The 48458-nt window shown below is 65.3% G+C and carries 48 protein-coding genes; 26 read left to right on the forward strand and 22 right to left on the reverse strand.

Going from position 1 to position 48458, the window contains the following annotated elements; genetic code table 11:
- The coding region (gene gltA / locus QM712_RS27905) for a citrate synthase (RefSeq protein WP_415026372.1) at window positions 1-814 on the reverse strand (814 nt) is incomplete at its 3' end.
- A gap of 145 nt (window positions 815-959) precedes the next feature.
- The gene (gltX, locus tag QM712_RS27910; protein ID WP_415026373.1) at window positions 960-2384 is read right to left on the reverse strand and encodes a glutamate--tRNA ligase; all 1425 of its coding nucleotides are present in this window, start codon (window positions 2382-2384) and stop codon (window positions 960-962) included.
- Between the two features lie 143 nt (window positions 2385-2527).
- Between gltX and QM712_RS27915 the strand changes: the two genes are divergently transcribed.
- The 4 genes from QM712_RS27915 (at window position 2528) to QM712_RS27930 (ending at window position 7300) form a co-directional block, all read left to right on the forward strand.
- Entirely contained in the window at window positions 2528-4207 is a 1680-nt protein-coding gene (locus QM712_RS27915) for a glutamine--tRNA ligase/YqeY domain fusion protein (RefSeq protein WP_415026374.1), read from the forward strand.
- Between the two features lie 10 nt (window positions 4208-4217).
- Complete coding sequence (locus QM712_RS27920; RefSeq protein ID WP_415026375.1) at window positions 4218-4604, forward strand: nuclear transport factor 2 family protein; 387 nt, start codon at window positions 4218-4220, stop codon at window positions 4602-4604.
- A gap of 91 nt (window positions 4605-4695) precedes the next feature.
- Window positions 4696-4929, forward strand: coding sequence for a DUF2171 domain-containing protein (locus QM712_RS27925; protein WP_415026376.1), 234 nt, complete (start codon window positions 4696-4698; stop codon window positions 4927-4929).
- A 94-nt stretch (window positions 4930-5023) separates the two neighbouring features.
- Window positions 5024-7300 carry a ComEC/Rec2 family competence protein gene (locus QM712_RS27930; RefSeq protein ID WP_415026377.1) on the forward strand — a complete coding sequence of 759 codons (2277 nt, stop codon included), beginning with the start codon at window positions 5024-5026 and terminating at the stop codon, window positions 7298-7300.
- Window positions 7301-7310: 10 nt separating this feature from the next.
- Here QM712_RS27930 and QM712_RS27935 read toward each other — a convergent pair whose 3' ends face one another.
- From QM712_RS27935 to QM712_RS27965, 7 genes are all read right to left on the reverse strand, one after another.
- Window positions 7311-7739, reverse strand: coding sequence for a hypothetical protein (locus QM712_RS27935; protein ID WP_415026378.1), 429 nt, complete (start codon window positions 7737-7739; stop codon window positions 7311-7313).
- A 196-nt stretch (window positions 7740-7935) separates the two neighbouring features.
- A complete protein-coding gene (locus tag QM712_RS27940) occupies window positions 7936-8142 on the reverse strand; it encodes a hypothetical protein (protein ID WP_415026379.1) in 207 nt (68 codons plus the stop codon).
- A 170-nt stretch (window positions 8143-8312) separates the two neighbouring features.
- Complete coding sequence (gene lexA, locus QM712_RS27945; protein WP_027559402.1) at window positions 8313-9014, reverse strand: transcriptional repressor LexA; 702 nt, start codon at window positions 9012-9014, stop codon at window positions 8313-8315.
- Window positions 9015-9190: 176 nt separating this feature from the next.
- Entirely contained in the window at window positions 9191-10402 is a 1212-nt protein-coding gene (gene glp / locus QM712_RS27950; protein WP_415026380.1) for a gephyrin-like molybdotransferase Glp, read from the reverse strand.
- 230 nt (window positions 10403-10632) lie between these two features.
- A complete protein-coding gene (locus QM712_RS27955) occupies window positions 10633-10827 on the reverse strand; it encodes a hypothetical protein (protein WP_415026381.1) in 195 nt (64 codons plus the stop codon).
- Window positions 10828-10986: 159 nt separating this feature from the next.
- On the reverse strand, window positions 10987-11610 hold the full coding sequence (locus QM712_RS27960) for an HAD family hydrolase (RefSeq protein ID WP_415026382.1): 624 nt from the start codon (window positions 11608-11610) through the stop codon (window positions 10987-10989).
- A gap of 15 nt (window positions 11611-11625) precedes the next feature.
- On the reverse strand, window positions 11626-12759 hold the full coding sequence (locus QM712_RS27965) for an alpha-hydroxy acid oxidase (RefSeq protein WP_415026383.1): 1134 nt from the start codon (window positions 12757-12759) through the stop codon (window positions 11626-11628).
- A 294-nt stretch (window positions 12760-13053) separates the two neighbouring features.
- Between QM712_RS27965 and QM712_RS27970 the strand changes: the two genes are divergently transcribed.
- Window positions 13054-14391 (forward strand): S41 family peptidase, encoded by a 1338-nt coding sequence (locus QM712_RS27970; RefSeq protein WP_415026384.1) that lies wholly within the window; start codon window positions 13054-13056, stop codon window positions 14389-14391.
- 79 nt (window positions 14392-14470) lie between these two features.
- Here the strand turns inward: QM712_RS27970 and QM712_RS27975 are convergent, their stop codons facing one another.
- Together QM712_RS27975 and QM712_RS27980 are read right to left on the reverse strand one after the other, a co-directional pair.
- Window positions 14471-15226 carry an SDR family oxidoreductase gene (locus tag QM712_RS27975; protein ID WP_415026385.1) on the reverse strand — a complete coding sequence of 252 codons (756 nt, stop codon included), beginning with the start codon at window positions 15224-15226 and terminating at the stop codon, window positions 14471-14473.
- A 322-nt stretch (window positions 15227-15548) separates the two neighbouring features.
- Window positions 15549-18260, reverse strand: coding sequence for an EAL domain-containing protein (locus QM712_RS27980; protein ID WP_415026417.1), 2712 nt, complete (start codon window positions 18258-18260; stop codon window positions 15549-15551).
- A gap of 314 nt (window positions 18261-18574) precedes the next feature.
- Here QM712_RS27980 and QM712_RS27985 point away from each other — a divergent pair, with 314 nt between their 5' ends.
- Complete coding sequence (locus QM712_RS27985) at window positions 18575-18739, forward strand: Flp family type IVb pilin (protein ID WP_415026386.1); 165 nt, start codon at window positions 18575-18577, stop codon at window positions 18737-18739.
- 8 nt (window positions 18740-18747) lie between these two features.
- Here QM712_RS27985 and moaC read toward each other — a convergent pair whose 3' ends face one another.
- The 4 genes from moaC to QM712_RS28005 are packed head-to-tail and all read right to left on the reverse strand — an operon-like array spanning window position 18748 to window position 22999.
- Window positions 18748-19242: a cyclic pyranopterin monophosphate synthase MoaC gene (gene moaC, locus QM712_RS27990; RefSeq protein WP_415026387.1), complete on the reverse strand. Its 495-nt coding sequence runs from the start codon at window positions 19240-19242 to the stop codon at window positions 18748-18750.
- 1 nt (window position 19243) lies between these two features.
- Complete coding sequence (gene trpC / locus QM712_RS27995; RefSeq protein WP_415026388.1) at window positions 19244-20065, reverse strand: indole-3-glycerol phosphate synthase TrpC; 822 nt, start codon at window positions 20063-20065, stop codon at window positions 19244-19246.
- 7 nt (window positions 20066-20072) lie between these two features.
- Window positions 20073-21086, reverse strand: coding sequence for an anthranilate phosphoribosyltransferase (trpD, locus tag QM712_RS28000; protein WP_415026389.1), 1014 nt, complete (start codon window positions 21084-21086; stop codon window positions 20073-20075).
- A 14-nt stretch (window positions 21087-21100) separates the two neighbouring features.
- The gene (locus QM712_RS28005; RefSeq protein ID WP_415026390.1) at window positions 21101-22999 is read right to left on the reverse strand and encodes a SurA N-terminal domain-containing protein; all 1899 of its coding nucleotides are present in this window, start codon (window positions 22997-22999) and stop codon (window positions 21101-21103) included.
- 232 nt (window positions 23000-23231) lie between these two features.
- Here QM712_RS28005 and tpiA point away from each other — a divergent pair, with 232 nt between their 5' ends.
- From tpiA to QM712_RS28035, 6 genes are all read left to right on the forward strand, one after another.
- Window positions 23232-23987: a triose-phosphate isomerase gene (tpiA, locus tag QM712_RS28010; RefSeq protein ID WP_415026418.1), complete on the forward strand. Its 756-nt coding sequence runs from the start codon at window positions 23232-23234 to the stop codon at window positions 23985-23987.
- Between the two features lie 139 nt (window positions 23988-24126).
- Window positions 24127-24519: a preprotein translocase subunit SecG gene (gene secG, locus QM712_RS28015; protein ID WP_415026391.1), complete on the forward strand. Its 393-nt coding sequence runs from the start codon at window positions 24127-24129 to the stop codon at window positions 24517-24519.
- 167 nt (window positions 24520-24686) lie between these two features.
- Complete coding sequence (locus QM712_RS28020) at window positions 24687-26318, forward strand: CTP synthase (RefSeq protein ID WP_415026392.1); 1632 nt, start codon at window positions 24687-24689, stop codon at window positions 26316-26318.
- Window positions 26319-26400: 82 nt separating this feature from the next.
- Window positions 26401-26727 (forward strand): NIPSNAP family protein, encoded by a 327-nt coding sequence (locus QM712_RS28025; protein ID WP_415026393.1) that lies wholly within the window; start codon window positions 26401-26403, stop codon window positions 26725-26727.
- A 117-nt stretch (window positions 26728-26844) separates the two neighbouring features.
- On the forward strand, window positions 26845-27696 hold the full coding sequence (gene kdsA, locus QM712_RS28030) for a 3-deoxy-8-phosphooctulonate synthase (protein ID WP_415026394.1): 852 nt from the start codon (window positions 26845-26847) through the stop codon (window positions 27694-27696).
- Window positions 27696-28907 carry an MFS transporter gene (locus QM712_RS28035; protein ID WP_415026395.1) on the forward strand — a complete coding sequence of 404 codons (1212 nt, stop codon included), beginning with the start codon at window positions 27696-27698 and terminating at the stop codon, window positions 28905-28907. Before kdsA ends, QM712_RS28035 begins: the two co-directional genes overlap by 1 nt.
- A gap of 22 nt (window positions 28908-28929) precedes the next feature.
- Here the strand turns inward: QM712_RS28035 and QM712_RS28040 are convergent, their stop codons facing one another.
- From QM712_RS28040 to QM712_RS28060, 5 genes are read right to left on the reverse strand one after another with little or no spacing between them, the layout of a single operon-like run.
- Window positions 28930-29835 (reverse strand): HpcH/HpaI aldolase/citrate lyase family protein, encoded by a 906-nt coding sequence (locus QM712_RS28040; protein WP_415026396.1) that lies wholly within the window; start codon window positions 29833-29835, stop codon window positions 28930-28932.
- On the reverse strand, window positions 29832-31094 hold the full coding sequence (locus tag QM712_RS28045) for a CaiB/BaiF CoA transferase family protein (protein WP_415026397.1): 1263 nt from the start codon (window positions 31092-31094) through the stop codon (window positions 29832-29834). Before QM712_RS28045 ends, QM712_RS28040 begins: the two co-directional genes overlap by 4 nt.
- A complete protein-coding gene (locus QM712_RS28050) occupies window positions 31078-32181 on the reverse strand; it encodes an ABC transporter ATP-binding protein (RefSeq protein ID WP_415026398.1) in 1104 nt (367 codons plus the stop codon). Before QM712_RS28050 ends, QM712_RS28045 begins: the two co-directional genes overlap by 17 nt.
- Entirely contained in the window at window positions 32174-33913 is a 1740-nt protein-coding gene (locus tag QM712_RS28055; RefSeq protein WP_415026399.1) for an ABC transporter permease, read from the reverse strand. The genes QM712_RS28050 and QM712_RS28055 overlap by 8 nt, the downstream gene beginning before the upstream one ends.
- The gene (locus tag QM712_RS28060) at window positions 33903-35021 is read right to left on the reverse strand and encodes an ABC transporter substrate-binding protein (RefSeq protein ID WP_415026400.1); all 1119 of its coding nucleotides are present in this window, start codon (window positions 35019-35021) and stop codon (window positions 33903-33905) included. The genes QM712_RS28055 and QM712_RS28060 overlap by 11 nt, the downstream gene beginning before the upstream one ends.
- A gap of 102 nt (window positions 35022-35123) precedes the next feature.
- On the opposite strand from QM712_RS28060, the gene QM712_RS28065 reads away from it, so the two are divergent.
- On the forward strand, window positions 35124-35801 hold the full coding sequence (locus tag QM712_RS28065; RefSeq protein WP_415026401.1) for a GntR family transcriptional regulator: 678 nt from the start codon (window positions 35124-35126) through the stop codon (window positions 35799-35801).
- A 31-nt stretch (window positions 35802-35832) separates the two neighbouring features.
- Here the strand turns inward: QM712_RS28065 and queF are convergent, their stop codons facing one another.
- Window positions 35833-36309, reverse strand: coding sequence for a preQ(1) synthase (queF, locus tag QM712_RS28070; protein WP_415026402.1), 477 nt, complete (start codon window positions 36307-36309; stop codon window positions 35833-35835).
- A 125-nt stretch (window positions 36310-36434) separates the two neighbouring features.
- Here queF and eno point away from each other — a divergent pair, with 125 nt between their 5' ends.
- The 8 genes from eno to adh all read left to right on the forward strand — a co-directional run bounded on the left by eno (window position 36435) and on the right by adh (window position 44825).
- Entirely contained in the window at window positions 36435-37718 is a 1284-nt protein-coding gene (eno, locus tag QM712_RS28075; RefSeq protein WP_415026403.1) for a phosphopyruvate hydratase, read from the forward strand.
- A 41-nt stretch (window positions 37719-37759) separates the two neighbouring features.
- Window positions 37760-38899: a zinc-binding dehydrogenase gene (locus QM712_RS28080; RefSeq protein WP_415026404.1), complete on the forward strand. Its 1140-nt coding sequence runs from the start codon at window positions 37760-37762 to the stop codon at window positions 38897-38899.
- A gap of 181 nt (window positions 38900-39080) precedes the next feature.
- The gene (locus tag QM712_RS28085; RefSeq protein ID WP_415026405.1) at window positions 39081-39485 is read left to right on the forward strand and encodes a helix-turn-helix domain-containing protein; all 405 of its coding nucleotides are present in this window, start codon (window positions 39081-39083) and stop codon (window positions 39483-39485) included.
- Window positions 39482-40474 carry an MBL fold metallo-hydrolase gene (locus QM712_RS28090; RefSeq protein WP_415026406.1) on the forward strand — a complete coding sequence of 331 codons (993 nt, stop codon included), beginning with the start codon at window positions 39482-39484 and terminating at the stop codon, window positions 40472-40474. The genes QM712_RS28085 and QM712_RS28090 overlap by 4 nt, the downstream gene beginning before the upstream one ends.
- Before the next feature lie 166 nt (window positions 40475-40640).
- Window positions 40641-41192, forward strand: coding sequence for an NADPH-dependent FMN reductase (locus QM712_RS28095; protein ID WP_415026407.1), 552 nt, complete (start codon window positions 40641-40643; stop codon window positions 41190-41192).
- Window positions 41193-41336: 144 nt separating this feature from the next.
- Window positions 41337-41654: an FtsB family cell division protein gene (locus QM712_RS28100; protein ID WP_415026408.1), complete on the forward strand. Its 318-nt coding sequence runs from the start codon at window positions 41337-41339 to the stop codon at window positions 41652-41654.
- A 365-nt stretch (window positions 41655-42019) separates the two neighbouring features.
- Entirely contained in the window at window positions 42020-42979 is a 960-nt protein-coding gene (locus tag QM712_RS28105) for a GAF domain-containing protein (RefSeq protein WP_415026409.1), read from the forward strand.
- 328 nt (window positions 42980-43307) lie between these two features.
- Window positions 43308-44825, forward strand: coding sequence for an aldehyde dehydrogenase (adh, locus tag QM712_RS28110; protein ID WP_415026410.1), 1518 nt, complete (start codon window positions 43308-43310; stop codon window positions 44823-44825).
- Here the strand turns inward: adh and QM712_RS28115 are convergent.
- Entirely contained in the window at window positions 44795-45040 is a 246-nt protein-coding gene (locus QM712_RS28115) for a hypothetical protein (RefSeq protein WP_415026411.1), read from the reverse strand. The genes adh and QM712_RS28115 overlap by 31 nt on opposite strands.
- A 54-nt stretch (window positions 45041-45094) precedes the next feature.
- On the opposite strand from QM712_RS28115, the gene pdhA reads away from it, so the two are divergent.
- The 5 genes from pdhA to QM712_RS28140 all read left to right on the forward strand — a co-directional run.
- A complete protein-coding gene (gene pdhA, locus QM712_RS28120) occupies window positions 45095-46117 on the forward strand; it encodes a pyruvate dehydrogenase (acetyl-transferring) E1 component subunit alpha (RefSeq protein ID WP_415026412.1) in 1023 nt (340 codons plus the stop codon).
- A gap of 29 nt (window positions 46118-46146) precedes the next feature.
- Entirely contained in the window at window positions 46147-47547 is a 1401-nt protein-coding gene (locus tag QM712_RS28125) for a pyruvate dehydrogenase complex E1 component subunit beta (RefSeq protein ID WP_415026413.1), read from the forward strand.
- Between the two features lie 5 nt (window positions 47548-47552).
- A complete protein-coding gene (locus QM712_RS28130; protein ID WP_415026414.1) occupies window positions 47553-47855 on the forward strand; it encodes a DUF5076 domain-containing protein in 303 nt (100 codons plus the stop codon).
- 2 nt (window positions 47856-47857) lie between these two features.
- Window positions 47858-48022, forward strand: a complete 165-nt coding sequence (locus QM712_RS28135) for a hypothetical protein (RefSeq protein ID WP_415026415.1) — start codon at window positions 47858-47860, stop codon at window positions 48020-48022.
- A 62-nt stretch (window positions 48023-48084) separates the two neighbouring features.
- A partial coding sequence (locus tag QM712_RS28140; protein WP_415026416.1) for a biotin/lipoyl-containing protein occupies window positions 48085-48458 on the forward strand: 374 nt, incomplete at its 3' end.

Consider the following 48458-nt stretch of genomic DNA (forward strand, 5'->3'; position numbering starts at 1 on the left):
CGCCGCCATGCGCCGGGCCCCAGAGGCAGGCGATGCCGGCCGCGATGCAGGCGAACGGGTTGGCGCCGGAAGAGCCGGCGATGCGCACCGTCGAGGTCGAGGCATTCTGCTCGTGGTCGGCGTGCAGGATGAAGATCTTCTCCAGCGCGTCGGCGAGGACCGGGCTGACCTTGTACTCCTCGCAGGGCACCGCGAAGCACATGTTCAGGAAGTTCTCGGCGAAGCCGAGCGAGTTCTTCGGATAAACGAAGGGCTGGCCGACGGTGTACTTGTAGGCCATCGCCGCGAGAGTCGGGATCTTCGCGATCATGCGCATGGAGGCGATCATGCGCTGCTTCGGATCGTTGATGTCGGTGGAGTCGTGATAGAACGCGGCGAGCGCGCCGACGGCCGCCACCATGATCGCCATCGGATGAGCATCGCGGCGGAAGCCCTGGAAGAAGCGGGCCATCTGCTCGTGCACCATCGTGTGATGGGTCACGCGATGATCGAAATCCTTCTTCTGCGCGGCGGTCGGCAGGTTCCCGTAGAGCAGGAGGTAGCAGGTCTCGAGAAAGTCGCCATGCTCGGCGAGTTGCTCGATCGGATAGCCGCGGTACTCCAGCACGCCCGCATCGCCGTCGATATAGGTGATCTTGGACTGGCAGCTCGCGGTCGAGGTGAAGCCGGGATCGTAGGTGAACAGGCCGGACTGGCCGTAGAGCTTGCCGATATCGATGACATCAGGCCCGACGCTGCCGCTGAGGATCGGGAGATCGTAATTCTTGTTTCCGACGGTCAGTGTAGCGGTTTTTGTGCTTGGTTTTGCGTCCATCGTAGGTCCCCGATGTATGGTGAAACGGGCCGGATCCGGGAGGCCCCCATGAGATGGAGGGGCAGGCCGGATATTCCAGAAGGTCCGGGTCAGATGGGTATATTATTGCTGTGTGCGCTGCAAGATCGACGCACGCATAGCCTACTTACGTCGTAGCCTGATCCTTAAGCCGGCCCAGACTTTCCTGGCATCCCAGCACGTCCAAAACCTCGAAAATTCCGGGCGATGTCGTGCGTCCGGTGAGCGCTGCCCGCAGGGGCTGGGCCACCGCGCCGAGCTTGAGGCCGTTTTGCTCGGCAAAAGTGCGCAGCGCGGCTTCCGTATTTGCCGCACTCCAGGTCTCGACTTTCTCCAGCGCGGAATGCAATTGGCCGATCAGCCTGCGGTTTTCGGGCGTCAGCAGCGCCGCGGCCTTGGGATCGAGCTCCAGCGGCCGGTCGGCGAAGATGAAATAGGCGCCGTCGATCAGCTCGATCAGCGTCTTGGCGCGCTCCTTCAGGCTCGGCATGGCCTTGAGCAGCTGCCCGCGCGTGGTGTCGTTGAGCTTGGCCTTGAGCTCGGCGCGGCCCGGCACATGATCGAGCACGTCCTCGAACATCTTCACGAGTGATTGATCGTCGGCGTGGCGGATGTAGTGGCCGTTCAGGTTTTCCAGCTTGGCGAAATCGAAACGTGCGGCGGCCCGACCGATGCCGGCGAGGTCGAACGCCGCGATCATTTCCTCGGTCGAGAAGATCTCCTGGTCGCCATGGCTCCAGCCGAGCCGGACCAGGTAGTTCCGGAGCGCGGCCGGCAGGTAACCCAAGGCGCGGTAGGCATCGACCCCGAGCGCGCCGTGGCGCTTGGACAGTTTCGAGCCGTCGGGACCATGGATGAGGGGGATGTGGGACATGCTCGGCAGCGCCCAGCCCATCGCATCGTAGATCTGCTTCTGGCGCGCGGCGTTGATCAGGTGATCGTCGCCGCGAATGACGTGGGTGATGGCCATGTCGTGGTCGTCGACCACCACCGCGAGCATGTAGGTCGGCGTGCCATCGCCGCGCAGGAGCACGAGGTCGTCGAGGTTCTCGTTCTGCCAGACCACGCGGCCCTGGACCTGGTCCTCGATCACGGTCTCGCCGGTCTGCGGCGCGCGCAACCGGATCGTCGGCTTCACGTTGCCCGGCGCCGTGGCCGGGTCGCGGTCGCGCCACATGCCGTCATAGAGGCGGGTGCGGCCCTCGGCGCGCGCCTTCTCGCGCATGGCGGTGAGCTCTTCGGCCGTGGCGTAGCAGCGATAGGCCTTGCCGTCGGCGAGCAGCTGCTCGGCGACCTCGCGGTGACGCGCGGCACGGCTGAACTGGTAGATGACGTCGCCGTCCCAGCCGAGCTCGAGCCATTTCAGGCCGTCGAGAATGGCGCCGATCGCAGCCTCGGTGGAGCGCTCCCGGTCGGTGTCCTCGATCCGGAGCAGCATCTTGCCGCCGTGCTTCTTTGCATAAAGCCAGTTGAACAGCGCCGTGCGGGCGCCCCCGATGTGGAGGAAGCCGGTCGGGGAGGGAGCAAAGCGTGTGACGACGGTATCGGTCATTCTTGGCAGGGCCTATGCATTGGAGGCGGTGGTGTATAGCAGGAACGGGACATAACTAAAGCCCGTCGGCGGCCCCGCTAAGGCCTTGGCTCGGCCACGCGAATTTGGCAGAAGGACCGCTGATTTCCCTACAGGATTTTCGGATGAGCACAGAAGCGGTGGCGAACGAGGTTGGGCGCGATTTCATTCGTGACATCATCCAGGCCGACCTCGATCAGGCCAAGTACAAGGAGATCGTGACCCGGTTCCCGCCGGAGCCGAACGGCTACCTGCATATCGGCCACGCCAAGTCGATCGCGCTCAATTTCGGCATCGCCCAGGAATTTCCGGGCCGCTGCCATCTGCGCTTCGACGACACCAATCCGGTCAAGGAAGAGCAGGAATACATCGATTCCATCCAGGCCGACGTGCGCTGGCTCGGCTTCGACTGGGGCCAGAACCTGTTCTTCGCCTCGGACTATTTCGACCGTCTGTACGAATGGGCGGAGAAGCTGATCCGCGACGGGCTCGCCTATGTCGACGACCAGACCCAGGAGGAGATCCGCGTCTCGCGCGGCACGCTGACCGAGCCGGGCAAGAACTCGCCGTTCCGCGACCGCAGCGTCGACGAGAACCTCGACCTGTTCCGGCGCATGAAGGCCGGCGAATTCCCGAACGGCGCACGCGTGCTGCGGGCCAAGATCGACATGTCCGCGGGCAACATCAATCTGCGCGACCCCGTGCTGTACCGCATCCTGCATGCGCACCATCCGCGCACGGGGACCAAGTGGAGCATCTATCCGAGCTACGATTATGCGCACGGCCAGTCGGACGCGATCGAAGGCATCACGCATTCGATCTGCACGCTGGAGTTCGAGGACCACCGGCCGCTCTACGACTGGTTCATCGAGAAGCTGCCGGTGCCGTCCAAGCCGCACCAGTACGAGTTCGCGCGGCTGAACCTGACTTATACGCTGCTGTCGAAGCGGGTGCTGACGCAGCTCGTTCGCGACGGGCACGTCGCCGGCTGGGACGATCCGCGCATGCCGACCATGGCGGGCATGCGTCGCCGCGGCGTGCCGCCGGCCGCGCTGCGCGAATTCGTCAAGCGCATCGGCGTCGCCAAGGCCAACAGCGTGGTCGATGTCGGCATGCTGGAGTTCTGCATTCGTGAGGAGCTGAACCGCACCGCGCAGCGGCGCATGGCGGTGCTGAAGCCGCTGAAGGTCGTGATCGAGAACTATCCGGAAGGGCAGGTCGAGGAGCTGGAGGCGATCAACCATCCCGACGATCCCTCCGCCGGCACGCGGAAGATCAGCTTCGGCCGCGAGCTCTACATCGAGCAGGACGACTTCATGGAGAACCCGCCGAAGAAATTCTTCCGCCTGTCGCCGGGCAACGAGGTGCGGCTGCGCTACGCCTATTTCGTCAAATGCACCGGCGTGATCAAGAACGATGCCGGCGAGGTGGTGGAGCTGCGCTGCACCTACGATCCCGCGACCAAGGGCGGCAACGCGCCCGACGGCCGCAAGGTCAAGGCGACCATGCACTGGTTGCCGGCGGCGACGTCGAAGCCGGCGGAGATCCGCATCTACAACCAGCTGTTCGCCAATCCGAGCCCGGATGCCTCGAACTTCGCGGCCGACCTCAATCCGCAGTCGCTGGAGATCCTCTCCGACGCCCGGATCGAGGCGTCGGTCGCGGATAGCAATGCGACCGAGGCGATGCAGTTCGAGCGCCAGGGCTATTTCGTGCGCGACAAGGACTCGACGCCGGGCAAGCCGGTATTCTCGCGGACCATCGGTCTGCGCGATACGTTCGCGAAGGAAGTCGCCAAGGGGTGAGGGCACGACCATGAGCAGCGAAGTCGACGCCGTCGTTTCCGCCATCATCGCGAAATGGTGCGCCGGCTTTACAAGGCTCGATGCCGCGGCGCTGTCGTCGCTGTATTCGGACAACGCGTTCTTCTTCGGCTCCAATCCGAAACTCTATCGGGGCAGGGACGGCGTCGCCGCCTATTTCAACGGCCTGCCGCGGTGGCGCAAACCCAGCGCGGTCTTTTCCGAGGTCCAGGCGGGGCGCGCCGGAGCGGACCTGATCAACATGGCCGCGACCATCTCGTTCGACCTCGCCGGCGAACGCCCGGATCTCGTCGTCAAGATGAGCTGGGTCATCCTGCGCGAAGGCGACGACTGGAAGATCGTCAATCATCACGCCTCGGCGAAAGCGCCGTTGATCTAGCGGTCATGGCGGGCGGCTGGCCCCGGACATGGCGGAAACGAACCGGAGCGCAGCTCACGCGTTTAAGTGGGTCCCAAACGAGGATCCCGCCATGAAAGACATCACAGAGCACATGGAAGTCATCGGCGCCGACGGCGTCCACATCGGCACCGTCGACCGCGTCGAGGGCAACCGCATCAAGCTGACCAAGAAGGACAGCGGCGAGGGCAGCCACAAGGGCCATCACCATTTCATCGACAAGGGCCTGGTCGCCGACATCGAGGGCAACAAGGTCCGTCTCTCGGCCAACGCGTCGGTGGCGGTGACGATGGAAGAGGAAAAATAGGGCCGGTGCCGTTCGTTCCTGATCCGTACCGCTATTCGCGCGCCTGCACGTTCCGGTAGCTTCGGCCTCCGTTGCGTATCGTCAGGTGCAGGGAATGGCGGAGCCGGGTCGGCCAATACGCCAGGGGATCGCCGGAACATGGCCCACAGGTCGCGCCGTGCCGGCCGGTGGGCTGGCGCCGGCAGCGCTCGATCTGTGGCCACGGCTTGCAGGCATTCTGGGCGCCTGGGTGCGGGCCGAAGCCGGCCCCGGGCGGCTGCTGCCCTGGGTGCCGGTCGCCTTCGGCGGCGGCATCGCACTCTATTTCTCCGCCGATCACGAACCGGTGCTTTGGGTCGCCGCCGCCACGGCATTCGCGCTCGCGCTCGGGGCGGTCCTGTTGCGGCGGAGCCGGCTGCTCGGGCCGGCAGTCATGGTCGCGGCGGTCGCCGCCGGATTTGCCATGGCGACCTGGAAGACGGCGCGCATCGCCCATCCCGTGCTGGCGAAGCCGCTTTATTCGGTGTCTCTGTCGGGCTTCGTCGAGACCCGTGACATCCGCGAACGTACCGACCGCTTCGTGCTGCGCGTCACCGCCATGGAGGCGCAGCGCAGCGACGTCAAGCTGGAGCGCGTCCGCCTCTCGGTGCGCAAGGGGACGGCGCCCGAGGTCGGCAGCTTCGTGCAGCTCAAGGCGCGGCTGATGCCGCCGCTTCTGCCCGTTCGCCCCGGCAGCTACGATTTCTCGCGCGACATGTTCTTCCAGGGCATCGGCGCCTCCGGTTTCGTGATGGGTGCGATCACGGCTTCCGCGCCGCCAGACGCGGGCGGCCTGCGGCTGCGCTATGCGGCGTTGATGCAGAGCCTGCGCGATGCCATCGACACGCGCATCCGCGCGGTCCTCGACGGCGACAACCGCGCCATCGCCACCGCGCTTTTAACCGGGCGTCGCGACGCCATCACCACGCCCGTCAACGATGCGATGTTCATCTCAGGGCTCGGCCATGTGCTCTCGATTTCCGGCTACCACATGGCGGTGGTCGCGGGTGTCGTCTTCTTCACGGTTCGCGCGTTGCTGGCCTTGATTCCGGGACTGGCGGTGGGCTTCCCGATCAAGAAATGGTCGGCGGCCGCAGCGCTTGCCGCTGCCGCGTTCTACCTGTTGCTGTCGGGGGCGGAGGTCGCCACGCAGAGATCATTCTTCATGACGGCGGTGGTGTTGATCGCGGTGATGGTCGACCGCCGCGCCATCACATTCCGCACGCTGGCGGTGGCCGCCATGATCGTGCTTGCGGTCGCGCCGGAGGCGCTGGTCCACCCGAGCTTTCAGATGTCCTTCGCCGCGACGCTCGGCCTTGTGGCTCTGGTGCAGGTCGGCATGCCCAACCTGTTTGCCTCGCCCGATCACTCCACCACCGCGCGGATTGCGATGTGGGGCGGGCGCGAGATCGCGATGCTGTTCCTGGCCTCGATGATCGCGGGGCTGGCGACCACGCCCTATGCCGCCTTCCACTTTCACCGCGTCACGCCGTTCGGTGTGCTCGCCAATCTCGGCGCGATGCCGGTGGTTTCCGCGCTCGTGATGCCGGCCGGGCTGTTCGGGCTGCTGCTGGCCCCGTTCGGGCTCGATAGCGTCTGCTGGTGGCTGATGGGGATCGGCATCGACTGGATGGTGGCGGTGTCGCGCTGGGTGGCCGCGCTTCCCGGCGCGATCGGCCGCCTCGGTGCCTTCGGCATCGCGCCGCTGATCCTCGCAAGTTTCGGGATCGTGCTGATGGGGCTGCTGCGGACGCCGCTACGATGGTCCGGTGCCGTCGTGCTGGCGGCCGCGACCGTCTGGGCGCTCGGAACGCGGCAACCCGATATCCTCATCGCGGGCGACGGCTACAGCATCGCGGTACGCGGCAGGGATCACCAGCTGCATCTGATCGCGTCGCGAAAGGATGCGTTCCTCACCAAGGAATGGCTCGCGGCGGATGCGGATTCCCGTGACGCCGGCAGCGCTGCGCTGGCCGAGGGCGTGTCGTGCGACGAGGCCGGCTGCGTGGCGCAGATGGCGGGCGGAGGTCTGGTCGCGCTGGCGCTGCGGATCGATTCACTGGCCGATGACTGCGATCGTGCCGTGCTGGTGGTGACCGCGCGGCCGGCACCACCCGATTGCGCGGCGATGGTCGTCGATCGTCAGCGTCTCTCGAGGCAGGGCACGCTGGCGCTGATACGGCGCGGCGACGGTTTCGAGGTTCAGGCTGTGCGGGCGAGGGGCGCAAACCGTCCCTGGTCGCCGGCAGCCGCCGGCGATGGAGATTCCGGGATGACCCTCATGCCACGGTCGGCGGCTCCGCGCTCCAGGGACGCAACACCGTCGGATGCCGACCTGCAGGCTGAGGACTGAAAACAAAACGTCAGCCGGTCGGCAGGCGCGTGATCGTCGACTGCCTCTCGGTGACGACCTGCGGCTTGTGCTCTCCAAGCGGCTGGGTCACCGGCAATTGCAGCACGGTCGCACGCTGGCCTTCGACGAGCTGCGTCACCAGAACGTATTTGCCGTCGGGGAATTCGACTGCGTCATGATGGCGGTCGGGAATGTGGGGATCGACCTTGCCGAACTTGCCGACGCGGGAGTTGATCGTGCGCGTCCAGATCCAGCGATTGTCGTAGCGGACGTTGTCGGCGAAGGCGAGCTCCGTCCCGGGCAGCAGACAGACCGCGACCGACATATCGGCTTCGGAGGCGAAGCCGCGTGTGGAGGTGCCGCGGAAAGTTGTCGTGACGATCGTCTCGCCAACCTGGGCAGGGCGCGTCGCGACGGCATGCAGGCTGTAGTCACACATTGGGGTGCTCCTCATTCAGGATAGCAACCCACACCTCTCTCGGAGGCGCAGGCCTCTATCAGAGTGGAAGCCCGCGAGCGTCTGCCCGGTTGTAGGCAAATCTGCGGCTCGCGGTCCGGCGCGACGATCACAATATCTTTTGAGCGGGGCGTAGGAACCAAGCCTGCATCCGCGCATTTCTCGGCGCCTCGCGATGTCAGCGGCCTGCAGGCGCCGACCAGCCCGAGTAGGGCCAGACCGGTTGCGACGGCTGCTCGACGGCATTGCGGGCGCTGCGGAATTGCTCGCTCGTGGTCGCCTGCGGCGCCTTGCGGGCATGGCGCTGCGATTGTCCGGCGACGGCTTGCGAGGCCGACGCTGCGATCAGCGCCAAGACGGCTGTGCTCAAAACGATCTTACGCATTGTTGTCTCCTCGATCTTTCCAGGGCCGCGAAGCGATCAACGCTCGGCGCGGCGTGTCGAGGATGTAGCGGCGAAGGAGCGGCCGGATAATCTGCGCAAAACCAGAAAGACTATCCAGCCGGAGCGGACAATGCGTTCGCCCCCATAGGTATCAAACGACCGCCGGAGGCTCAGTACTTCCGGTACAGTCCGATCAGCTTGCCCTGAATCTTGACCCGGTTCGGCGGCAGGATCCGCACTTCGTAGGCAGCGTTGGCCGGCTCGAGCGCGATCGAGGCGCCACGGCGGCGGAAGCGCTTCAGCGTCGCTTCCTCGTCGTCGATCAGCGCCACGACGATATCGCCGGTATCGGCACTCTCGTTGCGCTGGATCAGCGCCATGTCGCCGTCGAGGATGCCGGCCTCGACCATGGAGTCGCCGCGCACTTCGAGGGCGTAGTGCTCGCCGGAGCCGAGCATGTCCGGCGGGACGCTGATGGTGTGGCTGCGGGTCTGCAACGCCTCGATCGGCGTGCCGGCCGCGATCCGGCCCATCACAGGCACTGCCACGGGACGCTCGCCCTCGTCCGCGGGCGGGCTCGATGTGGTTCGGACCTTGCCGAGATTGCCCTCGATGACGCTGGGCGTGAAGCCGCGTCGGTTGCCGGCGGCGGCCTGGAGTTCAGGCAGCTTGATCACCTCGATGGCGCGGGCGCGGTTCGGCAGGCGCCGGATGAAGCCGCGCTCCTCAAGCGCGGTGATCAGGCGGTGGATGCCCGACTTCGAGCGCAGGTCGAGCGCGTCCTTCATCTCGTCGAAGGAGGGCGGCACGCCGCTTTCCTTCAGACGCTCGCTGATGAACCGCAGAAGCTCGTATTGTTTGCGCGTTAACATCTCGACCAAAATCCCCCGGTTGATGTCGTTCGATTCCGAGACGCTGAATTCAGCAGTAAGCCGCTACATGCTCGAAACAAATCATGAACGGACACTATATGTTCGATATGTGTTCCGCAACTGCTTAATTTAACGTGAACGCGACGAAGTTCGCGGAACGTGCGTCGTCGATGCGTTCAGGCGGGGAGCCGCAACACCTCGCAGGGCGAGCCTGCTTCGGCCTTCGGCGCGAAGGGCGGGCGCACGAGAAGTAGCTGTGCTGCAGCGAGATTCGCAAGTAGCGAAGAGTCCTGATGATTGACGGGATGGGCCACCAGCGTGCCGTCGTCACGCAGCTCGAGGCGCGCGCGGAGATAATCCTCGCGCTGGTCGTTGGCGCCGACATCGCGGCCGAGCACCGCGCGCTCGCGGCGGTGGTGAATCACCTGCTGACCCAATAGAGCGCGAATCAACGGCACCATGAACAGGAAGCCGCACACATAGGACGAGACGGGATTGCCGGGCAGGCCGATCACGCGCATCGGGCCGAGGCGTCCGTGCATCATCGGCTTGCCGGGCCGCATCGCGATCTTCCAGAACGCCATCGAGATGCCTTCGGCATTGAGCGCCGGCTGGACGAGGTCATGATCCCCGACCGAGGCGCCGCCGGTCGTGATCAGGACGTCCGCGCCCGACTCGCGCGCACGGCGGATGCCCGCCGTGGTGGCTTCCAGGGTATCGGCGGCGACGCCGAGGTCGATGGTGTCGGCCCCTTCGCGCCGGGCAAGGGCGTGCAGGGCGTAGCCGTTGGAATAGACGATCTGGCCGTGGCCGGGCGTCGTGCCCGGCATGACCAGTTCGTCGCCAGTGGCGAGGATCGCGATCCTGGGACGGCGGCGGACGGGAAGGCGAGGGTGATTCATCGCGGCGGCGAGCGCCAGGTCGCGCTCGGTGAGGCGGGTTCCTTGCCGCAACAGCAGGTCGCCTTCGCGGAAGTCGACGCCGGCGGGGCGAATGTGCCGCCCAGCCACGGCGGCCTCCTTGACCGTGATGCGCTTGCCGTCGGCGACAGTGTCCTCCTGGATCACGATCGCATCGGCGCCACGGGGCACGACGCCCCCGGTGAAGATCCGTACCGCCTCGCCGGCACCCACCGTTCCCGCGAACGGCCGGCCCGCCGCGACCTCGCCGATCACGGTGAGCTCGGCGTCGACCCGGGCCGCATCGGCTGCGCGCACGGCATAGCCGTCCATTGCCGACATGCCCTCAGGCGGCTGCGTACGCCGCGCCGCAACGTCGCGGGCGAGCACGCGGTGGTAGGCGTCCTCGAGCCCGACCATGTCTTCAGGGAGCGGCTCCGCGCCGGCCAGCACCGCGGCAAGCGCGTCAGAAACCGGCATCAGGGCCACGGGCGAAAACTCCTGCTGGGCACGTTCGGCAAATCGGCGACGAAAGTTCTAGCCGAGCGCGGGCGCTGAGGCAAAAGGCGTCGCGGTGAGACGGCGCATGCCGCCGCGCCGGATCCACTGTGCGGGTCCAGATGTCAGATTCGCCGCGGCATGATCCGGACGACGAGATAAACGGGCAGCAGGACGGCCATGGCGAGGACGAGAATGACGAATGCCCCGGCCAGCATCAGTCAGCTTCCCGCCAGCTTGTCTGGACTGACGTCCGGTGCTTCAGGACTCTGGTCCCTGTCCGGCATCGGATCGGCCTGCGACTTCAAATCGGCCGCCTTGCTGATCAGCTTGGCGGAAAGGTCCGAGTCCGATGTGGTTCTGGCGAATTGCAGCAGGAGAGAGGCCTGCTTGGTGAGGTAGGCTTTGCCCAGCACGACGATCAGTCCAATGTAGAAGTCCCAACGGACTCATGAGTCCGGACGCGGGCATTCGTTCCCGGAACTCTGTACAAAAATACACAAAGTCTTTTGGTTCCCATCCCGGGACGGAATTCGGTCCCGGGACGGGCGCCGTGGCGCGGTCTGCAGGCGGTCTTACAGACCCAACGCCTTGAGCGCGTCGCCGACGTCGCTCGCCGTGGTCACGTGCACTGCGGTCAATCCGCGCGCGCGGGCTCCCTCGATGTTCTCGGCGAGATCATCGAAGAACACGATGCGGTTGGCGGGGATGCCGATCGCCGCCACGACGTGGTCGAAAGCCTCCGCGTGCGGCTTGCGCAGGCCGATGCTGGACGACAGGTACAGTTCGCGGAAATGGCCGAGCAGGCCGGCATATTCCTTCGAGAAATAGTCCACATGCGGCTGGTTGGTGTTGGAGAAGGCGTAGAGCGGCACATGCCGGGCCGCGCGCGGCAACAGCTCCGCGATGTCGGGCATTTCGCCCGCGAAGATCGCGTTCCATCCCTCGAGGAACTGCGCATCGGAGATGCCGATGCCGAGCGATGAGCGCAGCGAGGCGAAATAGTCCGCGTCGCTGAGCTTGCCGACCTCGTGCAGCTGGTAGGCCTCGTCGCGCACATAGCGCGCGACGATGGTCTCGGGCTTGCAGCCGGCATGCCCCGCCCAGCAGTCGATCGCCTTGGAGAAATCGATGTCGAGCACCACGCGACCGAGATCGAACAGAAGCGCGTCCGCGCTGCCGGGAGAGAGGGGTGTCATTGCGTCCTTTTCACTTCAGTAGCGGTAAGGCTCGATGTCGAGCAGCGGGAATGCGCTGAACACGTTCGGCGCGTTGGTGGCAGCAGCCGTATGCAGATGCGACTTGTTGACTTCGGCGAACGAGGTGGCTCCGAGCAGGCCGAGGCAGCGCAGCACTTCGTCCTCGAGAAGCTCGAGCATCCGCGCCACACCGGCTTCGCCCGCCGCCGCGAGCGCCCAGCATTGCAGCCGGCCGATGCCGACCATGTCTGCGCCGGCCGCGATCGCCTTGACGATGTCCGTGCCGCGGCAGAAGCCGCCATCGACCATGATCTTGGCGCGGCCTTTCACGGCTTCCACGATCTCGGGCAGCACATGCATGGCGCCGCGGCCGTGATCGAGCTGGCGGCCGCCATGGTTGGAAACGTAGATCCAGTCGACGCCGTGGTCGATCGCGATCTGGGCGTCCTCCGCGGTGGCAATGCCCTTGAGGATGAGCGGGATCTTGAATTTGTCCTTGATCATCTTCACGGTCCGCCACTCCAGGCCCTTCTGGTAGTCGCCGCCGGTGGCGCGCAGCCTGCTCTCACGTACGTAGCGCTTGGCGATGTCACGCTCACGACGACTGTAATGCGCGGTGTCGACGGTGAGGCAGAAGGCGGCATAGGTGTGCTTCTCGGCCCGGCTGACGACATCGGCGACGAAAGCGTCATCGCCGCGGACGTAGAGCTGGAAGAAGCGCAGCGCATCGGGCGCGGCCTCGGCGGTCTTCTCGAGGCCGGGCTCGGACACCGAGCTCAGCATGTGCGCTGCACCGAAGGCGCCGGCGCCGCGCGCCACGCTGGCCGCGCCGTGCGGATCGAATATCTCCAGCGCCCCGACGGGGGCCAGCACCACCGGCAGGCGCATCTTGCGGCCGAACTGCTCGACCGAGCCGTCGACCGTGCGCACGTCGCGCAGCACGCGCGGGCGGAAGGCGATTTCGTCCAGCGCCATGCGGTTGCGGCGCATCGTGGTCTCGGTCTCGGCGGCGCCGACGATGTAATCCCAGGCGTTCTGGTTGAGGTTGGAACGCGCTTTCCGGATGAATTCGTGCAGGTTCTGGAACGGCTCGTCGCTGGAGCCGAGTTCAATATTCCTCTGCGGCCGGGTACGGGGCGCGTCGTTCATTGTTGTCCTCCCGAGAATTTGAAGTCTTAAGTCATCGCCTATCCCGTCCGGCCCTCCAAAACCATCCTAAAATCGCATAGCTGCGACACGAGGGCCGAGCGGCCGATTCCCGTTTCCGGCGCGAAACGGTTTCGGAACGTTGCCAAAAGTTTAGGCCCGGACGAAGGGATTTTTACGGCATACTCGCCGGCGTGGCATTCCGGCCTTGAAGAAACCAGAATGGTATTGTGAGAACCGGGTTGGATCGCCATTTGCATGGCGCTTCCCAGCCCCAGCAAAAAGGCCAGCCTATCCATGCGGAAAACCCTGCTGTTCCCCCTGGGCGCGCTCACCGGAGCGTGTCTGACCATCCTCGTGACCGGTCCGCAGGGAGGGCTCTGGGCGGCGAGAGCGGCGGCCGGTACGGACGACGCCTATTCCCAGCTCAACCTGTTCGGTGAGGTCTTCGAGCGCGTCAAGGCGAGCTATGTCGAGAAGCCCGACAACGCCAAGCTGATCGAAGGCGCGATCACGGGCATGGTGACATCGCTCGATCCGCACTCGCGCTACATGAACGACAAGGCCTGGACCGAGATGCAGGAGACCACCTCCGGCGAGTTCGGCGGCCTCGGCATCGAGGTCACCATGGAGGACGGCCTGGTCAAGGTCGTCTCGCCGATCGACGACACACCGGCATCGAAGGCCGGCATCATGTCCGGCGATCTGATCAGCAAGATCGATGGCGAGGCCGTGCAGGGCATGACCCTGGAGCAGGCCGTCAACAAGATGAAGGGGCCGGTCGACACCAAGACCAAGCTGACGATCGTGCGCAAGGGTGCCGACGCGCCGCTCGACATCGCGATCACGCGCGAGATCATCCACGTGCGTCCGGTGCGCTTCCACGTCGAGAACGGCGACATCGGCTATATCCGCGTCACCTCGTTCAACGAGCAGACCACAGACGGGCTGAAGAAGGCGATTGCCTCGATCTCCAAGGACATCCCGCCGGAGAAGCTCGCCGGCTACGTGATGGATCTGCGCAACAATCCGGGCGGCCTGCTCGACCAGGCCGTGTCGGTCTCGAGCGCGTTCCTGCCGCGCGGCGAGGTCGTCTCGACCCGCGGCCGCAATCCCGAGGAAACCCAGCGCTTCACCGCGCATGGCGGCGATCTCACCAAGGGCAAGCCGCTGGTCGTCCTGATCAACGGTGGCTCGGCTTCGGCTTCGGAGATCGTGTCCGGCGCGCTGCATGACCACAAGCGCGCGACGCTGATCGGGACACGTTCGTTCGGCAAGGGCTCGGTGCAGACAATCATTCCGCTCGGCGCCGGCAACGGCGCGCTGGCGCTGACCACGGCGCGCTACTACACGCCGTCCGGCCGCTCGATCCAGGCCCAGGGCATCGCCCCCGACATCGAGATCCTCCAGGACGTCCCGGCCGAATTGAAGGGCCGCGTCGACACCATGGGAGAGGCCTCGATGCGCGGTCATCTCTCCGCCGCCGACGGCACCGAACAGACGGGGTCTCAGTCCTACGTCCCGCCGGAGGAGAAGGACGACAAGGCCCTGCATGCGGCTTACGACTTTCTCCACGGCGTCACCGTGAATGCGGCTGCCGCCAAGCCGGCGCCGAAGACGGCCGTGCCGAACTAGGTCTCGCGATCCTTCGAGCTGCAGAATGCGCCCGGGAGTGGATGACACTCCCGGGCGCATTCGTATCAGGAGCGCTGCCTCAACTCGGATTCATCGCCGTAAAGGTCGCCTCGTAGCGGCCGTCCCGCTCGGCCCAGCGCCGGGCGCGGTCGCGTTCGACCAGCACCTCGTCGCGGGGATGAACCCGCAGCTCCAACAATTGCATGACCTCGGCGATGTACGCATCGAGCGGCATGGCGCGCGCGTCGCTCGCCTGCCGGGTCCCCGTCAGCTCGGTCTGCACATAGGGTGGCGCGAGCTCCAGAACCTCCACGGGAATCCTGCGGAGCTGATGCCGGAGCGACTGCAGCCAGGAGTGCAGGAATGCCTTGCTGGCGCAATAGGTCGGAAAGTCGGCGCGGGGCACGAAGGCGAGGTTCGAGCTGGTTGCGATGATCGTCGCGTTCCGCTGCGCCTTCAGCACCGGCAGGAATGCCGCCGTCACGCGCAGCACGCCGAGAATGTTGGTCTCGACGATCGCCTCCGCGTCCGAGGCATTCCAGCCGTCCGCGGCCATGTCCTCCGCGCGCGAGATGCCCGCGTTGGCAATCAGCACGTTGAGCTCGGGAAAGCGAGCGTGCATCTCGGCCGAGAGGCGCGGGAGTGCGGCGGGATCGTCGAGGTCGACGGGGATTCCGATCAGGCCCGGGCGTGCGGCCGCGATCTCGTCGAGCAGGGCCTGCCGTCGCCCCGTGACGATGACGCGATTGCCGCGGTCGTGGAAAGCCTCAGCGAGCCCGCGGCCGATGCCGCTGGTGCCGCCGGTGATGAGGATCGTGTTGCCGGTCATCTTCATGGTTGCAGCCTTTCGATTGAGGTGAAGGCCACGGCAACCCTTCGGCGCCTCCGGGACGGCGGTCGTGCGGGACGACGAGCATCGCGGCGCAAATGAGCGCCGGACGTGACGTCCCGAACGGGTGAGCGGTCGCAGGAGGGAACAGTGATGGCATACCGTGGCGTCTCGTGAATCGAGATCTCCCTGCTGGGATCCTCTCGACAAAGGACGCGTTGGATGACGGTAACGCCTACGGCAGTGCTTTTCCGGCGACTGCAAAGCGGGAGATACTTTGGCGGGTCGCCTGCGTCAAGCCCGACGGGCCTGACATCCGGGTGAAGCGCTAGCCCGCCTCCCGGCGGCGGCCGTCGCTCCGGGCGCCTCGGGTGCGGTGAAGCGCGAACAGCTCCAGCACCTTGTCGGCCGGTTTCGCCGCGCTGAACAGATAGCCCTGCATTTCGGAGCAGCCGAGCGCGCGCAACAGGCGCTGCTGCTCCTCGGTCTCGACGCCCTCGGCCGTGGTGGTCATGCGGCGGGCGCTGGCGAGGTTGACGACGGCCTGCACGATGCTGGCGGACCCATCGGGACCGGCGATGTCGTTGACGAAGCAGCGATCGATCTTGATCTTGTCGAACGGGAAACGGTGCAGATAGCTCAGCGACGAGTAGCCGGTGCCGAAATCGTCGAGCGCGATGCGCACGCCGATGGCGCGAAGCTGGTGCAGGATCGCGAGCGCGGTGTCGTCGTCGCGGATCAGCACCGCTTCGGTGATCTCGAGTTCGAGCCGGCTGGCCGGCAGGTTGGAGGCTGCGAGCGCCGCCATGATCTTCAGCGCCAGCGTGCCGCTCTTGAACTGCACCGGCGAGACGTTGACGGCGAGGCGGATATCGTCGGGCCAGTTCACGGCATCCCGGCAGGCTGTCGCCAGCACCCATTCGCCGATCTCGTTGATCAGGCCGGTATCCTCGGCGATCGGGATGAACTCCGCCGGTGAGACCATGCCGCGTTCGGGATGGCGCCAGCGCACCAGCGCCTCGCATCCGGTGATGCGGTCGTCCTTGAGGCTGAGACAGGGCTGGTAGTAGACCTCGAGGCCGCCATGGGTGATGGCGTGACGCAGGTCGATTTCGAGCTGGCGCCGCTCGCGGACCCTGGCGTCCATCTCCGGCTGGAAGAAGCGGTGGGTGCGCCGGCCGGCGGATTTGGCCGCGTACATCGCCATGTCCGCATTCTTCAGGATCTGGTCCAGCGCCATTCCATGCCGGGGCGCCAGCGCGATGCCGATGCTGGCGTCGGTGGTGAGATGATGGCCCATGCAATCGAAGGGCACGCGGATCGCCTTGAAGATGCGTGCGACGAGATCGTTGACCTGGTCGACCGATGTCACGGCGGACTGCACGATGGCGAATTCGTCGCCGCCGAGCCGGGCCACGAAATCCGTCGGCCCCGCGCATCGGCTGAGACTCGCCGCGACCGACTTCAGCAGTTCGTCGCCGACGAGATGGCCCAGCGCATCGTTGACGGCCTTGAACTCGTCGATGTCGATGTAGTGCACCGCGAGCTCTTCGCTCCCGGTGATGAGCCCCAGTTCCTGGCGCAGGTGTTCGTGGAACGTGGTGCGGTTCGGCAGATCGGTCAGCGCGTCGTAATGGGCGAGGTGCTTGATGCGCTCGTCGATGCGCCGGCGCTCCGTGATGTCCTCGTGCGTCACCACCCAGCCGCCGTCCGCGAGCGGCTCGTTGAGGACGTGGATCGAGCGTCCGTCGGAGGTGTCGACCACCATCGAGTTGCGGACGTGCACGTCGCGCAGCACCCGCGCGACATAGTCGTCGACGGCGCCTGTGAACGAGCCGGTCTCCCTGCGGTGCGCGATGACGTCCTCGAAGGTGCATCCCGGCTTCACCACGTCGGCGGACAGGCCGTACATCTCGATATAGCGCTGGTTGCACACCACGAGCCGCCGGGACGCGTCGAACAGCAGCAGGCCCTGGCTCATGTTGTTGACGGCGCGGTCGAGACGCTGCTTCTCCAGCGTCAGCCGCTGCCGCGAGGCGCGGTGTTGCGCTAGCAGCTTGAGAATGATGGCGGTCAGCACGCCGGCGATGGCGAGCGCTGAAACGGCCGCGACCGACATCAGGATGCCGATCTGCTCGCGCCAGTCCGTCAGCGCCGCCGCGCGCGTGGTGGTGGCTGTCATGAGGATCGGGAAGTGGGGCAGGGCGCGCGCCGAGATCAGGCGATCCTCGCCGTCGACGGGACTGACGAACCGGCCGGCGAAGTGATCGAGCGTGAAAATTCTCTGCTGCTCGAACGAGCCCGTCTTGAAATTCCGCCCCATCATCTCGCCGGAGTGGGGATAGCGGGCGAGCAGCGTGCCGTCCCGATGCAGCATCGAGATCGTGGCGCCGTCGCCGAGCATGACGGACTCGAAGAACTTCTCGAAATTGGCGGGTTCGATGCCGCGCCCGACCACGCCCATGAACTCGCCGTTCGGCCCCACGATCCTGCGGACGATCACGATGGTCCAGGCGCCGGAGATGCGGCTGTGCACCGGTTCGATCAGCACGTCGGGCGCGTAGGGATCGTACCTGAAGGTGCGAAAATAGGCGCGGTCGGCGAGGTTGACCTTCGGCACGGGCCATGCCGTCGACGAATTGATCAGATTGCCGTCGGCGTCCATGACGTTGACGCCGCCCATGTAGGGCAGCGCCTCGATCTTCGAGCGCAGCATCTGGTGCACGTCCTCGCCCGAAAGGCGCTTGCGATAATCCGCGGCACTCGCGATGCCGATCGCGTGGACGTGGTCGACGAAATCCTTCTGGATGACCGCGAAGTCCTGCAATTGCTGATCGAAATGATGGGCCAGCAGCAGAACGGTGTTCTCGAGCTCGCGGCCGCTGTTGCGCAGCGCGCGCTCGCGGAAGTTCTGCGCCATCAACACCGCGCCGACGGCGATCGCCGCGATCAGAAGCGCGCCGCCCACGACCAGCCAGCGGATCGGTCCGCTGCGAACGAAGGCCTGGTCAAGAAGGCGGCTGCCGTATCTCGTCATCATCTCGATCGTTGTCGTGCACACGTCAGGATCGACTGCTGATCCCGGGAACACCCGTTGGTTTACGGGAAAGTGGGTGGAGGCGGCGTTAGGAAGGTCGGTTAATGTGAAATGAATCGGGCCGCGCAAAAGCAATCTTTCCGCGAGTCGAAGACGTGCAGGATTTGCCGCAAGTCTTCACGATGCCGGTCAATTTCTGCCGGGTCTCATCGCGACCAACCAACGCTTAACCATCTAAGATGTTGCCGGTGCTCAAGGGGCGCGCTGGCACATGACTTGCGAGTAGAATTCGCAACAACGCAGAGAGGACAGCGATCATGAAGAGCGTTTTGAGAGACTTCCTGGCCGACGAAACCGGCGCGACCGCGATCGAATACGGCCTGATCGCCGCCGGCATCGCGCTCGCGATCATCACCGTGGTGAACGGCATGGGCAGCAAGCTCAACACGAAATTCGGATCGATCAGCACTTCGCTGAAGTGACGATGCGCTCAGGCGCGGTAGTGGCCCGACTTGCCGCCCAGCTTCTCGACGAGGTGGATGCCTTCGATGCGCACGCCTCGCTCCACCGCCTTGATCATGTCGTAGATGGTGAGGCAGGCGACCGAGACCGCCGTGAGCGCTTCCATCTCGACGCCGGTCGGGCCCGTGACTTTCACGCTGGCGCGGACCAGGCAACCCGGCAGCGTTGCATCCGGTTCGATATCGACCGTGACCTTCGAGAGTGCCAGCGGATGGCAGAGCGGGATCAGCTCGGAGGTGCGCTTGGCCGCCATGATGCCGGCGATGCGCGCGGTGCCGAGGACGTCGCCCTTCTTCGCGTTGCCGGAGACGATCAGGTCGAGCGTCGCCTTGCTCATGACGACGCGTCCTTCCGCAACGGCGAGCCGTTCGGTCGCGGGCTTGTCGGACACGTCCACCATCCGCGCCTCGCCGGAGGCGCCGATATGAGTGAGGGCGGGGCCGTCTGACGGCTTGCGCGCCATGTCAGCGCGTACCCGTCGCGCGCGCCGCATCCTCGCGCGCGAGCAGCGTGCGCGTCGCTGCGGTGACGTCGGCCTGGCGCATCAGGCTTTCGCCGACCAGGAAGGTCGACATGCCGACGCGTTCGAGCCGGGCGAGATCCGCCGGCGTGAAGATGCCGCTCTCGCCGACCATCAGGCGATCGCGCGGGATCAGCGGTGCGAGCGCCTCGCTGGTGGCGAGCGTGGTTTCGAAGGTGCGCAGGTTTCGGTTGTTGACGCCGATCATCGGCGAGCGGAGCTTCAGCGCCCGGTCGAGCTCGGCGCGGTCGTGAATCTCGATCAGCACGTCCATGCCGTAGGCGAGCGCGCAATCTTCGAGGTCCTTCGCGGCTGCATCGTCGAGAGCGGCCATGATGATCAGGATGCAGTCGGCTCCATGCGCGCGGGCCTCGGCCACCTGATAGGTGTCGAACAGAAAATCCTTGCGCAGCACCGGCAGCGAGGTCGCCGCGCGCGCGGCCACCATGAAATCGAGATGGCCCTGGAACGAGGGCGTGTCGGTGAGCACCGACAGGCAGGCGGCGCCGCCGGCTTCATAAGCCCTGGCGAGCGTCGGCGGATCGAAATCCGCGCGGATCAATCCCTTCGACGGCGAAGCCTTCTTGACCTCGGCGATCAGCGCGTAGTCGCCCTTGGCGTGCTTGGCCTCGATCGCGCGCACGAAGCCGCGCGCCGCGCCTTGCTCTTTCACTTTTGCTTCGACCGCAGATAGCGGCTGCGCGCGCTTGGCGGCGGCGATCTCCTCGCGCTTGTACGCCTCGATCTTGGTCAGGATGTCCGACATGGGATGCTCAGCCGTTCGAGACCGCGATCAGATGTTTCAGCCGCGCGCTCGCCGCGCCGCTGTCGAGCGATTTCGCGCCGATGGCGACGCCTTCCTTCAGGTCTTTGGCATGCCCGGCCACGATCAGCGCGGCGGCGGCGTTCATCAGCGCCACGTCGCGATAGGGGCTCGGCTTGCCGTCGAGCACGCTCTGCAGGGCGATCGCATTGGCATCGGCATCGCCACCCTTCAGAGCGCCGGGCTCGCAGCGCGACAGGGCGGCTTCCTCCGGCGTCACCTCGAAATTGCGGATCTCGCCATTGTGGAGCGCGGAGACGAAGGTCGGGCCGGTGAGGGTGATCTCGTCGAGGCCATCGGAGCCGTGCACGACCCAAGCGGACTCGGAGCCGAGATTCTTCAGCACCTGCGCCAGCGGCTGCACCCATTGCCGCGAGAACACGCCGACCATCTGCCGCTTGACGCCGGCCGGGTTGGACAGCGGTCCGAGCAGGTTGAAGATGGTGCGCGTCGCAAGCTCGACCCTGGTCGGGCCGACATTCTTCATCGCGGGATGATGTGCGGGCGCGAACATGAAGCCGATGCCGCATTCGCGCACGCAGCGGCCGACCTGCTCCGGCCTGAGATCGATCTTCACCCCGAGCGACGCCAGCACGTCGGCGGCGCCCGAGCGCGACGACAGCGCGCGGTTGCCGTGCTTGGCCACGGGAAGGCCGGTGCCGGAGACGATGAAGGCAGCGCAGGTCGAGACGTTGACCGAGCCCGAGCCGTCGCCGCCGGTGCCGACGATGTCGACGGCGTCCGCGGGCGCGTCGACCGTGAGCATCTTCGAGCGCATCGCCGAGACCGCGCCGGTGATCTCGTCCACAGTCTCACCGCGCACCCGCAGTGCCATCAGAAGCCCGCCCATCTGCGAGGGGGTGGCTTCGCCGGACATCACGGCGTCGAAGGCGGCGGCCGCTTCGTCACGCGACAGGCTGGCGCCGGTCGCGACTTTTCCAATGATCGATTTCAGGTCGTCCATCGCGTGCTTTCAACTCACTGGTTCGCGCCGGTCACCTGCGCGAAGGCGGCCTGATTAATGGTGGTCCCGATGTCGGTTTCAAGCCTGTTGACGTAGGACGCGACCTGCTCCTCGGTCAGCGCGCGGTCGAGGCTGTCCTTCAGCTTCTTGACGGCGTCGGAGGCAGCGTCGACCGTCGGCTCGACGATGTCGGTGACGCGGAAGACGATCACTTCGCTGCCGCCGGTCACGGGCGCCTGTCCGACGCTGTCCTTGGCGGTGCGGAAGGCCGCCGAAACGATGTTCGCGGGAACGCCGGCGGGCGAGTCGTCGCGCTTGAAGCCGGACGCGGTTTCGACCTTGGCGCCGATCGCGGCGGCCTCGTCGACGAGCTTGCCGCCCTGTTCGAGCTTCTGCACCATCTCGGTCGCCTTGGCCTTCAGCTTGGTCGCGACCTGGTCCTGGCGCCAGCGCGCCTCGACCTGATCGCGGACCTCGTCCAGATTGCGATCGCGCGAAGGGGTGATGCCCAGCACGTCGTACCAGACGTAACCGCCGCGGAACGAGATCGGGTCGTTGTCGACGCCGACGTCGCTGTTGAACGCCTGAGACACCACGTCGAGGCCCTGCGGGATGTTGGCGACCGGCTGGCCGTTCGGCGCGCGGCCGGAGCGGTCGACGGCGTCAACCGTCACGGCCGCGATTCCGAGCTTCTGCGCCGCGTCGATCACGCTGGTGCCGGCGCCACGCTCGTCTTCCATCTTGTCGCGGAGATCGGCGACCTTGACGCGCGCGCGTTCGGTGGCGATCTCACGCTTGATCTCGTCCGCGACGCTGGCGTAGTTCGCCTCGACGCCGGGCTCGATCTTGTCGACCTTGACGATGGCGGTGCCGAGACCGCCCTGGATCGGCTGGCTGATCTCGCCGGCAGGAAGCGAGAAGGCAGCGTCGGCGACCGCCGGATCGAGCGCGGACTTGGTCACGAGACCGAGGTCGACATCCGAAGCCGAGAGCCCGCGCTCCTTGGCGAGATCCTCGAACGAGAGCCCACCGGCGAGCCGTTCGCGCGCGGCCTGCGCTTCGGGGGCGTTGGGGAACACGATCTGATGGATCTGGCGCTTCTCCGGCGTACCGAGCCGGTCCTTGCGCTGTTCGAAGACCTTCTTCGCATCGTCGTCGGAGACATCGCTCCACTTGCCGATCTCTTCGGGAGAGATCACGGCAAAGGCGATCTTGCGGTATTCGGGCGCCCGGAACTGGACCTTGTGATCCTCGAAATAGGCGGCGAGCGCTTCGGGCGAGGGGGCATCGATGGTGCCGGCCTGCGCGGCGTCGAGCCGAACGAATTCGATCGCGCGTTGCTCGTTCTGGAAACGCGTCAGCGCATCGATCATGGCTTTCGGCGGCTCGAGCCCGGCGCCGATCGTGCCGGTGATCTGCCGGCGCAGCGATACCTTGCGCTGCTCGGCGACGTACCGCTGCTCGGTATAGCCGAAGTTGCGGATCACGGCCTGGAAGCGCTGGGCGTCGAAATTGCCGGTGACGCCCTTGAAGTTCGGGTCGTTCATGATGATGCGGCGGATCTCGTCGTCGGACTGGCCGAGGCCGAGCCGACGCGACTCTTCATCCAGCGCGGCTTCCGCGATGGTCTGCTGAAGCACCTGGCGGTCGAGGCCGAAGGCGCGCGCCTGATCCGGGGTGAGGGGACGGCCGAACTGGCGGCCGATCTGCTGCAGGCGGTCCGTGTAGATCTGGCGGAACTCGTTCAGCGAAATCTCGGTGCTGCCGACCTTGGCCACCGTGGACTGTCCGAAGCCGCGGAAGATGTCGGCGATGCCCCAAATGCCAAAACTGATAATCAACACGCCCATCACCACGGCCATAATGGTCTTGCCGAGCCAGTTTGATGAGGCCTTGCGCATTCCTCGAAGCATTTGGTCCAACTTGTTTGGCAGGAGGGGAACGGCGTGCGTCTTAATGCAGATTCCGCAAAAGCGCGTCACCGAATTGATCTGGCATCATAAAGTGGCGGCTTTTCCCCCGCAACCTCAGGTCATGCGGTGGTTCGAAGCTGCGGTTAAAAGCCCCTGGTCTCTGGAACTGTCGCGGCTCCTCTGCTAGCGCATGCGCGACAGCTATCCTTGCCCAATCCTGCTGGAAATTGACATGACCGATGCCATCCGCCCGCTAATCGCCGGCAACTGGAAAATGAACGGCCTGAGCGCCTCGGCTGCCGAATTCGACGCCATGCTCAATGGAGCGGCAGAGGTCGCCGCAAAGGCTGATCTGCTCGTCTGCCCGCCCGCGACCCTGATCGCGGCCTTCGCCACGAAAGCGCGCGGCAAGGCGGTCGCGGTGGGGGCGCAGGACTGCCATCCGAAGGCCTCCGGCGCCCACACCGGCGATATCGCCGCCGAAATGCTGGCCGATGCGGGTGCGACCGCCATCATCGTCGGCCACTCCGAGCGCCGGGCCGATCACGGCGAGAGCGATGGCCTGGTGAAGCAGAAGGCGGAGGCCGCCTGGCGCGCCGGGCTGACCGCGATCGTCTGCATCGGCGAGACGCAGGCGCAGCGCGACGCCGGTCAAACCCTGGACGTCCTGCGCGGCCAACTCGGCGGATCGCTGCCGGATGGCTCCACAGCCGCCAATCTGGTCGTGGCCTATGAGCCGGTCTGGGCGATCGGCACCGGCCTGACCCCCACGGCGGGGGATGTCGAGCAGATTCATGGCTTTATCCGGGAACTGCTGACCTCGCGGTTCAAGGCGGATGGTGCCCGGATGCGCATCCTGTACGGCGGCTCGGTCAAGCCCTCGAATGCGGCGGAGCTGATGGCGGTCAAGAACGTCAACGGCGCCCTGGTCGGCGGCGCCAGCCTGAAAGCGGCCGATTTCCTTGCGATCGCCAAGGGCTGCCCCTAGCTAAGGCTTAAGCGCCGGTCGGGCCGATCGGGGGTGGCAATACCCCTCCCGATCGTGTAACACCGCGCAACTTCAGGAAAACCCGCGAAGCGCGATCGGCCGCCGTCTCGGCGCTGTCGGCTTGTGACGGAAGGACACTATGCAGACCGTTGTCATCGTCATCCACCTCATGATCGTCGCCGTCATGATCGGCACCGTCCTGCTCCAGAAGTCGGAAGGCGGCGGCCTCGGTATGGGAGGCGGTGCGGGCTTCATGTCGAGCCGTGGCACGGCGAATCTGCTGTCGCGAACCACCGCGATCCTCGCCGCCGGCTTCTTCCTGACCAGCCTGTTCCTGTCCTGGTACGCCGGTTACAACCGTGCGCCGTCCTCGATCATCGGCCAGCCCGCGTCGCAGACGCAGCCCGCCGGTGGCTCGCCGATCGCTCCGCCGACGTCGGGCGGTATCCTGGATTCGCTGAAGAAGGCGGATGAGCAGCAGCAGCAGGCTCCGGCGGCACCGAGCGGCCCGCAGGTGCCCCGCTCGCAATAAAGCAGGGGGGGCATGCAGGATGGTAGCTAGCATCCTGCATCAACAATCCCCATCAAGGCTCTGTCACCACTCTTAGTTTTTGGCTCACCCACAGGCCCGCAGATTCTTTGGGGCTGAATGCGAATCGCTTTGGCGAATCGGATTCGAGGGATTAGAGGTTAGGTCCCATGGCGCGGTACATATTCATCACCGGCGGCGTGGTTTCTTCGCTCGGCAAGGGTCTGGCTTCAGCGGCACTCGGTGCCCTGCTGCAGGCCCGGGGCTACAAGGTCCGCCTCCGTAAGCTCGATCCCTATCTCAACCTCGATCCCGGAACGATGTCGCCGTATCAGCACGGCGAAGTGTTCGTGACCGATGACGGCGCGGAGACCGATCTCGATCTCGGTCACTACGAGCGCTTCACCGGGCGGCCTGCGACCAAGCAGGACAACATCACGACGGGACGCATCTACCAGGACATCATCTCCAAGGAGCGCCGCGGCGACTATCTCGGCGCGACCATCCAGGTGGTTCCGCACGTCACCAACGCCATCAAAGAGTTCGTCCTCGACGGCAACGACGACTACGACTTCGTGCTGGTCGAGATCGGCGGCACCGTCGGCGACATCGAGGGCCTGCCGTTCTTCGAGGCGATCCGACAGCTCAAGAACGAGCTGCCGCGCGATCACTCGGTCTACATCCACCTCACGCTGCTGCCCTACATCCCGAGCGCAGGCGAGTTGAAGACCAAGCCGACGCAGCATTCGGTGAAGGAGCTGCGCTCGATCGGCATCCAGCCGGACATCCTGCTCTGCCGCACCGACCGCGAGATCCCGAAGGAAGAACGGCGCAAGCTCGGCCTGTTCTGCAACGTGCGCGAAAGCGCCGTGATCGAGGCGCGCGACGTCGACAACATCTACGCCGTGCCCGAGGCCTATCACGCCGCGGGTCTCGACGACGAGGTACTCGCCGCGTTCGGCATTGGCTCGCGGATTCCGCCCGCGCTGCAGAGCTGGCAGCAGATCAACGAGCGCATCCGAAATCCCGAAGGCAGCGTCACCATCGCCATCGTCGGCAAATATACCGGCATGAAGGATGCGTATAAGTCGCTGATCGAGGCGCTCTCGCATGGCGGCATCGCCAACAAGGTGAAGGTCAATCTCGACTGGATCGAGAGCGAGATCTTCGAGAAGGAAGATCCCGCGCCGTTCCTCGAGCACGTCAACGGCATTCTGGTGCCGGGCGGCTTCGGCCAGCGCGGCGCGGAGGGCAAGATCAGGGCAGCCCAGTTCGCGCGCGAGCGTGACGTGCCGTATTTCGGCATCTGCTTCGGCATGCAGATGGCGGTGATCGAGGCTGCGCGAAACCTCGTCGGCATCGAGGAGGCCAACTCCACCGAGTTCGGCCCGACCAAGGAGCCGCTGGTCGGCCTGATGACGGAGTGGCTGCGCGGCAACGAACTCGAGAAGCGCTCCAAGGCCGGCGACCTCGGCGGCACGATGCGGCTGGGCGCGTATCCGGCGGCGCTCAATCGCGGCAGCCGCGTATCGGAGGTGTATGGCGGCGCGACCGAGATATCGGAGCGCCATCGCCACCGCTACGAGGTCAACACCGCCTACAAGGACCGCCTCGAGCAGCATGGCCTGAAATTCTCCGGCCTCTCGCCCGACGGCGTGCTGCCGGAAATCGTCGAGTACGAGGATCATCCCTGGTTCATCGGCGTTCAGTTCCATCCCGAACTGAAGTCGCGGCCGTTCGAGCCGCATCCGCTGTTCGCCTCGTTCATCCAGGCGGCGGTGGTGCGGTCGCGGCTGGTGTAGCGCATCCCCTGCCTTTGACGTCCGCGCCGTTTGTTGCGACAATTCCCTGCTGAAAAAAACAGAATGTGGGGAGTGAACTGCGATGATCTACGAAATGCGCGTGTATCGCTGCGTGCCCGGCCGCTTGCCGGCGCTGCTCAAGCGGTTCGAAACCGTGACGCTGAAGCTTTGGGAAAAGCACGGCATTCGGCAGGCCGGGTTCTTCACCACGCTGATCGGCGAATCCAACCAAGAGCTGACCTATTTCCTGGCCTGGGAATCGCTCGGCGAGCGCGAGAAGAAATGGGGCGCGTTCATGAGCGATCCCGACTGGCTCGACGCGCGGGCGAAGTCGGAGGCCGATGGCCAGATCGTCGGCAACATCGTCAGCCAGTTTCTGACGCCGACCGCTTTCTCGGTGGTGAAATAGCGCTCCGGCGGTGCCGGGAGCTCTGGCGCAACCCTGATATTCGAGCGGCCCGTGCCGAATGGGGTTGATCCGACCCTCATCGTCGCTATGGTTCGCGCCGAAACGAGGTAATTGGCCTTGAGCTCTCTCCCGTCAGCGGCGCCGGTCGTCACCATCGGCACGGTCAGGTTTGGCAATGATCTGCCGATCGCGATCATTGCCGGGCCGTGCCAGCTCGAGAGTCGCGAGCATGCGCTGGAGGTTGCCTCGGCGCTGAAGGAGATCGCGACGCGGCTGAATGTCGGCCTTGTGTACAAGACCTCCTTCGACAAGGCGAACCGCACCAGCGCGTCGGCCGCGCGCGGCCTCGGGCTTGCGCAGTCGCTGCCGATTTTCGCGGAGATCCGATCCTCGCTCGGCTTGCCCGTGCTGACGGACGTGCATGACGCGGCACAATGCGCGGACGTTGCGCAGGCGGTGGACGTCCTGCAGATCCCGGCCTTCCTGTGCCGGCAGACCGACCTTCTGCTGGCCGCGGCCGCGACCGGCAAGGTCGTCAACGTCAAGAAGGGACAGTTTCTGGCGCCCTGGGACATGGCCAACGTCGTTGCCAAGATCACCGGGGCGAACAATGCCAACGTGCTCGTCACCGAGCGCGGTGCATCCTTCGGCTACAACACGCTCGTTTCGGACATGCGCGCGCTGCCGATCCTGGCGCGCACCACCGGCGCGCCCGTGATCTTCGATGCCACCCATTCGGTGCAGCAGCCGGGCGGGAAGGGAACATCCTCCGGCGGCGAGCGCGAATTCGTGCCGGTCCTGGCGCGCGCGGCCGTCGCGGTCGGCGTCGCCGGCGTTTTCATCGAGACCCATCCCGATCCTGATCGCGCGCCCTCGGACGGGCCCAACATGGTGCCGCTGCGCGAGTTCGAAGGTCTCATCCGCAGGCTGATGGCGTTCGACGCGCTGGCCAAGAGCGCAACGCGCTGATGTCCAAGCCTGCGACTCGGCCCTCATCCGACCAGGCGTTCCCACCCGCGATCAATATCATCGCGCTCGCCGGCTTCTCGGCGGCGCTGTCGACGCGCGCGCTGGATCCCGTGCTGCCGCATGTCGCCGAAGACTTCTCGATCAGTATCACGACGGCCGCGAGCATCGCGGCCGGCTATGCCCTGATCTACGCGCTGGTTCAGCCGGTGATTGGGGCTGCCGCCGATCTGTTCGGCAAGGCGCGGCTGATGACCATGTGCCTGGCGCTGCTCGGCGTCGCCTGTGTTCTCGGCGCGCTGTCCACCTCGTTCTCGGGCCTGTTCGCGAGCCGCATCCTGGCCGGTATCGCCTCGGGTGGTGTGTTTCCTGTTGCCCTCGGCCTGACCGCCGACCTGGTTGCGCCCGCCAAGCGGCAGGTCGCGATCGGGCGCACGCTGGCGGGGTCGATGACCGGCAACCTGCTCGGCGCGAGCGCGTCGGGCATCATCGGCGATTTCATCGGCTGGCGCGGCGTGCTCGTGATCCTCGGCGCACTCGGCCTGATCGCGGCCGTTGCGGTGGCCTCGGGCTTTCGCGGCGCGGCGCTGACGGCCCCGCCGAAGACCGACCTGAAGACCCTGCGACAGGGCTATCGCACCATCTTCGCCAATCCCAACTGGCGCTACTGCTATTCGGCGGTGTTCGTCGAGGGCTGCTGCGTGTTCGGGCTGTTCCCGTTCATTGCCGCGCTGCTGTTCGATCTCGGCGAGAAGTCGCTCTCGATCGCCGGCATCGTGATCGCGGGCTTCGCGGTCGGCGGCCTGTTCTATACGTTCACGGTCTCGCGGCTGCTGCCGCGGCTCGGCGTCAAGGGCATGATGATCGCGGGCGCAAGCCTCGTCGGGCTGCAGCTTGCCGCGCTCGCCTTCGGTCCTGGCTGGAAGCTGCAATTCGCCAGCATGCTGGTGATGGGCTGGGGCTTCTACATGATCCACGGCTGCTTGCAGGTGTTCGCCAGCGAACTGTCGGTCGAGGCGCGCGCCACGGCGATGTCGCTCCACTCCTTTTTCTTCTTCATGGGCCAGACCGTCGGCCCGCTCGCCTACGGGTTCGGATTGGCCCATGCCGGCAAGTCGCCGACCCTGATCATGAGCGCCGTGATCATGGTGCTGCTCGGGCTGGTCTGCGCCCGGCTGCTGAAGCAGCGGGCACCGGCCGACGCCCGCGCATAGCGCAACTCTCTTCAGCCGCTTCTCAGCGAGACCGGTTCGCTCGGGCGGCGATCGCCTGCGCGCGTTCGAGCAGCGCTTCCGCGCGCTGCACGATCGGGATGTCGATCATCTTGCCGTCGATGGCGAAGGATGCGCGCCCCTCGGCAGCCGCCTGCTTGTTGAGCGCCACGACGCGCTCGGCGTCCGCGACTTCCTTGGCCGACGGGCTGAAACCCGCGTTGAGGATCGGCACGAGCGACGGGTGGATGCAGGCCGAGCCGACGAAGCCGAAGTCCGCCGATCGCCTCACGATCCGCGTGTAGCCTTCCAGGTCGGAGAAATCGGCGACCGAGCCGATGGTGCCGAGCGGCATGATGCCGGCGGCGCGCGCGGCCTGCACCACCTGTTGCTTGGGCATCAGCAGGGTCTCTTCCGTCGGCTTGGCACCGATGGCGGTGGCGTAATCTTCCGCTCCCAGCGAGATGCCGGCGAGGCGCGGAATCGATCGCGCGATGTCGTGAGCCCTGGAGAGCGGTCCCGGCGCCTCGATCAGTCCGACGAACCAGATCTTTCCGGGCTGCAATCCGCGATCAATCTCCAGTCTCGTCACCATCTCGTCGAGCAGGCGCAGATGCTCGGCGCCTTCGACCTTGGTGATCTTGATGGCGTCGACGCCGGCGATGACGGCCGCTTCGAGATCGGGCACCGCCAATTCCAGCGGCTGGTTGATCCGCACCATGACGTCCGAATTACCGGTGTCGCGAAAGCGCTTCACGATGCCCGGAATGAGCGTGCGGGCGTTGGCCTTCTCGGCCAGCGGCACGCTGTCCTCCAGATCGATGATCAATGCGTCGGCGCCGCGCTCGACGGCCTTGACGACGAAACGCTCGACATTCGCGGGTACGAACAGCGCGGATCGCCAGACGGGGAATTTTCGCGGAGCTGTCATGTCCTGGTTTCCTTCACAAGGCCCGAGGCGAGGGCGGCATCGATGTCGTTGGAGGTGAGGCCGGCTTCGGCGAGGACGGTGCGGCTGTGCTGCCCGAGGCGCGGCGCCGGCGTCCGGATGCTGCCCGGCGTCTCGGACAGGCGCACGGGGACGGCGTGCATCGGGAACGTTCCCATGTCCTCGTCCGGATAATCGGCCAGCAGCTCCCGTGCCTGCACGTGGCGGTCGTTCATCAATCGGACGGTGTCGTTGACCGGGCCGATCGTGACCTCGGCCGCTTCGAAGAAGGTCACGTTGTCCTCGACCGTCCGGGTCGCGATGAAGTCGCCGATGATCTTGTCGAGTTCGAGGACATGGACGAGCCGCTGCTCGTTGGTCTTGAAGCGCGGATCCTCGCACAGTTCGGGGCGGCCGATCGAACGCAGCACGCGCATCGCCATGCCCTGCGTCGAAGCCGACAGGCAGACCCAGCCGCCGTCCAGCGTGCGGTAGACGTTGCGCGGCACCGATCCGCTCGACCGGCTCCCGCTGCGCGGCTTGACGACGCCGGTCAGACGATAGTTCGCCGCTTGTGGTCCGAGCGAATTGACGATCGGGTCGAGCAAGGGGAGATCGATCACCTGCCCCTTGCCGCCGTTGACCTCGACCTCGCGCAGCGCGGCCATCGCCGCGAACGCGCCCGTGAGACCGGAGAGGGCGTCGGCCAGATACATCGGCGGCAGCACCGGTTCGCGATCGGGGAATCCGTTCATCTCGGCAAAGCCCGAAAAGCCTTCCACCAGCGTGCCGAAGCCGGGGCGGCGATGATACGGGCCCGTCTGCCCCCATCCCGAGATACGGACGATCACGAGCCTGGGCTCGAGCCGCAGCAATTCGTCAGGAGCAAGCCCCATCTGCTCGAGCGTGCCCGGGCGGAAGCTCTCGATCAGCATCGCGGCGCCGGGGATGAGCTTGCGGATCAGCGGCACGGCGTCGTCGTGTCGGAATTCCAGGCAGATGCTGCGCTTGTTGCGCGAATGAATCTTCCAGTTCGTCTCGACGCCCTTGGTGCGCCAGCCCCGCAGCGTGTCGCCTTCGCGCGGCTCGACCTTGATGACGTCGGCGCCGAAGTCGGCGAGATGTTGTGTGAGCAAGTTGCCCGCGACCAACCTCGAGAGGTCGACGACGCGGAGTCCTGTCAGCGGGCCGCGGACACCGGGCGTGTAGTCTGCCTGATGCAGTCCGCTTTCGGGCGAGGGGGCGTCAGTGGGATTTGCCATGGGTCCGTTCTGTAAACAGGATGCCGCCGGTGACAGGCAGCCACAGGCGCAACTGGCGGTCAGTCGTTGCCTCCTGGGTCTCGATGCGGATCTGATTTCCGCCGACGCTCAATCCGATTTGCCAGCGGCCGCCGACGTAGGAATGGCTGACGACGTCCGCTTCGATGACCGATCCGCCGATCGCCTGGTCATTGGCTGCGACCAGGCGCATCTGTTCGGGCCGATAGGCGAACGTGACCTTGTCGCCCAGCGACGGCCGCTTGTCCGACTTGATCAGAACGCGCTGGCCGTCGGGAAGGCTGACCAGCGTCTGCCCGTCGCCGTCCGGCGCTCCGACCACGTCGCCATTCAGGAAGTTGGTGGTGCCGATGAAGTCGGCGACGAAACTGTCCGCCGGACGCGTGTAGATTTCCTGCGGCGAACCGACCTGGCTGATGCGGCCGCCGTTCATGACCACGATGCGGTCGGACAGGGCCAGGGCTTCGACCTGGTCGTGCGTCACGTAGATCGTGGTCAGGCCGAGGCGCGTGCGCAGTTCGGCGAGCCAGGTGCGGGCACGGTCGCGCAGCTTAGCGTCGAGATTCGACAGGGGTTCGTCGAGCAGGAGGATTTCGGGCTGGTAGACAAGCGTTCGTGCGAGCGCGACGCGCTGCTGCTGGCCGCCCGAGAGCTGGTGCGGATAGCGATCCTGAAACCGCTCCATCTCGACGAGAGCAAGGCTCTCCTCGACACGGCGCCTGCAATCCGCGTTCGACACCTTGCGCAGCTTGAGCGGAAACACGACGTTGTCATAGACCGTCATATGCGGCCACAAGGCGTAGCTCTGGAACACGAGCCCGCAATTGCGCGCTTCCGGAGGCAGGAAGATTCCCTTTTCGCCGTCGAAATAGGTCTTGTTGCCGACGCGGATGCGCCCGCTCGTCGGTTGGTCCAGTCCGGCAATGGCGCCGAGCGTCGTCGACTTGCCGCATCCGGACGGCCCGAGCAGGGTGACGAACTCGCCATCGGCAACGTGGATGTTCACGTCGTCGATCGCTTTGACCGGTCCGAACCGCTTGTGCAGGTTCTCGATCAGCAACTCAGCCATAGAGCTTCACTCCGAGAAGGGCGCGCGCCGCCGTGACGCAGATTCCGATCACCAGGATCTGCACGGTCGCCAGCGCGGACACGAGGCCGACCTCACCCTGCGTCCAGGCCTGGAGCAGCGTGGTGCCGATCACCTCGCTGCCGGGCGCGAACAGGAAGATCGCGGTCGTGTATTCCTTGAAGAACGTGATGAAGAGGATGATGAAGCAGGCGACGAGCGCCGGCCGCAGCAGGGGCAGCACGATGCGCCGGCTCGTGGTCCACCAGTCCGCACCTTGTGTGCGCGCGGCGCGATCGAAGTCCGGGCTCATCTGCATCAGCATCGGTGCGATTGCCCCGAGTCCGACGGGGATGAAGTGCATCGTGAAGGCGGCAACCAGGATCCAGATCGTATTCCGCAAGCCTCCCAGGCCGGGAACGAGCGCAAACGCATAGAAGAACCCGATGCCGGCGACGACGCCGGGCACCGCGCGGGGAAACAACGCGATGTAGTGCAGGGGGCCGCGCCAGCGGAAGTCGGATCGCAGCACGATGATGGCGATCAGCGCGACCATCGCGGTGGCGATGACGCCACCGAGCGAACTGACGATGAATGAGTTCCAGATCGAACGCGGGTAGACCGGATATTCGAGCATGTTGGCGAAGTTGCCGAGCGTCAGCACCTCGCTGATCGGCACCATCGGCGACAGCAGGCTGGTGAAGGCGCGCAGCAGGAGCGCGCCGATCGGCATCACGACCGTGGCCGTGATGTAGATCGCGGAGGCGATGCAGAGCGGCCAGCGCAGGCTGTTCAGGCGGAAGGGGCGCGGCCGCGTCGCCTTGCCGCCGAGCGTGACGAAGCGGCGGGTGTTGCCTAGCAGGCGTCCCTGCAGCCAGACCAGGACGCAGACGACGGCGAGCATCAGCACGGCCGCCGTTGCCACCAGCCCGTGATCGGGCCGGGCGGAGGCGACGCCGTTGTTGTAGAGGAACGTCGTCAGCACGGTGATGCCGGCGGGATCGCCGAACACCAGCGGAATCGCGAGCAGTTCCAGTCCCACCGTGAAATTCAGCACCGCGCTGTAGGCGATCGCCGGCATCAGCAACGGCAGCGTGATCCGCCACAGCGTCCGCAAGGTGCCGGCGCCGGACACCCGCGCGGCTTCCTCGAGGGTCGGGTCGGTGATCGAGGCCGACGACATGCAGTAGATGTAGGCGACCGGCGCCTGCGAGACGCCGGCAATCATCGCCATGCCCGGCAGGGAGTAGAGATTCCAGGGCGCGCCGTCGAAGATCGACTGGATCAGCAGCGTCAGGTAACCGGCCGGCCCGTAGATCGTGTACCAGCCGAACGACAGCACCAGCGCCGAGAGATAGATTGGCCACAGGAAGAGTTCGCCGAACAGCCGTGCGAACGGCATGTCGGTGCGGCCGAACAGCACCGCCGCCATCGTGCCGAGCGCCTGCGAGATCAGCGTTGTGAGGGTCGCAAAGACGAACGTGTTCCAGATCACGAGGCCGAAGCCGTCGGTGCGGAACAGGCGTCCGAAATTGGCCAGCGTCAGTTGCTGGCCTGAATCGTAGAGAGCGCGATCCAGGAAGGATTGATACAGGACGGGAAGGAGAGGCGCCGCGATCAGGACGACGGTCAGCACGGCCATGCCGTACTGGATCGCCGTGTCGCGGCCCGGCAGCGGCTTCGGCAGTGCGTCAGCCGCCGCAGGCCCGAGCGCCGTGCTCGCGTCAAGTGACATTGAATGTCTTTTTCCAGCGCGCCAGGAAGCTGTCGTAGTCCCGCACCGCGTCGCGGTCGTAACCGATGTAGCAGATGTTCTTCTCGCCGACGGCCTCCACGATCGAGGAGTAAGTGTGGCGGATGCCGTCGCCCGGCTGCACGCCAGGACGCGCCGGAGTCAGACCGCCCCGTCCGAATGCGCGCTGCCCCTCTTCGGAGACGACGTAGTCGAGCATCAACTTGGCCGCGTTGACGTTCTTCGATCCCTTCGGAATGGCGATGCCGCGCAGCACGACCGGCTGGCCGTCGCCGATGAAGCTCCAGCCGAGGATCTTCGCCCGCGCCGGATCGTTCAGGCGCGGCCAGAACGTAATGGCCGACACGAAGAAGCCCATGACGTACTCGCCGGACGTGACCTTCTCGGTCATCGGACCGCCGGAACGCTCGAACCGTGGCGAAAGCTTCGCAAGCTGGGCGAACTGCTCCCAGGCTTTTTCACCGTGCTTCTTCACATAGGCGTAGGCGATGCCATAGCCGAAGGTGGTCTGATGGACGCCGTAGCTGGTGATGCGATTGCGCCAGGCCTTATCGTTGGCCAGCGCAAGGTCGACGAACTCGGCAAGCGTCTTGGGGCGCTTGCCGTCCGGCACCAGCGTGTTGTTCCAGATCAGCGCCATCGGATCGGACGAGACGGTGTAGACGCCGGGAAACGGCTTCGACCAATCCGGCCAGGCCTTGGCTTCTGGCGAGACGTAGTCGAGGACCTCACCACGTTCCTGGAAGTCGATCCATCCGCCGGGATCGGCGGTCGCGATCAGATCGCAGGTGCGGCTGTTGGTGCTTCGTTCGGCCAGATAGCGCTCGAAGCTCTCGCGGGATGCCGGCAGATCCAGCGTCTCGACCTTGACCTTCGGATAGAGCTTGTTGAAGCCTTCAATCACCGGCCGCCAGTTTTCCGGCGACATGATCGAGTAGATGAGGAGGCTGCCCTCGTTCTGGGCCGCATCGATGATCTTCTGATAATCCTCAGGGTATCCGCTCGGAGCCGCCTGGGCCGTGCCCCGGAGCCCCATCGTGGCGCCGAGCAGCGACATCACCATTAAGCTTCTGCGATCGATACCTGACATCTACTGTTCCTCCGGCCGCCACGATTTGTTATGCACCTTTATTGGCGCCAATTTGTGCGCAATAATTTTAGCAAGTCAAGCGCTCCAAGAAGGGATGCGGCCATGAAAGTGAGGAAGGAGCAGAAGAGATTGTTGGCGGCCGAAATCGGAGCCGCCATTTTGCAAGGCGACTATCGGCCGGGCGAATGGCTGCGACAGATCGACCTGGAGGAAGCTTTTGTCGCCAAGCGGTTCGACGTCCGAAGCGCGCTGACTCAGCTCGCGGCCAGCGGAATGGTCACTCATTTCGAGAATCGCGGATACCGTGTCGCACAGCCCGACCTGACCGTCGTTCGCGAGATTCTGTCGATCCGGATGCTGCTCGAGGTTGAGGCGGCCACGCAGGCGCTACCGCATATCGGTCCCGCCGAACTCGAAAAGATCAAGCAGGCCCAGAAGACTTTCGAAGATGCCGTCGCGCGCGGCAGCAAGGCGGATCAGGCGAATACCAACGCGGCCTTTCATGACGAGATCTATCGCCATGCCGCGAACCATTCGCTCGCCAGTCTCATCGTGGAGATTCGAAATCGCGCCAGGCCGGGACCGATCGCCCTGTGGCCATCGAATGCCGAGTTGCAGCGAAGCGCCGCGCATCACGTCGAGATCGTCGAGGCGATCGAGTCACGCGATCTCACGGCACTCGTCGCAGCGGTGCGCCGTCACATCGTCGAATCCGGCGCCAACTACCCGGCCCGCGATCTCGATTCGACCAGGAAGAGCACGGTCACGTCCGATCAATAAAGGGAGCCGGGCTGCAGTCCGGTCCAGAAGACTAGCCTCGCCCGCGATAGGGGGCGACGCCTTGTTCCGGCACCCAGAGGCCCTTCGGCACGCGGCCGGTCTGCCAGAACACGTCGATCGGGATGCCGCCGCGCGGATACCAGTAGCCGCCGATGCGCAGCCATTTCGGCTTGATCTCGGAGGCGATGCGCTTGCCGATCATCACGGTGCAGTCCTCGTGGAAGGCGCCGTGGTTGCGGAAGCTCGCGATGTAGAGCTTGAGGGATTTCGACTCCAGCAGCCATTGGCCGGGGGCGTAGTCGATCATCAGGTGGGCGAAATCCGGCTGTCCCGTAACCGGGCAGAGGGACGTGAATTCCGGCACGGTGAAGCGGACCAGATAATCCGTCCCGGCCTGGGGATTGGGCACGCGGTCAAGCCTGGCCTTCTCGGGCACATCAGGCCATTCCACGGCCCGGCCAAGCTGCAGGGCAGGTGAGTTCTTCGATTTCAAGGGCTTTTTCGACATCCGGCCGCCTCCGTGCGGCCCTCATAGCCAATCCTTCCGCAGCCGTCACCCGGCCTTTTCCGCTTCGATGCATTGCGGTAGAAGCACCGCCAACTGCCCCCTTTGTTCCCCGAAAAGAGGCTCTCATGACCGCCATCATCGACATCATCGGCCGCGAAATCCTGGACAGCCGCGGCAATCCCACCGTCGAGGTCGACGTCGTGCTGGAGGATGGCGCGCTCGGCCGCGCCGCGGTGCCGTCCGGAGCCTCCACCGGCGCCCATGAAGCTGTCGAACTGCGCGACGGCGACAAGACCCGCTATCTCGGCAAGGGCGTCTCCAAGGCGGTCGGCGCCGTCAATGGCGAGATCTTCGAGGCGCTGAGCGGCATCGACGTCGAGCAGCAGGTCCAGATCGACCAGATCATGATCGACCTCGACGGCACGCCGAACAAGAGCCGGCTCGGCGCCAACGCCATCCTCGGCGTGTCGCTCGCCTGCGCCAAGGCCGCCGCCAATTCGCTCGACATGCCGCTCTATCGTTACGTCGGCGGCACTTCGGCGCGGCTCTTGCCGGTGCCGATGATGAACATCATCAATGGCGGCGTGCATGCCGACAATCCGATCGACTTCCAGGAGTTCATGATCCTGCCGGTCGGCGCGTCCTCGTTCGCCGAAGGCCTTCGCTACGGCGCCGAGGTCTTCCACACCCTGAAGTCCGAGCTGAAGAAGGCCGGCCACAACACCAATGTCGGCGACGAGGGCGGCTTCGCGCCGAACCTGCCGTCGGCGGACGCCGCGCTCGACTTCGTCATGAACGCGATCGGCAAGGCCGGCTACAAGGCGGGCAGCGACATCGTGATCGGTCTCGACTGCGCCTCGACCGAGTTCTTCAAGAACGGCAAATACGTCTACGAAGGCGAGGGCAAGACCCGTTCGATCTCCGAGCAGGCCAAATACCTCGCTGACCTGGTCTCGCGCTATCCGATCGTGACCATCGAGGACGGCATGTCGGAAGACGACATGGACGGCTGGAAGGAGCTCACGGATCTCATCGGCAAGAAGTGCCAGCTCGTCGGCGACGACCTCTTCGTCACCAACGTCACGCGCCTCGCCGAAGGCATCAAGGCGGGACGGGCCAACTCGATCCTGATCAAGGTCAACCAGATCGGCACGCTGACCGAGACGCTCGCCGCCGTCGAGATGGCGCACAAGGCAGGCTATACCTCGGTGATGTCGCACCGTTCCGGCGAGACCGAGGATTCCACCATCGCCGACCTCGCGGTCGCCACCAATTGCGGACAGATCAAGACCGGCTCTCTTGCGCGTTCCGATCGGACCGCCAAATACAACCAGCTGCTGCGCATCGAGCAGCAGCTCGGCAAGCAGGCGCTCTATGCCGGCAAGGCGGCGTTGAAGGGGCTGGCATAAGCCAGTACCCCGGCCGCGAGAGCGGACAAGGGAGGATCGACATGAGCGACGGCAAGACCGGACTGCAATTGCGTTCGCTGCTGAAGAAGAGCGGCGAGCTGGAATTGTCCCTGGCGACCATTCCGACGCCGGAACCTGCCGACGACGAGGTCGTCGTTCGTGTCGAGGCCACCCCGATCAATCCGTCCGATCTCGGCCTCCTGATCGGGGCCGCGGACATGTCGGCCGCCAAGGCGTCCGGCACGAAGGACATGCCGGTCGTCACCGCGACGATGCCGGAAGCGGCCATGCGTATGATGGCGGCCCGGTTCGATCAATCGATGCCGGTCGGCAATGAAGGCGCCGGCACCGTGATCAGGACCGGATCGTCGGATGCCGCGAAGGCCCTGATGGGCAAGACGGTGTCGATGATCGGCGGCGCCATGTACACGCAGTACCGCGTGCTCAGGGTCCGCGACGTCATGGAACTGCCGCAGGGCACCACGGCGGCCGATGGCGCGTCCTGGTTCGTCAATCCGCTGACCGCGCTCGGCATGACCGAGACGATGCGGCGTGAGAACCACAAGGCGCTCGTGCACACGGCCGCGGCGTCCAATCTCGGCCAGATGCTCAACAAGATCTGCATCAAGGACGGCATCGGCCTCGTCAATATCGTCCGCAACAGGGAGCAGGCCGACATCCTGCACAAGATCGGCGCCAAACACGTCGTCGATTCCTCGGCGCCAAGCTTCATGGAAGATCTCACCAATGCGCTGGTCGAGACCGGTGCCACGATCGCCTTCGACGCGATCGGCGGCGGCAAGCTTGCGGGCCAGATCCTCACGGCGATGGAAGTCGCGGCCAACAAGACCGCGAAGGAATACAGCCGCTACGGCTCCAACGTGTACAAGCAGGTCTACATCTACGGCAGCCTCGACACGCGCCCGACCGAGCTGAACCGGTCGTTCGGCCTGAGCTGGGGCGTCGGGGGCTGGCTGCTCACGCCGTTCCTGCAGAAGATCGGTCCGGCCGACATCGGCCGGCTGCGGCAGCGCGTGGCGTCCGAGCTCAAGACCACCTTCGCCAGCCACTACACCAAGGTGGTGTCGCTGACCGAGGTGCTCGATCCCGCCAACATCGCGGTGTACGCCAAGCGGGCCACCGGCGAGAAATTCCTCATCAACCCGAACAAGTCCTCCTGATTTGAAACGGGATCAGGCCTGATCGCGATCAGGCCTGGGCCGTCGGGCGAATGACGTTCTCGCCGACATCCACGTTGTCCGGCTGCGCTATGGCGAAGCCGATGGCTTTCGCGATGGCACGTTGGTCGATGCGAGGATCGGCAAGGCGATCAGGCTGACGCCGCGCGCCCCTGGAGCCTGGATGAATTGGCCGCTGAAGCCGCAATGTCGCGGTCGGCATTTTTCAAAGCGGTTCAGGTCGCTGACGGGACTGGCGCCGCTCGACTACCTCTTGCGATGGCGGATGCGGCTCGCATGTGATTGGATGCGGCGCGGCGCAACCGTGTCGGCAACCGGAGCGCATGTCGGGTACGCCTCGGAGAAAGCGTTCGGGCATGTCTTCAAACGCGTTACCGCAATGCGCCGAAGCGGTACGCGCGTTGATCTGCCGGCGGCGAAAAATTCCCCACCGCTTCGAATAAATTGTCGTGACCTGCGACGGCGGGTCACCCAAAAGAGGTCTTGCCTTCTGAGTGAAGCGAGAGATTATTTCGCCGCCATTGAAAGCGGAAAACCGCAAGGCGCTCAGAAGGGGACATCTCCATGACCGATCTCAATCGTCGTGATCTGCTCGCAGGCGCCGCCGCTGTCGGCGCGGCTGCCGCTACCGGCCTGCGCCCGGCCGCTGCCGCAGTGCCGCAAAGCGGCACGCAGGCGCCGGGCTTCTATCGCTACAAGGTCGGCAGCTACGAGTGCACCTCGATCAACGATGGTGCGCGCACTTTCCCGATGCCCGACAAATTCGTCGTCAACGTGCCGAAGGACGAAGCGCTGGCCGCAGGCGAGGCGTCCTACATGCCGAAGGGCATGGTCACGGTGCCCTTCAATCCGCAGCTCATCAACACCGGCTCGAAGCTGGTGCTGATCGATGCGGGCAACGGCGCCGCCAATCTGGAGCCGAGCAAGGGCGCGGTCGGCCGCACGCTGCTGAACCTCTCGGCCGCCGGCGTCGATCCCAAGAGCATCGACATCGTGCTGCTCTCGCATCTGCATCCCGATCACACCAACGGCATCCGGCTGGCCGACAACACGCTCGCATTCCCGAACGCGGAGATCATGGTCCCGGGCAAGGACTGGGAGTTCTGGACCAGCGAGGACAACGCCGCCAAGGCCGAGTCCAACGCGATGATGAAGAACTACTTTGCCAACGTGAAGAAGACCTTCGCCGGACTCGAGAGCAAGGTGACCAAATATGATTGGGGCAAGGAGGTCGCGCCGGGCATCACCTCGATCGCGACACCGGGCCACACGCCGGGCCATACCTCGTTCGCGGTCGCCTCAGGCGATGGCAGGGTGCTGATCCAGTCTGATGTCACCAACATTCCGGAATTCTTCCTGCGCAATCCGGGCTGGCATGTGATGTTCGATACCGACGCCGCCTTGGCGCAGGAGACCCGCCACAAGTTCTACGACATGGCGGCGGCGGAGAAGGCGACCGTGATCGGCTTCCACTTCACGTTCCCCTCGGTCGGCCATGTCGAGAAGGACGGTGCCAAATATCGTCTGATTCCGTCGGCCTGGAATCCCACGATCTGATCCGGCTTCGAGGATCGGGCCGCCGCCTCGCGGCTCGATCGTTTCGGGCGGCGATTTCCAGAAACTCAGCGTTTCCAAATACGGCTGGTTCATGCACTTGCATCCATCAGCCGAGATGGCTTAAGTGCCGCCCCGGCACTCCCGCTCAAGGTTTCAAGGACACCCCATGGCCTACAATATCGTCACGATCGCCGGCAGCCTGCGCAAGGACAGCTTCTCGCTGAAGATCGGCAATGCGCTCGCCAAGCTCGCGCCGGCCTCTCTCAAGCTCGAGGTCATCACGCCGGCGGGCATCTCTTTCTTCAACCAGGATCTCGAAGCCGCGCCGCCCGCGGATTGGTTGGCGTTCCGCGAGAAACTGCAGAAGTCGAACGGCGTGCTGTTCATCACCCCCGAATACAACCGCGCGATCCCGGGTGTCCTCAAGAACGCCATCGACGTTGCCTCGCGTCCCTACGGCAAGAGCTCGTTCAACGGCAAGCCGGTCGGGATCATCTCCAACTCGCCCGGTCCGCTCGGCGGCGTCAGCGCCGCGAAGACCCTGCAGAACATCCTGCCCGGCATCGCCGGCCCGATCCTGCAGCAGCCGGAGATCTACCTGAATGCCGTCGGCGACGCCTTCGATGCGGACGGCAATCTCGTCAAGGATTCGCTCAAGACCGTGCTCCAGACCTACATCGACGCCTTCGCGGCGCACGTTGCGAAGCATCACGGCTGAGGCTTCCAGCCAAGGCTGCTCGACTCGACGTCATGGCCGGGCTCGTCCCGGCCATTCTCGTTTCGGCGGCTGGTTGGCCCGACGTTCGCGTCGCGGGGCAGGGTGGTTAGCACTCCCTTAACCAACCTGTCCCATGTTGCTGAAATGGTCTCCCGCGCGCGCCTGAAATCGATCCTGACCGGTCTTGCCCTCTACACGATGGCGGCCGCGATCGTCGGCTATTTCGGCGTCAACGCCTACACCGGCAAATACGGCCTCAACGCCCGTCAGGAACTCGATCAGGAGATCATCGCGCTGACAAGTGAACTGGCGCAGCTCAAGCGCGAGCGCGTCAAGAGTGAGCAACGGGTTTCGCTGCTGCGTTCCAGCAGGATCGACCCGGACATGCTGGACGAGCGGGCGCGTTTCCAGCTCGACTACGCCAATCCGCATGATCTCGTTCGGATGACCCCGCCGAACTAGGGCGCTCGCTCGGAACGACATTGGGCTGGCCCGGCTCGCAAGCGTCGGCTATCGCCGTCTCTCCATGCATACGGGCAGTGACGACCTTGCGTTGCTTTCCGAACTCGCCGCGCAGCGAATATCGACCGAAACGCGCAAAGTCACGCCGTGCTTTGAAGGTTAGCGCTTTTCGCGTTTCGAAAGTTTCCAGCTCAAACCGACTGGGTGTGATCGCATTCTACCGAAAGTCGTAGCCTGGAACCGACGTGCAGCCTTGACGGCAGACCCGGAACGGGCCCATGCCTTTCCTTGCCGCTGCCCAAGGCTGACGCAGATCAATCGGGCCGTACCGGCACAGCACAGACTGTCTTCCGGAGGAAACAGTGATGAATGGGCCCATGTCCCGGCATCACGCGGCCCGCGTCGAGGCCGCCATTGCGTCAGGCCAGGCGGCGCGCTCAGCGCTGGTCGCCTCGTGGCGTCGATCATCCCGGCTGCATCATCTCGATCCTGCCGGCCGCGCCCAGCCGACGCGGTTGACCGACATTGAATTGCTCCAGGCGCGCGAGCGCATCGCGCCGCTGCTCGCCGCCGCGCAGGGCGCCATGGACCGTCTCTATCAGGCGGTTGGTGCGGCCGGCTGCTGCGTGCTGCTCGCTGACGGTGACGGCGTACCGGTTGACCGTCGCGGCACGCCCGCGGACGACGCGACGTTCCAGTCCTGGGGGCTTTGGACCGGCGCGCTCTGGAGCGAGGAGCACGAGGGCACCAACGGCATCGGCACCTGCGTCGTCGAGCAGCGTCCGCTGACGATCGACCGCGACCAGCATTTCTTCACTCGCAACACGCTTCTGAGCTGCACTGCGGTTCCGATCTACGACCATGAGGCGGCCTTTGCCGGGGTGCTCGACGTTTCCTCCTGCCGCGCTGATCGCACCGATGCGTTTTCCAACCTGATCGCGCTTGCGGTGGGCGAAGCGGCGAGGCGCATCGAAGCTGACCTGTTTCGCAGGGCCTTTGCGCATGCCCGTATCGTGTTGACTCCCGGTGCCGACGGTCAGCCGGGCGGTCTCGTCGCGGTCGATGCCGATGATCTCGTCATTGGCGCGACCCGGTCAGCACGGGTGGGACTCGGGATCGCGCCCGGCCGGCCGTTGCAGCCGGTGCCTGCGGACGATCTTCTCGGCGGAGGTATCGCGCATGATCATCTCGCCGGTGGGCAGCGCGCGGTGCTGCAACGGGCGCTGCTCCGCGCCGGCGGCAATGTGTCGGCCGCCGCCAAGGCCCTCGGCGTCAGCCGCGCCACGCTGCACAGAAAGCTCAAGCGGTTCGATCTGAAGCACTGAGCGCTGCGGTTTGCACTTCCGTCATTGCGAGGCGCGAAGCGGCGAAGCAATCCAGAGTCTCTCCGCCGGGGCAGCCTGGCTTGTGTCGTCGCGCTCGCAATGACGATGCGGACGCGGCGAATGCCGCCCATGCTGCCGTTGACTTGATGGCAAGCCCTTCATCAGGGTGAGCTTCATGTGTGCACCCGGCTTTACCTGTCGCAGAACTGCGACAGGTCCGGCCGCCCATCGCTTTTCCCCGGGCTGACAGAAAACACCTCCCGCGAGATCGTCGGTGCAAGTCGCCAAACGCGACGGACCGCGCAAGCAGCAACATCGGGAGAGATCAATGAACAAGGTGGAATTCCTCAGCGTCACCAAGGTTCCCTTCGCCGCACGCTACGACAATTTCATCGGCGGCAAATTCGTCGCGCCGGTGTCGGGCCGGTATTTCGACAACGCCTCGCCGGTGAACGGCCAGATCGTCTGCGAGATCGCGCGGTCCGACGCGCAGGACATCGAGGCGGCGCTCGACGCGGCGCATGCGGCGAAGGCCGATTGGGGGCGCACCAGCGTGGCCGAGCGCGCCGCGATCCTGAACCGGATCGCCGACCGCATGGAAGACAATCTCGAGGCGCTCGCCATCGCCGAGACCTGGGACAACGGCAAGCCGATCCGCGAGACGCGCGCCGCCGACGTTCCGCTCGCGATTGATCACTTCCGCTATTTCGCCGGCGTGGTGCGCGCGCAGGAAGGCACGATCGGCGAGATCGACCAGGACACGATCGCCTATCACTTCCACGAACCGCTCGGCGTGGTCGGCCAGATCATCCCGTGGAATTTTCCGCTGCTGATGGCCTGCTGGAAGCTCGCGCCGGCGCTCGCAGCGGGCAATTGCGTCGTGCTCAAGCCGGCCGAGCAGACGCCGGCCTCGATCATGGTCTGGGCCGAGCTCATCGCCGACCTGCTGCCGCCGGGCGTCCTCAACATCGTCAACGGCTTTGGCGTGGAGGCCGGCAAGCCGCTCGCCTCGAGCCCGCGCATTGCGAAGATCGCGTTCACCGGCGAGACCACGACGGGCCGGCTGATCATGCAATATGCCAGCCAGAACCTCATTCCCGTCACGCTCGAACTCGGCGGCAAATCGCCCAACATCTTCTTCAACGACGTCACCGCCGAGGACGACGATTTCTTCGACAAGGCAATTGAAGGTTTCGTCATGTTCGCGCTCAACCAGGGCGAGGTCTGCACCTGCCCGAGCCGGGCGCTGGTTCACGCGGACATCTATGATCGCTTCATGGAGCGGGCGCTGAAGCGCGTCGCGGCGATCAAGCAGGGCGATCCGCGGGCCGCCGACACCATGATCGGCGCGCAGGCCTCGAGCGAGCAACTGACCAAGATCCTCTCCTACATCGACATCGGCAAGCAGGAGGGCGCGAAAGTGCTCGCGGGCGGCGCGCGAGCCGATCTCACCGGCGATCTCGCCGGCGGATTCTATGTCCAGCCGACGGTGTTCGAGGGCCACAACAAGATGCGGATCTTCCAGGAGGAGATTTTTGGTCCCGTCGTCTCGGTCACGACCTTCAGCAACGACGACGAGGCGCTCGCGATCGCCAACGACACGCTCTATGGCCTGGGAGCCGGTGTCTGGAGCCGCGATGCCAACCGCTGCTACCGGTTCGGCCGGGCGATCCAGGCGGGCCGGGTCTGGACCAACTGCTATCATGCCTATCCCGCGCATGCCGCGTTCGGGGGCTACAAGCAATCGGGCGTCGGCCGCGAGACCCACAAGATGATGCTGGATCACTATCAGCAGACCAAGAATCTCCTGGTCAGCTACAGCGCGAAGAAGCTCGGCTTCTTCTGATCGGGCAGGAGCGGGCGGCGCCGGTTCGGTGCCGTCCGTTCCCGACATCGGCAGCTGGTCGGGATCAACACTTTCTTGACCTTGTCACGAATCTGCGCGTGCGCGCCGGTGCGATAGATTTGTTGCCCGATCGGCGCCAAAGATTTTGCAATATTACGATCACGTTGCAGTGCGGCATAATGAATGTCGTGCCATGCGGCCGCAGTGCTTTCCAAGGGCGTTTGAGTTGGGTTAGAGAGGACGAACGTTTTCTCTCACCCGGAATTCTCATGGCCGCACCCAAGAAAGCCGCCGCAAACGCCCCACAGGACAAGACCGACGGCGGCTCGCCCCCGGAATTCACGAAGGAGCAGGAGCTCAAGGCGCTCCGCGACATGCTCCTGATCCGGCGGTTCGAGGAGAAGGCCGGCCAGCTCTACGGCATGGGCGCGATCGGCGGCTTCTGCCATCTCTATATCGGCCAGGAGGCCGTGGTGGTGGGCATGCAGATGGCCTTGAAGGAAGGCGATCAGGTCATCACCGGCTATCGCGATCACGGCCACATGCTCGCCACCGGCATGGAGGCCAACGGCGTCATGGCCGAGCTCACGGGCCGTCGCGGCGGCTATTCCAAGGGCAAGGGCGGCTCCATGCACATGTTCAGCAAGGAGAAGCATTTCTACGGCGGCCACGGCATCGTCGGCGCGCAGGTCTCGCTCGGCACGGGACTCGCCTTCGCCAACAACTATCGCGGCAACGGCAATGTCAGCGTCACCTATTTCGGCGACGGCGCGGCCAATCAGGGCCAGGTCTACGAGAGCTTCAACATGGCGGAGCTCTGGAAGCTGCCCGTGATCTACGTGATCGAGAACAACCGCTACGCCATGGGCACCGCCGTGTCGCGCGCCTCGGCGCAGCAGGATTTCTCCAAGCGCGGCGTGTCCTTCAACATTCCGGGCAAGCAGGTCGACGGCATGGACGTCCGCGCCGTGAAGGCCGCGGGCGAGGAGGCGGCGGCCTGGTGCCGCGCCGGCAAGGGTCCCTTCATCCTGGAGATGCAGACCTATCGCTATCGCGGCCATTCGATGTCGGATCCCGCGAAGTACCGCACGCGTGAGGAAGTCGAAAAAGTCCGCCACGACCAGGACCCGATCGAGCAGGTGCGCAACCGCCTGCTCGCGGCCAAGGTCAGCGAGCAGGATTTGAAGGCGATCGACGCCGAGGTGCGCGACATCGTCAATGCCTCCGCAGACTTTGCCCAGCATGACCCCGAGCCGGATGCCGCCGAGCTCTGGACCGACGTTTACCGCTGAACGCGCGCAAGCTTTTTTTTGGAGTCGATATGCCAATTCAAGTGCTGATGCCCGCGTTGTCGCCCACGATGGAAAAGGGCAACCTCGCCAAATGGCTGAAGAAAGAGGGCGAGCAGATCAAGTCGGGCGATGTGATCGCCGAGATCGAGACCGACAAGGCGACGATGGAGGTCGAGGCGACCGACGAGGGGACGCTCGGCAAGATCCTGATTCCCGAGGGCACCGCTGATGTCGCGGTGAACACGCCGATCGCGACGATCCTCGCCGACGGCGAGAGCGCCGCCGATCTCGCCAAGGCGCCCGCCCCCGCCAAGCAGGAGAAGGCCGCGGAATCCGCAGCTCCCGCTGCCGCCAAGGCCGAAGCGCCCGCGAAGGCTTCGGAGCACAAGGCTGCGCCCGCGCCGCAGGTGGTCGCCGAGCCCGATCCCGAAGTGCCCGCCGGCACCGAGATGGTGACGCAGACCATCCGCGAAGCGCTGCGCGATGCGATGGCCGAGGAAATGCGCCGCGACGCCGACGTCTTCGTGATGGGCGAAGAAGTCGCCGAGTATCAGGGCGCCTACAAGGTCACGCAGGGGCTGCTGCAGGAGTTCGGCGCCAAGCGCGTGATCGACACGCCGATCACGGAGCACGGTTTCGCCGGCGTCGGTGTCGGTGCCGCGATGACGGGGTTGAAGCCGATCGTCGAGTTCATGACCTTCAACTTCGCCATGCAGGCGATCGACCAGATCATCAATTCCGCAGCCAAGACGCTGTACATGTCCGGCGGCCAGATGGGCTGCTCGATCGTGTTCCGCGGCCCGAATGGAGCAGCCGCGCGCGTCGCCGCGCAGCACAGCCAGGATTACTCGTCCTGGTACTCGCATATCCCGGGCCTCAAGGTCGTCGCGCCGTATTCGGCCGCCGATGCGAAGGGCCTGCTCAAGGCCGCGATCCGCGACCCCAATCCGGTGATCTTCCTCGAGAACGAAGTGCTCTACGGTCACACCGGCGAAGTGCCGAAGCTCGACGACTTCGTGATTCCGATCGGCAAGGCGCGCGTCGTGCGCTCCGGCAGCCACGTCACCATCGTCTCCTGGTCGAACGGAATGACCTACGCGCTCAAGGCCGCGGACGAGCTTGCCAAGGACGGCATCGAAGCCGAGGTCATCGACCTGCGCACGCTCAAGCCGATGGATACCGAGACCATCATCAACTCCGTCAAGAAGACCGGCCGTGCGGTCACGGTGGAAGAGGGCTGGGCGCAGAGCGGTGTCGGCGCCGAGATCGCCGCGCGCATCATGGAAAACGCCTTCGACTATCTCGACGCACCGGTTGCGCGCGTCTCCGGCAAAGACGTGCCGATGCCCTACGCCGCCAATTTGGAGAAGCTCGCGCTGCCGTCGGCGGCTGAAGTGGTCGAGGCTGCCAAAGCCGTCTGTTACAGGTAGAGACCATGGCGGGCCCGAAGGAGCAGCCACTGCCGCCCGACGTCATCGCCCGCGACGATGCGGTCGAGATCCTGCGCGTGTTCGTGCTGGACGGCGGGCTGTCGATGGCGTTCCAGCGGGCCTTCGAGGAACCCGACATGTGGGGCCTGCTGCTGGTCGACCTCGCCCGCCATGCCGCGCGCGCCTATGCGCGCGAGAGCGAGTACACCGAGGAGGATGTGCTGAACCGCATCCTCGAGATGTTCCAGGCGGAGATCGAACGTCCCACCGACACCGGCACCACGACGCCGCGCGGCAAGGGGCACTGACCGTGGCGATCGAAACCCATCATTTCGATGTCACGGCAACGGCCAAAGCCTCGATCGTGCGAGCTTGCCTGCGCGAATCCGGCGCGATCGCGTTCCGCGGCACCGTCCACCACGCCGCCACTCATCCCGCCGATGACCGCCCCTGGCAGGGCGGCATCGGCAACTAAACCTGGTCTGTTCGTCCTCGCTTCCGGGGGCGACGTTTTGAGAAGTTCTTCGTGAGGTCAGCATGCCCATCAACATCCTGATGCCCGCTCTCTCGCCGACGATGGAGAAGGGCAACCTCGCCAAGTGGCTGAAGAAGGAAGGCGACAAGGTCAAATCCGGCGATGTCATCGCCGAGATCGAGACCGACAAGGCGACCATGGAGGTCGAGGCCATCGACGAGGGCACGATCGCCAAGATCCTCGTGCCAGAGGGTACGCAGGATGTCCCGGTCAACGACGTGATCGCAGTGCTTGCCGGCGAAGGCGAGGACGTGAAGGCTGCTGGTGCCGCGAAGCCCAGCGCGTCTGCCGCGCCCCCGAAAGCCGAGAAGGCCGTGGAGGCTCCCGCCGCTGCGCCGGCTCCCGCGCCGGCGCAGGCCGCGCCCAAGGCCGCACC

This window comes from Bradyrhizobium sp. (genome assembly GCF_047605465.1).
Lineage (GTDB): Bacteria > Pseudomonadota > Alphaproteobacteria > Rhizobiales > Xanthobacteraceae > Bradyrhizobium.

Coding starts and splice junctions, on each gene's coding strand:
- QM712_RS27935 (WP_415026378.1), bottom strand. CDS start 7,739: ATGTGTGACTACAGCCTGCATGCCGTCGCGACGCGCCCTGCCCAGGTT.
- eno (WP_415026403.1), top strand. CDS start 36,435: ATGACCGCCATCATCGACATCATCGGCCGCGAAATCCTGGACAGCCGC.
- QM712_RS28130 (WP_415026414.1), top strand. CDS start 47,553: ATGGCGGGCCCGAAGGAGCAGCCACTGCCGCCCGACGTCATCGCCCGC.
- adh (WP_415026410.1), top strand. CDS start 43,308: ATGAACAAGGTGGAATTCCTCAGCGTCACCAAGGTTCCCTTCGCCGCA.
- QM712_RS27925 (WP_415026376.1), top strand. CDS start 4,696: ATGAAAGACATCACAGAGCACATGGAAGTCATCGGCGCCGACGGCGTC.
- QM712_RS27920 (WP_415026375.1), top strand. CDS start 4,218: ATGAGCAGCGAAGTCGACGCCGTCGTTTCCGCCATCATCGCGAAATGG.
- queF (WP_415026402.1), bottom strand. CDS start 36,309: ATGTCGAAAAAGCCCTTGAAATCGAAGAACTCACCTGCCCTGCAGCTT.
- QM712_RS28020 (WP_415026392.1), top strand. CDS start 24,687: ATGGCGCGGTACATATTCATCACCGGCGGCGTGGTTTCTTCGCTCGGC.
- QM712_RS28100 (WP_415026408.1), top strand. CDS start 41,337: ATGGTCTCCCGCGCGCGCCTGAAATCGATCCTGACCGGTCTTGCCCTC.
- QM712_RS28090 (WP_415026406.1), top strand. CDS start 39,482: ATGACCGATCTCAATCGTCGTGATCTGCTCGCAGGCGCCGCCGCTGTC.
- secG (WP_415026391.1), top strand. CDS start 24,127: ATGCAGACCGTTGTCATCGTCATCCACCTCATGATCGTCGCCGTCATG.
- moaC (WP_415026387.1), bottom strand. CDS start 19,242: ATGGCGCGCAAGCCGTCAGACGGCCCCGCCCTCACTCATATCGGCGCC.
- QM712_RS28105 (WP_415026409.1), top strand. CDS start 42,020: ATGAATGGGCCCATGTCCCGGCATCACGCGGCCCGCGTCGAGGCCGCC.
- QM712_RS28025 (WP_415026393.1), top strand. CDS start 26,401: ATGATCTACGAAATGCGCGTGTATCGCTGCGTGCCCGGCCGCTTGCCG.
- QM712_RS27940 (WP_415026379.1), bottom strand. CDS start 8,142: ATGCGTAAGATCGTTTTGAGCACAGCCGTCTTGGCGCTGATCGCAGCG.
- lexA (WP_027559402.1), bottom strand. CDS start 9,014: ATGTTAACGCGCAAACAATACGAGCTTCTGCGGTTCATCAGCGAGCGT.
- QM712_RS28045 (WP_415026397.1), bottom strand. CDS start 31,094: ATGGCAAATCCCACTGACGCCCCCTCGCCCGAAAGCGGACTGCATCAG.
- QM712_RS27970 (WP_415026384.1), top strand. CDS start 13,054: ATGCGGAAAACCCTGCTGTTCCCCCTGGGCGCGCTCACCGGAGCGTGT.
- QM712_RS28050 (WP_415026398.1), bottom strand. CDS start 32,181: ATGGCTGAGTTGCTGATCGAGAACCTGCACAAGCGGTTCGGACCGGTC.
- QM712_RS28040 (WP_415026396.1), bottom strand. CDS start 29,835: ATGACAGCTCCGCGAAAATTCCCCGTCTGGCGATCCGCGCTGTTCGTA.
- QM712_RS27960 (WP_415026382.1), bottom strand. CDS start 11,610: ATGACACCCCTCTCTCCCGGCAGCGCGGACGCGCTTCTGTTCGATCTC.
- QM712_RS28125 (WP_415026413.1), top strand. CDS start 46,147: ATGCCAATTCAAGTGCTGATGCCCGCGTTGTCGCCCACGATGGAAAAG.
- QM712_RS28080 (WP_415026404.1), top strand. CDS start 37,760: ATGAGCGACGGCAAGACCGGACTGCAATTGCGTTCGCTGCTGAAGAAG.
- QM712_RS28055 (WP_415026399.1), bottom strand. CDS start 33,913: ATGTCACTTGACGCGAGCACGGCGCTCGGGCCTGCGGCGGCTGACGCA.
- QM712_RS28005 (WP_415026390.1), bottom strand. CDS start 22,999: ATGCTTCGAGGAATGCGCAAGGCCTCATCAAACTGGCTCGGCAAGACC.
- QM712_RS28035 (WP_415026395.1), top strand. CDS start 27,696: ATGTCCAAGCCTGCGACTCGGCCCTCATCCGACCAGGCGTTCCCACCC.
- QM712_RS27915 (WP_415026374.1), top strand. CDS start 2,528: ATGAGCACAGAAGCGGTGGCGAACGAGGTTGGGCGCGATTTCATTCGT.
- QM712_RS28085 (WP_415026405.1), top strand. CDS start 39,081: ATGAATTGGCCGCTGAAGCCGCAATGTCGCGGTCGGCATTTTTCAAAG.
- gltX (WP_415026373.1), bottom strand. CDS start 2,384: ATGACCGATACCGTCGTCACACGCTTTGCTCCCTCCCCGACCGGCTTC.
- QM712_RS27930 (WP_415026377.1), top strand. CDS start 5,024: ATGGCGGAGCCGGGTCGGCCAATACGCCAGGGGATCGCCGGAACATGG.
- trpD (WP_415026389.1), bottom strand. CDS start 21,086: ATGGACGACCTGAAATCGATCATTGGAAAAGTCGCGACCGGCGCCAGC.
- QM712_RS28095 (WP_415026407.1), top strand. CDS start 40,641: ATGGCCTACAATATCGTCACGATCGCCGGCAGCCTGCGCAAGGACAGC.
- QM712_RS27985 (WP_415026386.1), top strand. CDS start 18,575: ATGAAGAGCGTTTTGAGAGACTTCCTGGCCGACGAAACCGGCGCGACC.
- QM712_RS27965 (WP_415026383.1), bottom strand. CDS start 12,759: ATGAACGACGCGCCCCGTACCCGGCCGCAGAGGAATATTGAACTCGGC.
- QM712_RS27975 (WP_415026385.1), bottom strand. CDS start 15,226: ATGAAGATGACCGGCAACACGATCCTCATCACCGGCGGCACCAGCGGC.
- pdhA (WP_415026412.1), top strand. CDS start 45,095: ATGGCCGCACCCAAGAAAGCCGCCGCAAACGCCCCACAGGACAAGACC.
- QM712_RS27980 (WP_415026417.1), bottom strand. CDS start 18,260: ATGATGACGAGATACGGCAGCCGCCTTCTTGACCAGGCCTTCGTTCGC.
- QM712_RS28065 (WP_415026401.1), top strand. CDS start 35,124: ATGAAAGTGAGGAAGGAGCAGAAGAGATTGTTGGCGGCCGAAATCGGA.
- QM712_RS28060 (WP_415026400.1), bottom strand. CDS start 35,021: ATGTCAGGTATCGATCGCAGAAGCTTAATGGTGATGTCGCTGCTCGGC.
- trpC (WP_415026388.1), bottom strand. CDS start 20,065: ATGTCGGACATCCTGACCAAGATCGAGGCGTACAAGCGCGAGGAGATC.
- tpiA (WP_415026418.1), top strand. CDS start 23,232: ATGACCGATGCCATCCGCCCGCTAATCGCCGGCAACTGGAAAATGAAC.